This is a genomic window from Clostridium sp. JN-9 (genome assembly GCF_004103695.1).
Taxonomy (GTDB): domain Bacteria; phylum Bacillota; class Clostridia; order Clostridiales; family Clostridiaceae; genus JN-9.
Map to the genome: position 1 here is coordinate 1,614,795 of NZ_CP035280.1, position 57,671 is coordinate 1,672,465.

The window sequence follows — 57,671 nt, forward strand, 5'->3', positions numbered from 1 at the left end:
TGCAAACCTTTAAATTTACTTCAATTTGCCGTTATGGGAAAGGTGTTTTTCCAGAACTTCATGTCAGTTAACAACCCGACTATTGGACTTATTAATATTGGGGTAGAAGAAGAAAAGGGCAATGAATTAACTAAATCAGCTTATCAGCTGCTAAAGAATTCATCATTAAATTTTGCTGGTAATATTGAACCAAGAGATATTTCAAGTGGTGACGTGAATATTTTAGTTTGTGATGGGTTTGTAGGAAATACAGTACTGAAGATGTATGAAGGGGTTGCTTTCAATATATTCAGCATGTTAAAAAAAGAAATAATGTCATCTACTATGAGTAAAATAGGAGGAATGCTGTTAACACCAGTATTTAAGGGATTTAAAAAGAAATTCGATTATAAGGAATACGGCGGAGCTGCTTTTTTAGGAGTAAAAGGTATTTGTATTAAGGCACATGGAAGCTCTGATGGTAAAGCAATTAAAAATGCCATATGGCAGGCAAAAAAGGCCTGCGATAATAAGCTAATTGATAAGATAAAAAATGAATTAGAAATGAATCCCATAAACCAGCAGTAAATTGCTAATTACAAAATTTTTGAATAAATATCTTTTTAAAGTAAATATTATTTTATGTTGACGGTTTTAAGCTTATGTAATATTATTTACTTATGAAGTTCATAGGAGGTGAAAGTATGATATTTGAAAAAATAAAAAATATTATATCTGAACAATTAGGAATTGATGCAGATGAAATTTCTATAGATTCATCATTTGTAGATGACCTAGGAGCAGATTCTCTTGATATAGTAGAGTTGATTATGGCATTAGAAACAGAGTTTGATCTTGAAATACCAGACGAAGATGCTGAAAAGATTTCAACAGTTAACGATGTTGTTGAATACATAAAAGCTCATACAGAGGAATAATCTAAGACCCCGTTTGCATCACGGGGCTTTATATTTATACAAAATTATATATAAATAAACAGTTTATTCTTGAATGTGCTATTTATATAGCATATTGAAGAATGAACTCTAAAGGCTAAGGGGTAGATTAATGATAGAAAGAAGTAATTTATTAAATGAGCTGGAGTTTAAACTTCAAATTTCTTTTAAAAATCTGGAACTTTTAAATATAGCTTTAACTCATAGTTCATATGCAAAACAGAAGCAGAACATGAAATATTATGAAAGACTGGAGTTTTTAGGTGACTCAGTTTTGCAGATATGTATTTCCGATATTTTATTTAATAGATTTAAAAATAAAAGTGAAGGCGAGCTTACAAAGCTGAGAGCATTAATAGTATGTGAAAATTCACTTTATGAAATTGCTAAAGAGTGGAATCTTGGAGAATACATACTTATGAGTAAGGGAGAGGAACTAACCGGCGGCAGGGAGAGAGTATCAATATTAGCAGATTGCGTAGAGGCAATAATTGCTGCAATTTATTTAGATAGTGGTTTTGAAAAGGCTATGAAATTTATTCAGCATTATTTTGAAGATGTAATATTAAAGGCAATGAATGATAAAATAATAATTGATTATAAAACCAAGCTTCAGGAGGTACTTCAGAAAAATGGAGATGTATCAATAGTTTATAACCTTGATAAGTTTGAAGGACCACCTCATAGAAGAAAATTTTTTACACAGGTTATAGTTAATGACAAAATCTGCGGCTATGGAATGGGATATAGCAAAAAAGAGTCTCAGCAAGCTGCAGCTAAGGAAGCCCTTAAAAATCTGGAGGATAATAAAAATGAGTAAATCACATTATATTATTCCAATTTTTGTTCCACATGAGGGATGTCCTCACAATTGCGTGTTTTGCAATCAAAATAGCATTACAGGAGCAAGTAATAAAGTAGATGCAAAATTTGTTAAGGAGACAATTGACAAATATCTTGTAAATATAAACATTGAAAAGTCTATTGTAGAGGTTTCATTTTATGGAGGAACATTTACAGCAATACCAATGGAGAAACAAAGAGAATTATTATCTGTTGCAAAAACATACAAGGAAAATGGAAAAATAAATTATATCAGGCTGTCTACCAGACCAGATTATATTGATAGGACTATTTTAGATAATTTAAAAAAGTATTCAGTGGACATTATTGAATTAGGGGTTCAATCTTTAGATGAAGAAGTATTGCTGAAATCAGGAAGAGGCCACAGCGAAAATGATGTAATAAATGCATCAGCTTTGATTAAGGAATATGGATTTACACTAGGCCATCAAATAATGATTGGACTTCCAGGAGATACTTTTAAGAAAGATATAGAAACCACTCTAAAAGTTATAAATATTGGCCCAAGTATTGCAAGGATATATCCAGCTTTAGTAATTAGAAATACACCTATGGAAATTATGTATAACTCATCTTCTTATAAACCCTATTCATTGATGGATGCGGTTAAAATCAGCAAGGTATTATATGGATTATTTACAAACAGCCATATTAATGTTATAAGAATGGGCCTTCAGCCAACAGAAGAGATAAATGAAGGAAGAGAAATCATATCAGGGCCATTCCACCCGGCTTTTAGGGAATTGGTAGAAAGTTCAATTATTAATGATATGCTTTTGGAGGAAATAGGCCATTTAAAAAGTAAATCCATAACTATATGCATTAACCCAAGGGAGATATCTAAATTATATGCTTATAAAAAGAAATTTTTTAATGACATGAAAGAGCATATTAATACCAAAACAATTATAATACAGCAGATGGAATCTTTAAGTGAGGGAACTTATATGGTAAAGCATGACTCCGTCAGTAAGATACTGTCAAAATATGAATATATAAATAAAAAGTATAAAGAAGGAAATCTTAGCATCATATAGAATTCTTTCCTATGTATATATATTTATTTTGTAGTAAAATCAGGAGGGAATGTTTATGGAATTATTAAGAGTATCATCTCAATCACAACCAAAATCAGTTGCAGGTGCCCTGGCTGCAGTACTAAGAGAAAACAGCAAAGCTGAAATACAGGCTGTTGGAGCTGGAGCAGTAAATCAAGCTATAAAAGCAATTGCTATTACAAGAGGTTTCGTAGCTCCTAATGGTATGGATTTAATTGTTATCCCTGGCTTTTCAGAAATATCAATTGATGGGCAGGATAGAACTGCTATAAAATTTGTCATCGAACCAAGATAAAAAATAAATATTGAATTTATTGATCAAATCTATATACTTTGCAAAAAATACTACATAAATTACAAGTATATAATTCATTGATATTTTTTATGTTATAATATAAAATTATAGGAAATATTAATATTTATAAACAGTCTTAAGAAGGCTGTTTATTTATTTAAAGGTAGGTAGTAAAGCTATGAAAAAAAAGAAAAGAGACAAAATTACTAGAATGTTAGTATATTTTATGATTATAATGTTTGTGATAAGCCTTTTGCCAATGCTATTTAGATAGATTCAAAGGAGTGTAACTATGTTTTTAAAATCAATTGAAATAAGAGGATTCAAATCCTTTGCTGATAAAACAGAATTGAACTTTAAAAAAGGTGTAACAACAATTGTTGGTCCAAATGGCAGCGGTAAAAGTAATATTTCAGATGCCGTCAGATGGGTACTTGGTGAGCAGAGTGTAAAAAGCCTTAGAGGCGGTAAAATGGAAGATGTAATCTTTGCAGGCACCCAATTTAGAAAGCCTGTGGGGTTATGTCAGGTATCATTGGTATTAGATAATTCAGACCATGAATTGTCTTTAGATTATTCCGAAGTGACTATAACCAGGAGATTATACAGATCAGGGGAAAGTGAGTACTATATTAACGGCACACAATGCAGACTAAAAGATGTTAATCAGCTATTTATGGACACTGGTATAGGAAAAGAAGGTTATTCTATCATTGGGCAAGGTAAAATAGAAGCTGTATTAAGCGGAAAGCCTGAGGAAAGAAGAAGTATATTAGAAGAAGCAGCTGGTATAGTAAAGTTCAAGTGGAGGAAGGAAGAGGCTGAAAAAAAATTAGAAAATACTGACCAAAATCTAGTGAGGATTTGTGATATTATAAGTACATATGAGGATAGGATAGAGCCCTTAAAAATTGAAAGTGAAAAGGCAAAATTATTTCTGCAGTTATCTGAGAATTTAAAGGGCAGAGAAGTAAACTTAATAGTTCATTCAATTGATAAGGTGCAAAATAAAATAAATTTATTAAATAATGAATTGGAAGATAATAGGCATAAATATAATGAGGCAAAGAAGAACAATGATTCAATAGAACTGGAATTGCAAAAATATAATGATGAACTTGAAAAATTTGATAAAAATGCCGGTAATGAAAAAAGTATATATTTTGAAAGTAAAAGCAAACTTCAGAGCTTGATTTCAGATAATAATCTACTAGATGAAAGAATAGAAAATATAAATAAAAATCAAACCAGAATATCAGAGGAAATTGGTGAAATAGATTTAAAGCTTGGGAATATAAAAAAAGTTAAGGATACTGAAGTCAATAATGTTAAAGTAATCCAGGGAGAACAATCCAAATTAAATAATGATATAGTAAGCATTGAGAACAATGCTATTAGTATCAATGAGGACTTGGTAAGTAAGGAAGAAAAAATTAAAGACTTAAAAAATGATCAGGTAGATATATTAAGTAAAATGGCTCAAAAAAATAATGATATTTTAAACTTGAGCAATGAAAATGATTCTATTAAAAAAAGACTTGAAAATTTAAAGGTATCTGTTGAAAGTTACAGTAATTCCAGAAAAATTAATTTAACAACAGAAGCTATGCTTAATGAACAGATGAAAAATATAAAAAATAACATAGAACAATATGAAAATACTATAAAAGATAAGAGAAAGAAAATAGCTTTATTAAGCGGTACCTTGCTAAAGGCGGAAAATGATTTAAAACTTGAGAATAATTTATTCAGTAAGATGGAGGCAAACCAGCAAATGCTGATAAACCTTGAAAAGCAGTATGAGGGATACACAAGATCAGTAAAAGTACTTATGCGTCATATAAAGGATAATAAAATTCAAATACCTAAGAATAGTATCAATGTTTTGGGTGAAGTAATAGAAGTTAAAAAAGAACTTGAAGCAGCTATTGAAATTGCATTAGGCGGGGCAATTTCAGACATAATAACTAAAGATGATTTAGTAGCTAAGAAACTAATAGGTTATTTAAAGCAAAATAATATTGGAAGAGCAACGTTTTTACCCTTAAATATAGTAAAGGGAAGGAATATTGACAGCATAAAGTTCATTGAAAAAATAAAAGGATATGTGGGCATTGCAAGTAATTTAGTAAATTACAATAATGAGTTTAAAAGTGCTGTAGAGTTTTTACTTGGACGTACAATAATAGCATCTGATATGGACAGCGCTTTAAATATAGCAAGGTCAATAAATTATAGTTTTAAGATTGTAACACTCCAGGGGGAAGTTGTAAACCCAGGAGGATCTTTAACCGGCGGAAGTATATCACACAGGAGTTCCAACATAATAAGCAGAAAAAGAGAAATTGAAGAGATCAATGGAAGGCTGATACAATCCAAAAATAATATAGATAAATATAGCACTGAAATTATAGAAATCAAGTCTGAAATAAAAGAATTAGATAACATCTGTTTAAATTTAAAGGACAAAGTTTATCAGGAGAAGATAGAAACTACAAAAATTGAAGCCAGAATAAATAGTATTAAAGAAGAAAGCAGAAGATTATCGCAAAATTTAATTGTGTCTAATAATGAGATAGAAAATAATAAAAAACAATTAGATATTAACAATGAGAATAGTAAAAAATTGTCTGCCGATTATAATTTACTCAGGAAAACAAAAGAAGAAAATGAAAAAAATATTTCTGATTTTGAGGATGAACTAGAATCTAAGGGAAAGCTTGTCTCAGAAATAAGAGAAAAATTACTGAAATTAAAAATTAAAAAGGCTCAAGTAGATGAAAACTGCATTTCCAAGGTTAAAGATTTGGAAAGAATGGAAAAGGAAATAAATGAATTAAGAAATAGAATAGAAACCTTAAATAATGAAAAACATCAGAATACATGCTCATTAGAAGAAATAAAAAAGCAAATTCAATGCAGCACAATTAAAATCAACGATTTAAGTGGCAAATTAAAATCCATGGAAGAAAATTTTAAGAACTATGAAGTAGAAAGAATTAAAATAAAAGAAAAAATTAATATAGCTGGTGCTTCAAAGGAACAATCTCAATTATTTATAAATAAACTTGAAAATGAACTTCATAAAATAGATGTGGCAATGGCAAAAAATGATGCCGAAAAAGAAAGTATATATAACAAATTAAATGAGGAACTTGAAATTACTTATGCGGAAGCTCTAAAATACAAAAGTGATATAGATAACTTAGATAGCTATAAGAAAGAAGTTCAGGCATTAAAAAATAAAATTAGTTCATTAGGCACTGTAAATGTAGGCTCTATTGAAGAATATAAAGACATAAAAGAAAAGTATACATTTATGTCTGCTCAAAAGGAAGATTTAATACAGGCAAAGGACGAGCTTTTGTCAGTAATCCAGGATATGACAAATAAAATGAAGGTAGTTTTTAAGGAAAATTTTAATAAATTAAGGGTTAACTTTAATGAAACCTTCAGAGAGCTATTTAAGGGAGGCAGTGCTGATTTAATTTTAAGCCAGGGGGATGAATTAACAGGAGTAATTGATATTACAGTACAGCCCCCAGGTAAAAAACTTCAGAACATTAATTTAATGTCTGGAGGAGAAAAAGGATTATCGGCTATTGCATTGCTATTTGCTATCTTAAAAATGAAGCCTACTCCATTCTGTATTTTAGATGAAATAGAAGCTGCCCTTGATGATGCTAATGTTATAAGGTATTCAGAGTTCTTAAGAAAGTTTTCTAGTAATATTCAATTTATAGTAATTACACATAGAAAGGGTACAATGGAAGCAAGTGATGCCCTATATGGAGTAACAATGCAGGAAAAAGGAGTATCTAAGATAGTTTCAGTAGATTTAGTTCAGGCTTTGTAAATTCTATGGAATAATTATTGGAGGTAAGTGAATGTTTGGAAGTTTTTTTAACAGATTAAAGGAAGGTTTATCAAAAACAAAGGATAATTTTACTGGAAAGATAAATGAAATGCTTAAACTGGCAGTTTACATTGATGATGACTTATATGAAGAACTTGAAGAAATATTAATTAGTGCTGATATAGGTGTTGAAACTACACTTTTTATAATTGAAAAATTAAAGGATAAGATTAAAGAAGAAAGAATTTCAGATCCTTCATTGGTTAAAAAGTGTTTGAAGGAAGTAATTATAGACATTTTAGGAGACGAAAAAGGAAGCATTTCTCCAAAAGAAATACCAGAAGTACTTTTAATTATAGGAGTTAATGGAGTTGGAAAAACAACATCCATAGGGAAAATTGCATACAGATTAAAAGAGAATGGTTATAAAGTCCTGATGGCAGCTGCAGATACTTTCAGAGCAGCGGCAATAGATCAGCTGCAGGTCTGGAGCGAAAGAGCAGGAGTAAGTATAATTAAGCACCAGGAAGGGTCAGACCCTGCTGCAGTTGTATTTGATGCTATACAAGCGGCAAAGGCAAGAAATACTGATGTGTTAATTTGTGATACAGCTGGAAGGCTTCATAACAAGAAGAACTTAATGGATGAGCTTGGAAAAATCAATAGGATAATAGACAGAGAGTACAGTGATGCAAAGAAAAAAACATTTCTTGTACTAGATGCAACTACTGGACAAAACGCAGTTCTTCAGGCCAAACAATTCATGGAGGTTTGTCCATTGGATGGCTTGATTTTAACTAAGCTGGATGGAACTGCAAAAGGAGGCATTGTAATTTCTATTAAGCATCAGCTGAATATTCCTGTAACAATGATTGGAGTGGGTGAAGGCATTGAGGATCTGCAGGAATTTAATCCTGAGGAATTTGTAGAAGCATTATTTTAAATGAATTTATTTGAATATGAATTATTTAAGAGGTGTTAAGTAAAAGTACTTGACACCCCTTTATTTCTTTGGTATTATAAATCATGTTAAAAGAATACTAAATAAAAAGGAGAACTCAACTGTAAATAGTTGATTATAATATGGAAGAAAGAATTTTGTTATCCTTATTATTAGATATATATGGAATTTTACTTACAGATAAACAAAATGACATTATGGATCTGTATTATAATGATGATTTATCCCTGCAGGAAATATCAGAGTTAACTAATACTTCCAGGCAGGCTGTGTATGATATAATAAAAAGATGTAATAAATCATTATTAAACTATGAAGATAAATTAAAACTATATGAAAAAAACAAAATCTTTAATGATAAAAAGCAAAAAATATTATGTAAAATTCAAGATATAATCAGAGTAGAAAAAAATGAAAAAAGTGAGGAAACTCTGATTTTATTAAAAAATGAATTAGATAACTTATAGGAGGTTTATCATGGCTTTTGAGGGATTGGCTTCTAAACTTCAGGAAACATTGAAAAAGCTTAGGGGCAAGGGAAAACTAACAGAAAAAGATATAAAAGAAGCTATGAGAGAAGTTAAGCTGGCATTGCTTGAGGCAGACGTTAATTATAAAATAGTTAAGGATTTTATAAAAAATGTGGGTGAGAAATGTACTGGTAGTGATGTCTTAGAAAGTTTAACTCCAGGCCAGCAGGTTATTAAAATAGTAGATGAAGAACTTGTCAAGCTTATGGGAAGCACAGAAAGCCAATTGAATATTGTCCCTGGATTAACAGTTATTATGCTTGTAGGACTTCAGGGAGCAGGAAAAACCACAATGGCTGGCAAACTTGCACTTCATCTAAGAAAGAAAAATAAAAAGGCACTGCTGGTTGCCTGCGATGTATACAGGCCAGCTGCAATTAAACAGCTGCAGGTAGTGGGAAAGCAGATTGATGTGCCGGTTTTCACTATGGGAGACAAGGTAAATCCTGTAGATATATCAAAAGCTGGCATTGAATATGCTAAAAGTAATAATTTAAATACTGTGATAATAGATACTGCTGGAAGGTTACACATTGATGAAGAATTAATGGATGAACTATTAAATATTAAAAATAGTGTAAAACCTAATGAAGTTCTCCTTGTTGTAGATGCCATGACAGGTCAGGATGCAGTTAACGTAGCAGGCAGCTTTAATGATAAGCTTGATATTACAGGAGTTATATTAACTAAACTTGATGGTGATACCAGGGGTGGTGCTGCATTATCAATTAAGGCCATGAGTGGGAAACCCATTAAATTTGTTGGCATGGGAGAAAAAATGAGTGACCTGGAAGTATTTTACCCAGACAGAATGGCTTCAAGAATTTTAGGTATGGGTGATGTACTTACATTAATAGAGAAGGCTCAGCAGGCAATAGATGAGAAACAGGCAAAAGAAATGAGCAGCAGACTGATGAGCCAGGAATTTAATTTAGAGGACTTTATATCATATATAAATCAAATGAAAAAGATGGGACCGCTAAATAAACTAGTTGAAATGATTCCTGGATTCAATAGTAAAGAACTTAAAGGTATGGACTTAAGTAAAAGTGAAAAAGAGTTCTCCAAAATAGAGGCAATTATTAATTCAATGACAGTAAAGGAAAGAAGAAATCCTTCATTAGTAAGCAGTTCCCCTTCAAGAAAAAAAAGAATATCCGCTGGATCCGGAACTACAATACAACAGGTGAATAAAATGCTTAAAGACTTTGAAGCTATGAAGAAAATGATGAAACAAATGAAGGGTATGCAGAAAGGATTTACAAAGAAATCAGCATTATTTGGAAAATTTCCATTTAAATAGAAACAAATATAAATAAATAAGCTTTAGTGCATATATTGTTTATATTCCGTAAAGGAGGTGAAATAACATGGCAGTAAAAATCAGATTAAGAAGAATGGGCGCTAAAAAAGCTCCTTTTTACAGAGTAGTTGTAGCAGATTCCAGATCACCAAGAGATGGAAGATTTATCGAAGAGATAGGCTACTATAACCCAACTACAAAACCAGCTGTTATTAAAATAGATGGTGAAAAAGCTACTGAATGGGTAAAAAATGGTGCACAGCCAACTGATATAGTTAAAAAGCTTTTTGCTAGGGCTGGAGTTAGCGAAAATAGCGGCAAGTAGTAATTACTGGGGGTGTAAATATGAAAGAATTAGTTGAAATTATAGCTAAATCATTAGTTGACAACCCAGATATGGTTCAAGTTAATGAGGTTGCTGGAGAGCAATCCATTATTCTTGAATTAAAAGTCGCACCAGAAGATATGGGAAAAGTTATAGGAAAGCAGGGAAGAATAGCTAAGGCTATACGAACTGTGGTAAGGGCAGCAGCAATTAAAGAAAATAAAAGGGTTGTTGTTGAGATTATTTAAAGAGTTAGGTGCGCCTAACTCTTTTTGCTAATATATTTTTGATGATAAGATTACAAATTGTTCAATATAATAAGGAGATATACTATGGAACAGTTCATAACAATTGGTGAAATAATAAATTCTCATGGTGTACATGGAGAGTTAAAAATATTGCCATTGACAGATGACTTAAAAAGATTTAGAAAATTAAAAAAAGTATATATTGATAATAATGAAAAGATGGTATCATGGTGTAAACTTCAATCAGATAAAGTAATATTAAAAATTGAAGGCATAGATACTATAAATGATGCAATAAAATATAAGACTAAGCTTTTAAAAGTTCAAAGAAAAGATGCAGTTAAACTTTCAGAGGGAAGATATTATGAAGCAGATATAATTGATTGCAATGTAGAAGATGAAAATGGGGTATACCTTGGAAAGATAAATGAGATAATACATACAGGAAGTAATGATGTATATTGGATTAAAGGAGAAAAGGAACTTCTAATTCCAGCTCTTAGAAGCGTAGTGATAAAAATGGATGTAGAAAATAGTAAGATTATAATAAAGCCGGTAGATCAATGGCAGTAAAATTTCACATATTAACATTATTTCCTGGTATGTTTAATATTTTTAATGAAAGTATTATTGGAAGGGCAGTTGCTAATGGTATTCTGGAAATAAATACAGTAAATATTCGAGACTATACAAAAGATAAGCACAAAAAAGTTGATGATTATCCATATGGTGGAGGGGCAGGAATGGTAATGGCTGCACAGCCCATTGTAGATAGTATTAGGGCAGTAAAAAGCAATAGCTGCGGCAAAGTAATATATTTGGGACCTAGGGGAAGAACATTTAATGAGGAAGTTGCAAAGGAACTTGCAAAAGAGAAAGAATTAATATTTCTTTGTGGACATTATGAAGGAATTGACGAAAGGGTTTACAAATATATTGATGATGAAATATCATTAGGTGATTTTGTCTTAACAGGGGGGGAAATGGCATGCATCCCCATTATCGACAGCATAAGCAGGCTGGTACCAGGAGTGCTTTCATCCTCTGAAAGTTATATTGAGGAATCATTTTATAATAATGTTTTGGAATATCCACAATATACAAGACCGCCAGTTTTTGAAGGATATGCAGTCCCAGAGGTACTTCTCAGTGGTCATCATGAGAAAATAAGAAAGTGGAGAAGAGCAATATCACTTAGAATAACAAAATCAAAAAGGCCAGATTTATTTTCAAAATTAGAGCTTTCATCTGAAGATTACAGATTATTAAAGGAATTTTTACAATCCGAAGATAATTCTTCAGAAGTTTAGCACCTAAAAAAGTTTTAGGGCGCAGCCCGCTGATTTATATTGATTTGCTAGTATTTAATAAAAACATTGTAAAATCCGATTTCTACTGGAAATTATAAAAAAAATTTGCATAATAAAAGCATCCTTTTTATAATAGTTTTGCACAACACAATAGAAAGGATGCCTTAAGATGAATAAAAGTTATTTAAAACAAATGCTCACCTATATTAATAAAGTATACGATATAGGTGAAAAAATCAATACCTTAGAGGATAAAAAGATAAAATCTCTAGTAAAAATTTCAACAATCACCTTTGTAGTTTTGTTTGGATTTATGCTTCAAATAAGAAGTTTCAACAGGTTAGAGCATTGGCTTAAAAAAGGTAAATTTAAAAAAGTATTACCTAAAAACACTAAAATGATTCACATTGATGCCGTTAGGCGCTGCTTAAGTGATTTTGATTTGAATGGTTTGAAAAATATTTATGATAGTATAATTAGAACTACGATAAAAAATAAGATATTTAGAAATGGTACCATAGATGGCTTAAAGGTAGTTGCTGTAGATGGTGTAGAATTATTTGAAAGTGCTAAAAAATTTTGTGACAAATGTCTTTCACGAAAGAATAAGGATGGCACTACTCGTCATTTCCACAGATCTGTAGTTTGTACTACCGTAGGTTCGGATCCCCATGTTATTTTAGGACAAGAAATGCTTGAACCTAAGAAAGATAGTTCGAATAAAGATGAAGGTGAAATCACCGGAGGTATAAGATTAATAAAAAAATTATATCGTAAATATCACCATTTTGCCGATATTATAGTAGCTGATGCTTTATATTGTAAATCTACTTGGATAAAAGAAGTCCTTTCAATAGGAATGAATGCAGTAGTAAGAGTTAAAGATGAGCGTCTTCTCATTGTAAAGGATGCATTAGCTCTATTTAAGCGCCGTGAGGCTGATAAGAAATGGATTGTAAAGCAGGGAAGTAAAGACTATACCAAAATTAAAGCTTGGGATGAAGATAATTTTGAAATATCAGATCCGACTATCAAAGTTAGATTTATAAGGTTTATAGAAGAAATTCATACTGGAGATAAGGTAGAAATTAAAGAAGGCTGGATTATAACAACAGACAAATTTGCCTCAGTAGAAACCTTGTGGAAGATAATGCACAAGAGGTGGGATATAGAAAATAATGCCTTTCATCAGCTTAAAACAGAATGGCATTTAGATCATTGCTTTCTTCATAGCCCTACGGGCGTAGAGACAGTACTGATGTTTATAATTATAGCGTTTAATCTGATGCAGTTATATTTTTTTAGATGTATCAGAGGTTTTAGAAAGAAACGGATGCTTCAAATAGATATTATTGAAGATATAAAAGATGAAAGATTTACTATAGATGACAACTGGAATAATCCAATATTTAAAAAGACTTAATATAAAAATAAAATTGGAAATCGATTATTAAAATTTCTTAGGGTAAGGGTAATTATAACTATTTTTTCGACATATCGGTCTGTTGATTTACCAGCCATGTAAGAAAGTACAATAAAATACAATTCCAGTAAAAGTAAATCTTTTACTGGAATTTAGATGCGAAATCTCTGATAATTCTTAATTGTTATTGCAAAATTTAAGGGCTTATGATAAAATAAGCTTTGTGCTAGTACGGGCGGTCCTCTGCTTGCAATCATGCTGAGCAAGAACGTCAATTAACTTAAGGAGGGAATGCACATATGTTAGATGTAATAAAGGCTATTGAAGCCGAGCAGATCAGAAATGATTTACCTGATTTCAACGTAGGAGATACTGTTAAAGTTCACGTAAAAATTAAAGAAGGAAACAGAGAAAGAATTCAGATTTTTGAAGGAACAGTTCTTAAGAGACAAAACGGGGGATTAAGAGAATCCTTTACTGTAAGAAGAGTTGCTTATGGAGTTGGTGTTGAAAGAACATTTCCAGTAAATGCTCCTATTATTGATAAAATTGAGGTAGTAAGAAAAGGTAAAGTAAGAAGAGCTAAACTATTCTACTTAAGAGATAGAGTTGGTAAGGCAGCTAAAGTTAAAGAGAGAAAATAAAAATTGGGGCTAGTATAGTCCCTTTTTTATATATAGGGTGGTGATATAATTGCTAAAAGAATTAATTGAGCTTGCGAAATCTATTGTAATTGCTTTAATTGCAGCATTTTTGATAATAACCTTTGTATTTGAAACTGTTAGTGTGGATGGTCATTCCATGGATCCAACACTTAGTGATAGAGATAGGTTAATTGTTGAAAAGGTGACATATTATTTCAGACAGCCGAAGCCAGGTGATATAGTTGTAATAAAATATCCTGCCAACCCTAGGGAAAAATTTATCAAAAGAGTAGTGGCAGTTGGCGGAGATAAAGTAAGAATTTCAGACAATAAGCTATATATAAATGATAAGCCGCAAAATGAATCATATATTTTAGAAAATAAGATGAGGGACTTTAACGAAGTCACAGTTCCTGATAAAACAATATTCGTATTGGGAGACAATAGAAATAACAGCAGGGACAGTAGATTTGAAGATGTTGGATTTGTGGATTTAAAGCTTGTTGTAGGTAAAGCTGACTTTAGAATCTATCCATTTAAAACAGCAGGAAAACTTAAATAAGAAGGTGTTGATACAATGGCAATAAACTGGTTTCCAGGGCATATGGCTAAAACTAGAAGAGAAATAAAAGAAAATTTAAAATTAGTAGATGCAGTAATTGAAATTAGAGATGCAAGAATACCAAGATCCAGCAGTAATCCTGATGTTGATGATATATGTGGAAATAAGCCAAGATTGATCCTGCTAAATAAAAGTGATTTAAGTGAAGCAAAGATTACAAATCAATGGATAAAATCCTTGTCAAGTGAAAATGTGAAGGCTATTTCAGTAAACAGTATTTCTGGAGATGGACTAAAAAATATAAAACCAGCTTTAAATGAAATGCTTAAGGAAAAACATGATAGAAAAAAGCAAAAGGGTATAGTGAACATAATTGATAGAGTCATGGTAGTTGGTATACCTAATGTAGGAAAATCTTCTTTTATAAATAAAATGGCTAGAAATTCTATAGCAAAGATAGGAGATAAACCTGGAGTTACAAAGTCAAAACAATGGATAAAGACAAAAATAGGTATTGAATTAATGGATACTCCGGGAATTTTATGGCCTAGATTAGATAGTGAAGAAGTACAGTATAATCTTGCATTTACAGGTGCTATAAAAGATGAAATTATGGATATAGAAACACTTGCATTAAAATTAGTGGAAAGGCTTCAGAATGCATACCCGGAAAGACTTATGGAAAGGTATAAAATTCAGGCGTTAAGTGAAGATTCCTTAGAAAATTTAAATAATATTGCAAGAAAGAGGGGCAATGTAATCTCTGGCGGCGAAATAGATTATAATAGAGTTGCTGTTATGTTATTAGATGAGTTTAGGGGCGGTAAGCTTGGGAAGATCACCCTGGAGAGGCCATAAGTAATGCTATGAGAAATGATATTATTATAAAAATTAAAGAAGCTTCCTCATTAAAAGAATATTCCGTAAAGGAAATTAAAGAAAATGTAAATGAGTATTTGTTTTCTTGTGATTTAAATGAAATAGATACTAAAGAATTTGTATTTGCTTTATTAAATGATAATAGAAAAAGCATTAACATGTTAGGCAAAAAAGTAGAAAAGTATATTGAAAACAGAAATGCAGAAGTAAAGAGAGTACGTAAAATGTACAATTTTGACAGACAGTTTGGTGAAGATATTTATATCTCCGGAGCAGATGAAGTAGGAAGAGGCCCCCTTGCAGGACCAATTTGTGCAGCCTCTGTAATATTGAAATTAGATTCTCACCAAGACAAAGATATGATACTTGGAATAAATGATTCCAAGAAACTATCTCCTAAACAAAGAGAAGAACTGTCTATTAAAATTAAAGAAAGGTCAATATGCTATAATATAACTGTTATTCAGCATGATATGATAGATTTAAAAGGAATTTCCTGGTGCAATAATGAAGTGCTAAAGAAAGCAGTTTTAAATGGTGAGCTTTTGCCACAGCTTGCTCTTTCAGATGGTTTTGCAATAAAAAGCTTATCCATTGACAATAAGTTTTTCATTAAAGGTGATTCAAAAAGTGCAAGTATTGCATGTGCATCAATTATAGCAAAAGTTTATAGAGATAAAATAATGGCTGAGTATTCAAAAATATATCCTGAATATGGATTTGACAGAAATTCCGGCTATGGTACAAAGGAACATATTGAAGCAATAAAAAAATACGGACCTTGTAAAATACATAGAAGAAGTTTTATTACTAAAATTTTATAGACTATAAAGGAAAAGCATTTTTTATTAAGTTTACTGAACAATTATTATTGGAATCATTTAGAACTATTTCAATCACATCGAACCTAAAATAACTATTATATAGCTTTTTTATAATCATATAATATTCTGCAGTATGATAAATTTTGTACTGCTTTTTTTGTGTTATTGATTCGCACGGATGTCCATATTTATTTCCATATCTGGTTTTCACTTCGATAAATACTATATAATTATTATCTTTTGCAATTATATCTATTTCTCCAGTTTTGCATCTAAAGTTTTTTTCAATTATTGTATATCCTTTGCTAATTAAATATTCTGTGGCAGTACTTTCACCAAAATCACCTATATCTTTATTGTAATAATGCATAGTAACCTCCTAAAATAATTTATTACAGATTATGTCCAAAATAAATATAAATACACTAATTATAATAAAGAATTAAACAAGAAATAATTGTCAATAATTATAAGGAGGTGAATATATATGGATTTTGTAATAAATACAGCTTCCTACTATGGTATAAAAGGCAATATCATATCTGTAGAGGTTGATATTTCCCGCGGACTGCCATGCTATAGTATTGTTGGTCTAGCTAATACATCTGTTAAGGAATCTAAGGAAAGGGTAAGATCTGCAATTATAAATAGCGGTTATGAATTCCCAGTGGCAAGAATTGTAGTTAATCTATCGCCGGGTGATATAAGAAAGGATGGGGCATTATTTGATTTACCTATAGCACTTGCTATATTATGTGCAACAAAACAAATTGAATTTCAGGATTCTAATGAATTTTTAGTAATGGGTGAATTATCATTAACCGGTGAAATTAAAAGGGTACCTGGTGTCCTTCCTCTTATAATAGAGGGAATAAATAATAACCTTAATAATTATATTATACCTTGTGATAATAAACTGGAAGGAACTATAGTAAATAAGGCAAATATTTATCCATTTGAAACACTAAATGAAGTAGTAAGTTTTATAATGTATAGGGATCTGCTGCCATTTAAGGAAACCAAAACTTCTAAGGAAAATTATTTTAATATTGATTTCTCAGACATATATGGACAGCAAAGCTGTAAGAGATCAATTGAAGTTGCTTGTGCCGGCGGACACAATATTATAATGTATGGGCCTCCTGGCAGCGGAAAATCTATGCTGGCCAGACGTGTTCCGACAATTCTGCCGAATCTGAGCTATGAAGAAGCTTTAGAGGTTACGAAAATATATAGTGTTTCAGGAAAATTATCCAAAGATCAGGGTTTATTATTAAATAGACCATTTAGAAATCCACATCACACTATATCTAAAATAGCTTTAGTTGGAGGAGGAAATAAGATTCTTCCAGGAGAAATAACCTTATCTCATAATGGAATATTGTTTTTAGATGAATTATTAGAATTTGACAGAAAAATACTGGAGTTATTAAGACAGCCATTAGAAGATAAAACAATAAACATAACAAGGAATACCGGCGTTGTAAGCTATCCATGTAATTTTATGTTTATTGGAGCTTTAAATCCATGTCCATGCGGAAACTTCGGCAGCAGTAAAAAGATTTGTACCTGCAGTGATTATGATAGAAAAAGATATATAAATAAATTATCTTCACCTTTTTTAGATAGAATAGATATATTTACCTGGGCAAATTCATTAAATTACAGCGATATTAAAAGTAATCATAAAGGTGAGAAATCAAAGGTAATAAGAAAAAGAGTTGAAATTGCAAGAAAAATTCAACAGGAAAGATTTAAACATGAAGGTATTTATACAAATTCACAAATGGATATAAATTTAATAAATAAATACTGTAAAACTGATTATAAAACTGAACAGCTCTTAGAAAAGGTATTTGAGAAATATGGCTTAAGCACTAGAGCTTACAGCAGGATATTAAAGGTGGCAAGAACAATTTCAGATTTAGAAAACTCTGAGGATATAAAACAGAGTCATGTTATGGAAGCACTTGAATATAGAAGGTTTTTGGATAATCAGATTGTTTAATATAAAGGGGCTGTCGCATTAGCAGTTAAAACTGCTGATGCAAGGCTCATTTTTTATTGAAGGCTGAAACTAAAGATTAAAGATTAAAGAATAAAGAACAAATAATGTTGATTTTCTTACAGAAAATCTTAAAATTCAATTTGCTGAGTGAATCATGCGTTTTAAGAACCAAGGATGGCTCTAATTACAGTTTAACTAATAGAGTTAAAAAAGGATTTGAAAAATCCAGAGCCGATAGGCTGCCCCTTAAAACCCAAAGATTAAAGTCTGTTCTTTAATCTTTCCTGCTTTAGATATATGGCTCTTTTATTAAATAGTGTTGATAAAGTAACAAGTTCATGTTAGGGACAGGCTAATTAAAACATATTTTAGCATTTCTCATATTTGTATATGTATTTTCAATATTAATTTTACTTCTTGCTTCTATAAATTTATTTATTGTAGATGAAATATTATTAGAATTAGAACTCTTTAAGAATTTGAATAAGCTTAAATAATTATTTAAATATTTCGTTGCTACTCCTCTAAAACGGTATATCCATTCCATGCAGTCACATCTATATTTTACTGCTTCAGAGCTATTATCAAGGAATTTATTAATCTCCCTTATTTTCTTTCTTTTAAAGAACATGGCAAAAAAGCTTTTCGGTCTTGAGATTACATGTTTATTTTTATTTAATAATTTTCCAATATGATTTTCCATATCCATTGCATTCATACGTCCCATTCCCACTGCTCTGGAATAAATATTTTTATGTGAATCCAGTGCTGTAATAACGCAGACTTTATTATTGCTGATATTAATGTAACTTACGCTTTGATCATGAACTCTCTTTTCATTATGTTCAATGCCTTTCTGTCCCTTCCGGGAGAATTTTAAGAAGAAATTATAAAGTTCAAACTTTCCCTGCATTTTATTTTGTTTAACCATTTTCAAGGCAGAAAGCAGCTTGTGCCTCCAGTAAAATAGTGTTACATAAGAAACGCCAATTTCTCTAGCTGCCGCCTTAAGGGATAAGCCTTCCAAAGTACACCTAATAAATGATTCCCACTTTTCAGGGAAGTGAGTCCTAGCAATTGGCGTGTTTGTAAAGTCATTAAATGTTCTTCTACAGCTTTTGCATATATATCTTTGTTTACCATTGTATTTTCCGTATAGCACTGTATGGGTGCAGCCACAGTATGGGCATTTTCTTTCAGAATCATGTCTTAATGAAGCAAAATAAGATAATATATTTATATCAGTACATTTTTTATTCTCCATGGTAATCCAATCCTTTCAGTAATATGTAGGTATCTTAATTATTACCATTAAAGGATTGTCCTATTCACATCAACATTATTATTTAAAAGAGCCATAGGTGTCTATAGAAAGTAAATATATAAACACCACAATATATTGCATGTAAATTCATTAGTGCGACAGCCCCTTTATTATTATATTTTATTAATCAAGTTTACATAATAAAAATTATGAGTAATGCAAAAAAAGTAAACTAAATTATTTGTATAAATTTCTTATATATGACAAAAATCTAATTATAATAATTAAAGCAATTTGGTAATATGTCAAGAACAAAATAAAAAGAAAATGAAATGATTCTTCAAAAAAAGGGTAACCCTAATAAACATACAGTCAAATCAGAATGTATGTTCGTGTGTCTTATATAATTAATCTACTCTATTTGAAGAGTAGAGTTGATTTTTAGCCAGCAATCCAAAAATCAAACGGATTAATTTACGAGAAGTTAGCGCGAGTGCTCGTTTATGCTGATGTGTAGTCACTTCAGCAAATTTCTTCTGGTAGAAAGCTTGATATTCAGGAACGTGTCTTATGACACTACCAGCGGCTTCTATCAGATAATAACGTAAATAACGGTTACCTGCTTTGTTCATTGGCGTATTTTCAGCCTTGAAATCACCAGATTGATTTTCTTTCCATACGATGCCAGCATATTTAGCAATAGCATCATTATTAGGGAATGCATGCACACTGCCTAATTCGGCAAGAATACCACTGGAATAAACAGGGCCAAAACCAGGGATTGACATGAGAATTTGATATTCCACAGGATTCATTCCCATAACCGCTTTCTCAATGGCTTTATTAATAGTACTCAGTTCTTTTTCAAAAGCCTGAATACAGTTAAAAGAGCATGCAATTGAAATCGTTAATGGCTCATACAAGCATTTATCAAGGCGATATGAATTACGAGCAGCTTGTTGAAGAATTTTAGCAGTCATCTGTGGATCAGAAATTCTCTTTCGACTCTTTGTATTGATGAATTCAACAAGTTCTTCTATGGAAGCATTTGCAATGTCTTCAGAAGATAAAAAATCCGTCAGGATAGAGGAAGCAGTGGCACCATATTTATTAGAAAAAGGATGTTCTTCACCATCTAACAAAGCAAATTCGCTAAACTTGAGAAATACATTTGATAGCATATATGTCTTCTCCCTGGTTAAGCATTCAACTATATGAAGCCTGTGTCTTGTAAGCCTTTGTAGGGCAAGGTATTGAGAACCACGCCAAGGCTCAGTATGAATCCTGCCGACTCTTGCAAAATCAGCAATAACAAAAGAGTCAATGCCATCATTTTTGTTAAGAGCATTAAAGGAATCTTTGTAGTTAGCAACTTCCTTAGGATTCAAACAGTAGACGTAGGGTTTATATGGCACAAATTTTTCACTTGCAGATAAAAAATTAGCTATATGCACGCCATAAAATGAAGTAGACTCAAGACCAATAATAGTAACCTTAAATATATTATTTTCTAGTATCTTGACGAGCATGGATTCTAGTTGTTCTGCACCAGATTGTGTATTAGGAACAGGTTTCATTTTAATAAAAAATTCCTGTTCAAAGTTAATTGCAGAGACAACATTTTGTCTCGCACCAATATCGATACCAACAAATAGAGTTGATAAGTAATCTACTTTCTTCATGAAATCACCACCTTTCGAAAGTAATGAGGAAATTAGAAAAGGAATTATCCTAATCCAGAGTACTGACTGCAACCTCGCGTAATCAGCATTCAACCAAGCGAAATACCTTGCTGGTGGCTACGAATGGAGATGCAACATTCGTGTAAGCAGAATTTGATACTCTGGTCAGGCTGCAAGCTTTCTAGGCAATAACAATATGTTTTGCAGGAGAATACAGCAGTAACCTTCGCTAAAGTCCGTTAGGACTATTTTAGCATTAGGAAATTCCTTTATAAATAGTTAATGTAAGTTGTATAGATAGGAATGTAAAATAGATAGCAATAATGAATTGGGGGAATCCCCACAGAAAAACATAGATACTTTCTTATCTATACTAAAATATAAAAATAAATAAGTTTATAGCAGTCATTTAACTGACTATAAACTTATTATACGAGGAGAATAAAAATGAATTTTTATAATTACTGGATAGTAAATATGCCTATACCCAAAAGAACTAAAAATAAGCTAATGTCTGAGTTTAAAAATTCAGAAGATATTTATTATGCATTAAAAAATGGATATTGTGACATTATAAATTATGAAGAAATAATTAATTTTTTTAAAAATGATTATAATGATAACATTAAAAGAAAAATTAATTATCTATCTGAGGATGGAGTTGATCTAACATTAATAAACAGCATTAACTATCCTAAAAGTTTACTTAATATTAAAAACCCACCCTTTGGTCTCTTTTATAAAGGCAATATAGAGAAGCTAAATGATAAATACAATGTTTCCATTGTTGGTGCAAGAAAATGCAGTTATTACGGCAGAAACGTTACAGAGTTAATTTGTAAAGAACTTAGTATAAATAAAATCAATATTATAAGTGGATTGGCCAGAGGAATTGATTCAATAGCACATGAATCTGCCTTAAACAATGGAGGGTATACCTGTGGAGTGTTAGGATGCGGTATTGATATGGTTTATCCTAAGGAAAATAAAAAAATATACGATATAATGAAAAGCAGAGGATGCATAATAAGTGAGTTTTTGCCAGGCACTGGGCCGCTTAAAGATAATTTCCCAATTAGAAACAGAATTATTAGCGGACTCAGCCAATTAGTGATTGTTATTGAGGCAGGTGAAAAAAGCGGCTCTTTAATAACAACAAGTTTTGCAAATGATCAGGGTAAATATGTAATGGCTGTTCCAGGATCAGTACTTTCAAATTGCAGTATGGGTACAAATAGGTTAATACAAGATGGAGCAATAGTTTATACTGAAGTTAAAGATATATTTGACTGCATAAAATATACATATACAAATACATCTAATGCATCCTGCAAAAATAATGTTAATGACAAATTTACTTATCTTGAAAACAAAATATATAATGTAATTAATGATAATCCTATACATATTGATGATATTATTAAAATAACTAATATTGACATTAATCGTTTATATGAGGTATTATTTGAATTGCAACTGAAAAAGCATATTACTTGTTTAGCAGGTAATTATTATGTTAAGCTATATAAGTAAAATTTTATATGTAGACAATACTATAAATGGTGTACAATGTATACTTAATGATTATGTGTATAAAGGTCTTAAATAGATACTTCAAATCAAGGGGGTGTAAAACTCTGATTATATTTAATTAGAGGAAATAATGGGACGAAAATTAGTTATAGTTGAATCACCAGCAAAAGCTAAAACAATAGGTAAATACTTAGGCAAAAATTATGTAGTAGAAGCTTCAATGGGACATGTTAGAGATTTGCCTAAAAGTCAAATTGGAGTGGATATAGAAAATAATTTTGAGCCTAAATATATAACAATCAGGGGTAAGGGAGAACTGCTGAACAAATTAAAAAAAGAAGCAAAAAAGTGTGATAAAATTTACCTGGCAACTGACCCTGATAGAGAGGGAGAAGCAATTTCCTGGCATTTAAGTCATGTACTAAAGATAGATGATAATGAAAAATGCAGAATAGAGTTTCATGAAATTACAAAAAATTCTATTAAGGCTGCAATTAAATCTCCACGAAAGATAAATATAAATAAAGTTGATGCTCAGCAGGCCAGACGTGTACTGGATAGATTAGTCGGGTATAAAATCAGTCCTATACTATGGAGAAAGGTAAAGTGGGGATTAAGTGCAGGAAGAGTTCAGTCTGTTACGCTGAGGATAATATGTGACAGGGAAAATGAAATTAATGGTTTTAAGCCAAGGGAATACTGGACAATAGAATGTGAAGTAAATAAAGAAAATAGCAGGAAAAGCTTTATTATTAAGCTTTTATCCTATGAGGGCAAAAAAATTGAGATAAATAGCAAAGAAGAGTCAGATTTGATCATAAAAAACTTAGAACAGGGTTCTTTTATGGTTAAGCAGATTAAAAAAAGCCTAAAAAATAAAAATCCGCTGCCCCCATTCACAACAAGTACACTTCAGCAGGATGCATATAAAAAATTGAACTTTGCTACTAAAAGAACTATGTCAATAGCTCAGCAACTGTATGAGGGAGTTGACGTTAAAGGATTTGGAACTGCTGGATTGATAACCTATATGAGAACTGATTCAGTAAGAATTTCAAGTGAAGCACAGGAAATTGCTAAAGAGTTTATAGGAAATGAATATGGAAAGGAATATGTTCCTGAAAGTCCAAGAATTTATAAAAGCAAAAAAAACATTCAAGATGCTCATGAGGCAATAAGACCAACTAATATAGAAATAACGCCAAAGATAGCAAAACAAAGCCTGAAGGATGAACAATTTAAGCTATATAATTTAATATGGAATAGATTTGTTGCAAGTCAAATGGCCACATGCGTTATGAATGCAATATCAATTGATGTTATTAATAACAAATATTTATTAAGGGCAACTGGTACAGATATTAAGTTTGATGGCTTTATGAAAGTTTATGAATATAGAGCAGATGAAGAACAAAATGATATTAGTTTACCAGCTTTAGAAGAAAATGAAGTGTTAATTAAAAAATCAATTAATGGCAAACAGCATTTTACCCAGCCGCCTGCAAGATATTCGGAAGCTTCCCTTGTAAAGACTCTTGAAGACAACGGAATAGGAAGACCAAGCACATATGCTCCAATTATATCAACTTTATTGGATAGAAAGTATATTGAAAGGGACAAAAGGACATTGCTTCCAACTGAACTGGGTATAATAGTAAATAATATATTAACAGACTATTTTACTCAAATTGTTGATGTTGAATTCACTGCTGAAATGGAGCAGAAACTGGATGATATTGAAGAAGGAAATGAGAATTGGAAATCAGTGGTGAATAAATTTTATAAACCATTAGAAAAGTCAATAGATATTGCTGAAAAAGAGGTTTCTAAAATAACAATTGAGGATAAAGTTACTGATATTAAATGTGAAAAATGCGGTAGATTTATGGTAATTAAGCATGGCAGATTTGGTGATTTCTTAGCTTGTCCTGGATACCCGGAGTGTAAAAATACTAAGCCAATAGTAGAAGAATTAAAAGTTCCTTGCCCAAAATGCGGCGGCAAAATTCTAGTTAAAAGAAGCAAAAAAGGAAGAAAGTTTTATGGATGCAGCAATTATCCTAAATGTGATTTTGTAAGCTGGTTTGAGCCTTCAGATAAGAAATGTCCACAATGTGGAAGTTATATGGTTAAAAAGTTTAATAAAACTAAAGGAGAATTTTATGAATGCTCTAATCAGGAATGTAAACATAGAGAGTACTCAGCTGAAACAAATACAGAAGAGAAAAATAAATAAAATATTAAAATAATATGTCGAAAACAAATAAATTAGTGTTGAATTATATATTTCGTTATGATATTATAATTAAGGTAATAGACATAATTCTAAATATTTAAAAAAATCAAAATAATTAAATTGTTATTTGTTAATATTGGTAATCTTGAATACTTTTTGCAGATTAACTATTTAACGAATTACGAGGAGGAATATTAATGTCATCACTATTAGTAAAAACCAGGATGCTTAATAAGATATTACAAAAGTCAGGCACAGAACCTGTTGTTTTTGATGATATATGCAAACTATTAAGTGAAGTACTTTCATGTAATGTTTATATTGCAAGTAGAAAGGGTAAGATATTAGGCTATGACTTTTCTTCAGGATTTGAATGTGATATTGTTGAGTCTGATGTTATAGGTGAAAAGAGGTTCCCTGAAGCCTATAATACGAAACTTCTCAACATACATGAAACTTTGGCAAATTCATTAAATCAGGGTAAATGTGTTTTTTCAGATGAACTGAACTGCGAAATGAAAAATAAGCTGTCAACAATTGTTCCAATTATAGGAAACAGAGACAGACTTGGCACATTGATTCTTGCAAGATTTGAAAATAAATTTACTGATGATGATTTAGTTATTGCTGAATACAGTGCTACTATTATAGGAATGGAAATATTAAGATCAAAAACAGATGAAATTGAAGAAGATGCCAGAAAGAAAGCTGTGGTTCAGCTGGCTATAGGAACGCTTTCATATTCTGAGCTGGAAGCAGTGGAACACATATTTAGTGAGCTTGATGGCAACGAGGGGCTTCTTGTAGCATCTAAGATTGCTGATAAGGTTGGAATAACAAGATCAGTTATAGTTAATGCACTTAGAAAATTTGAAAGTGCAGGAGTTATAGAATCAAGGTCTTTAGGCATGAAGGGCACTCATATCAAAATATTAAATGAAAAATTACTTGATGAATTAAAAAAAATAAAATAATGCGAGAATAGTACTTCAATCTCAATGAAACAAAGTTGATGTTTAAGTACTATTTTTTTATATATACAAATAATAATTAAAAAGTTGTTGAATAGCGTTAATCCATATGATATACTACTAAGGTAGAAAATACACACATTGTCTAACTTATAATGTGGTGCCATTATTGGAATATTATAAGCATGAAGACAATGGAGGCAAAAACCAGGAGGTAAAAAATTATGTCAGTTATTTCAATGAAACAATTATTAGAAGCAGGTGTACACTTTGGACACCAAACAAGAAGATGGAATCCTAAAATGGCTCCATATATTTTCACAGAAAGAAATGGTATATATATCATAGACTTGCAGAAGACTGTTAAAAAAGTTGAAGAAGCTTATGACTTTATAAAAAGCATTTCTGAGGAAGGAAAAGATGTTTTATTTGTAGGAACTAAAAAACAAGCGCAGGAAGCTATTAAAGAAGAATCATTAAGATGTGGAATGTACTTTGTTAATAACAGATGGTTAGGCGGAATGTTAACTAACTTTAGAACAATTAAAACAAGAATTAGCAGATTAGAAGAATTACAGCAGATGGAAGAGAACGGAACTTTTGAAGTTCTTCCTAAAAAAGAAGTTATGAAGCTGAAGAATGAAGAAGAAAAACTTCAGAAAAATTTAGGTGGAATAAAAGAAATGAATTCAACTAATTTAGGAGCACTTTTCGTAGTTGATCCTAGAAAAGAAAAAAATGCTATTTCAGAAGCAAAAATTCTTGGAATTCCAGTTGTTGCAATTGTTGATACAAACTGTGATCCGGATGAAGTTGATTATGTAATACCTGGTAATGATGATGCAATTAGAGCAGTAAAATTAATTACATCTAAAATGGCTGATGCAATAATTGAAGGAAGACAAGGCGAACAGTTATCAGAATAAAATAATAAGGTAGGTGGATAAAATCCATTTACCTTTAAAATTAGTTGGATTTGGAGGAGTTAAAGAATGATTACCGCGCAAATGGTTAAAGAATTAAGGGAAAGAACTGGAGCAGGAATGATGGATTGCAAAAAAGCATTAGGCGAAAGCAATGGCGATCCAGAAAAAGCTGTTGAATATTTAAGAGAAAAAGGTTTGGCTGCTGCAGCTAAAAAATCAGGAAGGGTTGCTGCAGAAGGTCTTGTAATGGCATATATAAGTGATGATAAAAAGGCTGGATCATTAGTTGAAGTCAATTGTGAAACAGACTTTGTTGCTGCAAATGAAGACTTTGTTAATTTAGTTAATAATGTGGCAAAGCAGGCTTCTGCTTCTGTTTCAAAGACGGTGGAAGAGTTTGTAAATGAACCATATATAGAAGACAAAAATATTAAAGTTCAGGATGCAGTTACTGCTTTGATTGCCAAACTAGGGGAAAATATGAATGTAAGAAGATTCGCTAACTTTTCTGTAGAAAATGGAGTGATAGAAAGCTACATTCATGGCGGTGGAAGAATTGGTGTTATTGTTAAACTTAATTGCGATAAACAAAGTGAAGTTCTTAATACTGTAGCTAAGGATATTGCAATGCAGGTTGCAGCATCAAATCCATTATTTTTAAGCAGGGAATATGTAGATGCTGACACAATAGCAAAGGAAAAAGAAATCTACAGAGTTCAAGCTTTAAACGAAGGAAAACCAGAAAAAATAGTTGAAAAAATGGTTGAAGGAAGAATACAAAAATATTATAAAGAAGTCTGCCTTGTAGATCAGATTTGGGTTAAGGATTCAGAGCTTACAATTGCAAAATACCTTCAGCAAAAATCTAAAGAAATTGGATCAACAATAACAGTTGGTGGATTTGCTAGATTTGAAAGAGGAGAAGGAATAGAAAAGAAAGAAGAAAACTTTGCTGATGAAGTTGCAAAACAAATGCAGGGTAAATAAATTATATTAGAAGAGAACACTGTGTGTTCTCTTTTTTAAAAGTAATTTGATTTTTCTATGTAAATATTGACAAATTGGAGGTATAATTTAAATGGATAAACCTAAATATAAAAGGGTAATATTAAAACTTTCAGGTGAAGCTTTAGCTGGTTCAAAAGGATTTGGAATTGACTTTGATATTGCAAAATCAATTGCAGAAGAAATTAAAATATTAGTTGATATGGGAATTGAAGTAGGAACTGTAGTTGGTGGAGGCAACATCTGGAGAGGCAGAAGCGGAGAAGGCATGGATAGAACAACTGCTGATTACATGGGAATGCTGGCAACCTGCATTAATGCATTGGCACTTCAGGATTCTCTTGAACAAATTAATGTAAACACCAGAGTTCAAACTGCCATTGAAATGAAAGAAATAGCAGAACCTTTTATAAGAAGAAGGGCAATGAGACATCTTGAAAAAGGAAGGGTTGTAATATTTGCTGCCGGCACTGGAAATCCATACTTTTCCACTGATACTACAGCTGCACTTAGGGCTGCTGAAATAGAGGCTGATGTCATACTGTTGGCTAAAAAGGTTGATGGAGTATATAATAAGGACCCTCATAAATTTGATGATGCAGTTAAATATGATAAGTTAACATATATTGAGGTACTTGAACAGGGGCTTGCGGTAATGGATTCTACTGCTACATCATTATGTATGGACAACAATATTCCAATATTAGTATTTGGCCTGGATGATCCAAATAACATAAAAAAAGCAGTAATGGGTGAAAAGATAGGTACATTAGTTTGGAAAGAATAATATAACAGGAGGTAAATTTAAATGAAAGAAATTACTAAAACTGCAGAAGAAAAAATGAGTAAGACTATTAATGTACTAAAGAAGGAATTGGCTTCAATGAAGGCAGGCAGAGCAAATCCATCAATGCTTGACAGAATAGAAGCTGATTATTATGGAACTATGACGCCATTAAATCAGCTGGCTAATATTTCTTCACCTGAATCAAGAGTTTTACTAATAACTCCATGGGATAAGAATTCATTAAAAAGCATTGAAAAGGCCATACAGAAGTCTGATTTAGGTATTAATCCTTCAAATGATGGAATTGTTATTAGATTAGTTATTCCAGAGTTAACAGAGGAGACCAGAAAGAATATAGTGAAGAATGTAAAAAAATCCGGAGAAGAAGCAAAAATTGCAATAAGATCAATAAGAAGAGACTGCAATGATAAGATAAAGGCATTAAAAAAGGATAATGATTTGCCTGAAGATGAAATAAAAAAAGGTGAAGATGAAATTCAAAAGAAGACTGATAATTTTATTAAAGAAGTTGATAAAGTTGTTGAATTAAAGGAAAAAGAGGTTATGTCCGTTTAATGTACAATAATTGAACCTGCTTAATTGCAGGTTTTATTATTAAACATACTACTACTATGAGGATTGGTGTATTTATGTGGAACTTTTTTAAAAAAGTTAGAAATTTAAATATAGATAAAGAACATAAAATAGATATGACAAGAATTCCTAGGCACATTGCCATCATTATGGATGGCAATGGAAGATGGGCTAAAGAAAGAAATTTACCAAGGTCCATTGGTCATAAGGCTGGTATAGAAACTGTAAGAGAAATTGTTAAGGAATGCAGCAAATTAAATGTTAAATATTTAACGTTATATGTTTTTTCAACTGAAAATTGGAAAAGGCCTCGTGAGGAAGTTAGTACGCTAATGAACCTTCTTGCACAATATTTAAGAAGTGAATTTAAAGAGTTAAATTCAAATAATGTTATAATAAATCATATAGGGGATATATCTAAGCTGCCAGGTATTTGTCAGGAAGAATTAATAGATGCTTATGATAGGACTAAATCTAATACAGGCTTAACTTTAAATCTTGCCATAAATTATGGTGGAAGGGATGAACTTATATATGCCTTTAGAAATATAATTAAGGATATAAAAAGTGGTGTAATAGAAGAAAGTGATATAAATCAGGAACTAATAAGTAATTATCTATACACTAGGAATATGCCTGATCCGGACTTAATAATAAGACCAAGTGGAGAGCAGAGATTGAGTAATTTTTTGCTTTGGCAGTGTGCTTATTCAGAATTTTGGTATTCTGATATAAAGTGGCCTGATTTTAGAAAGGAAGATTTGCATATGGCAATATATGACTATCAAAATAGAGATAGGAGATTTGGATCTGTATAGTCTGCTTAATAAGCAAGATAATATGTGTAAATTTGGTTAAGATGTGAATGGAGTTGATTACTTGAATAGTAGATATTTAGGAGCTTTAATGCTTTCTCCCATTGTAATTTTAATTTTTATAGGTGGAGATGTATTAAAATATGGGGTGTTAATTCTTTCTTTAATGGGAATGTATGAGTTTTACAAGGTACTAAAAGGCAAAAATGTTAATGCACTTTCTTTATTTGGATATTTATTATGTATAACTTACTACGTAACTTTAGGTAATACATTAAATACTGATTTTATTTTTTATTTAATAAATGCAGCTTTTCTATTGTTATTATGTGTTCCTATATTTAACACAAAATACAATTTTATAGATATTACTGCAACCCTTTTAGGATTCTTGTATGTTGCGGTTTTTTTCAGTTTTATAATTCTTGTGAACAGAAAGGTAAATGGGCAATATTTTGTATGGATTATTTTTATTTCTTCCTGGCTCTGTGATACAGCAGCATATTATGTGGGGAAAACATTTGGAAAGAATAAGCTTTGTCCAAAGGTAAGTCCTAAAAAAACCATTGAAGGATCTATTGGAGGCCTAATGGGAAGCATTTTATCTTGTACTTTATTTGGAATATATTTATCCTCAATTGGCATAAAAGTATTATTGATACATTATATTATAATGGGAATTTTATGCGGAGTGTTTTCTCAATTTGGGGATTTAGTTGCTTCATCTATTAAAAGGTGGGCAGGAGTAAAAGATTACAGCAGTTTAATACCAGGACATGGAGGAATATTAGATAGATTTGATAGTATTTTATTTTCATCAGTGACTGTATATTATTATTTAACATTTATTATGGGGAAATAAATAAAAAGCTAGGGTAATAATTTTATCTTAGCTTTATTTATATAATAACTAAATAGACTTATGAATATAATGTATATATGTAATTAATTTATTGCCCGTAATATTAATTAACTTTATTTTGAAGGTTAAATATGATATATTAAATTAGAAATTTATCCTTTTAATGTTACATATAATTTTATAATTAAAAAACTAAGGAGAATTAATATGAAAAATATTAGCATTTTAGGGGCCACAGGCTCCATAGGCACACAGACTCTGGATGTAATTAGAAATGATCCGGAGAATTTTAATCTAATTGGTGTCAGTGCAAATAAAAATTCAGCTAAAATTATTGATATAATAAAAGAGTTCAATCCCAAATATGCAGCTTTAGTGGACAATAAAGCTTATAATGAAGTGAAAGAATATTGCATGCTAAATAACATAAAAACTAAGGTCATCTATGGAATTGAAGGATTAAATTATATTGCAGAAGAGGAAACTGCAGATACTCTGGTTACGTCAGTGGTTGGTATTGTTGGTGTTATACCAACACTAAAGGGAATAAAATCCGGGAAGAAAATAGCACTTGCAAATAAAGAAACATTGGTTGTAGCTGGTGAGATAGTTATGAGGGAAGCAGAGAAAAATAATGTAAGTATAGTACCGGTGGATTCGGAGCACTGTGCAATATATCAGTGCCTGCAGGGTAATAGCAGAGATGATATTGATAAAATACTTTTGACTGCTTCCGGTGGGCCGTTCAGGGGCAGAAAGCAGGATACACTTAAGGATGTTACAGTAGAACAGGCACTAAATCATCCAAGATGGCATATGGGGAAAAAAATATCAATTGATTCTGCAACTTTGATGAATAAGGGATTAGAAGTAATAGAAGCACATTGGTTGTTTAATACTGAATTCAAAGATATAAAAGTAATAGTACATCCCCAGAGTATAATACATTCTATGGTTCAATATGTGGATGGAAGTGTAATTGCACAGATGGGAAGTACTGACATGAGACTGCCAATTCAATATGCATTAAATTATCCTATAAGGAAAGAAAGAATTGTGGAAAAATTAGATTTTAACAAATTTTCTACATTAACCTTTGAAGAACCTGATATGATAACTTTTAAATCATTAGCCCTGGCATATGAGGCAGGTAAAGCTGGTGGACTTATGCCTACTATATTAAATGGAGCAAATGAGGAGGCAGTTTCACTTTTTATGGAAAGAAAAATAAATTTTTTAGATATTGCAAATATTGTGGAGAAATGCCTGTGTAAATTCATAAATAATAAAGATATAACAGTTGAAAACATTATTGAAACTGATAGAAATGTAAAGGAATATGTGAGAGGTCTATGTAAATAAAGCACTAGGAGGGATTTTATTGTATATAGTTGCTGCTATTTTGGCGTTTGGAATACTTGTAGTAATTCATGAGTTTGGACATTTCATTATGGCTAAAGCTAACAATGTTAAAGTTGAGGAATTTTCTATAGGAATGGGGCCCAAAATTGTTGGAGTAAAAAAAGGTGATACTGAATATTTAATTAAGGCGCTGCCAATTGGCGGATATGTCAGAATGCTTGGTGATGAAGGAAAAAGCTCTGAACCAAGAGCCTTTAATAATAAAAAGCCACTGCAGAAGTTAAGCATTGTTGCAGCAGGACCAATTATGAATTTTATCCTTGCTATAGTGCTATTTGGTATTGTGGCTTCCATAAAAGGATTTTATATACCAGTGATCAGCAAATTGGAAAAAAACCAGCCTGCTGAAATAGCAGGCTTAAAAGCTGGAGATAAAATCATTAAGGTCAATCAGGATAAAATTGTTTCATGGGATGACTTTGTAACTTCTGTATATAATGCAAATGGTAAACCATTGAACATAGTTTATGATAGAAATGGAAGCCAAAAGGTTGTTAATGTTACTCCTGTTATGGATAAAACTCAGAATAAATATATTGTAGGTGTCTATCCGTCAATTTTAGAAAAGCCAACAATCGGTCAGTCAATTTCCTATGGCTTTATAGAAACTAAAACTCTTATTACTCAGACTTTTGGCTTTTTTAAAACTTTATTTAAAGGGAAAGCATCCTATAATGATTTTGGAGGACCAATTACAATATTTAAAGTTTCAAGTGAGGTTGCAAAGCAGGGTATACTTGCATTAACTTCCTTTGCTGCTTTTATAAGTGTGCAATTGGCTGTGTTTAACATAATTCCTTTTCCAGCGTTAGACGGAGGGTATATTTTATTGTTTTTAATTGAAAGTATAACAGGTAAAAAGTTAGATGAAAATAAATTGGGTGTAATCAACTATATTGGATTTGCAATTTTAATGACTTTAATGGTACTTGTAACTATAAAGGACATTTTGTATCCAATTAATTTTTAACATATAATCTATAGAGGAGAAATATATGAAAAGACGAGAAACAAGAAAAGTAAAGATAGGGAATATATTTATTGGCGGAGATTCAAAAATAACTGTGCAGTCAATGACCAATACTGATACTAGAAATGTGGAAAAAACTGTAGAACAAATAAATACACTGGAGAAATACGGCTGTGATATAGTAAGATGTGCTGTACCTGATATTGAAGCATGTGAGGCTGTTTCAAAAATAGTTAAGCTTGTTAATATACCAGTTGTTGCAGATATTCATTTTGACTATAAGCTTGCATTAAAGTGTATTGAATATAATATATCAGGTTTAAGAATTAATCCTGGCAATATTGGAAGTTTTGAAAGAGTAAAACTTGTGGCTGAAGCTGCAAAAGAAAAACAGATTCCAATAAGGATAGGAGTTAATTCAGGTTCACTGGATAAAAAGCTTTTGGATAAATACGGGAAAGTATGCCCTGATGCCTTAATTGAAAGTGCACTGGAACATATTAATATTTTAGAAAAGGTTAATTTCAATGATATTGTAATTTCAATTAAATCTTCAGATGTAATGCAAATGATTGAAAGCTACAGGCTGATTTCTGAGAAAGTTGATTATCCCCTGCATTTAGGTGTAACTGAAGCAGGTACTTTATGGAGAGGTACAATCAAATCCAGTATTGGAATAGGTACTCTTATAAGTGAAGGCATAGGCGATACAATTAGAGTATCACTGACTGGAGATCCTGTGGATGAGGTTAAAACTGGGAAAGAAATACTGAAAGCATTAGGATGTATAAAAAGCGGTGTAGAGTTTATTTCATGCCCAACCTGTGGAAGAACAGAAATAGATCTTATAAATATTGCTAAGGAAGTTGAAAGACGTTTAGACAGCACAAATAAAGATATTAAAGTTGCTGTTATGGGATGCGTGGTAAATGGTCCAGGAGAAGCAAGGGAGGCTGATATAGGTATAGCTGGCGGAAAAGGAGAGGGCCTTATATTTAAAAAAGGCAAAATAATTAAAAAAGTCAAAGAGGAAAACCTTGTGGATGAATTAATGAAAGAAATTAATAATATATAGAATAAAACAAATTGGATTAACTTAATGCATTTGGGAATAATATGACGAGAAGGATAAAGGATGCTCACAAATTAAAGCTTTATCTAATAATTAATGTATTACCAGAAACTAAACATATTAGCACACTTAGCCTTAGTACGCATTAAGTTTTTCTTGTAATTAACAATTTTGTATGATAAAATAATTCTAGTACATTGCAGAGTTTTGAGATAAGAGTGGGCACAACCCGCTCTTTATTTTGCATAAAACGCAACTAGAGTTGCGTTTTTCAATTATATTTAATCTTTATATATAATTGGATACGCAAAATATAATAAATAGATGTAAAGTAAATCGGCTATGCAGCTTTTCAAAAAGCTGTAGAAACATCAGTATTTTGCTCACTTAAATAGCGATTTACTAAATACATTATATAGTAAGGAGGTAATTAGAATGCTTAGTGATGAATTATTGGATAAATTAGTTCATCTATGTGAACCAATTGTTATTAAAAATCAATGTGAGTTATACCATTTAGAATTTGTTAAGGAAAGTGGAAACAGAATATTAAGATTATATATAGATAAAGATGAAGGAGTATCATTAAATGACTGTGAAAAAGTCAGCAGAGATATTAGTGATATGCTGGATATGGAAGATCCAATAAATGAAAGCTACAATTTGGAGGTGTCTTCTCCAGGAATTGATAGAATACTATATGAAGAAAAACATTTAAAAAAATATATAGGAAAAAATATTTTAATTAAGCTTTCAGAGTCATTAAACGGCAAAAAGAAGGTAAATGGACAGCTTATAAGTTTTAATAATGAAACTATCAATATAATGGATGGTCAGAAAGAAATTCCTGTACCAAGGGATAAAATTTTAATTGTAAGCTTAAAAGGGGAGCTATAAGGAGGTTTAAAAATGAATCAGGAGTTTATTGATGCCTTAAAGGAAATAGTTAAGGAGAAAGGAATAAGTGCAGAATTACTCTTTACTACTATAGAGGATGCTTTAGTAGCTGCTTACAGAAAGAATTATGCAAGTATAAGTGGTAACAGTCAGAATGTAAAGGTAGAAATGAATAGAGAAAATGGTGAAATTCATGTTTTTGCACAGAAAGAAGTAGTAGATGAAGTATTTGATGAAGTTAATGAGATCAGCCTGGAAGATGCAAAAAAAATTGAACCTAATTATGAAATTGGAGATAAATTAAATATAGAAGTCACTCCTAAACAATTTGGAAGGGTGGCAGCACAAGCTGCAAAACAGGTTGTTATTCAAAGAATTAAGGAAGAGGAAAGAAGAATAGTTTATAATGAGTATGTAGAAAAGGAAGGAGACATTATTACAGGGTCTGTAATAAGAAAAGATAAAAATAATGTGCTGATTAATCTTGGAAAAATAGAGGCAGTTCTAGGCCCAAATGAACAAATACCAGGTGAAAAGTATAATTTTAACGAAAGGTTAAAACTATATATTGTTGAAGTTAAGAATACTACTAAAGGTGCACAAATTGTTATTTCAAGAACACATCCTGGTCTGGTTAAAAGGCTATTTGAAATTGAAGTTCCTGAGATTTATAATGGAATTGTTGAAATTAAATCAATTGCCAGAGAGGCAGGTTCAAGAACAAAAATTGCAGTGCATTCAACAGATGAAAATGTTGACCCAATGGGGGCATGTGTTGGACCAAAGGGAAGCAGAGTTCAAAGTATTGTTAATGAGTTAAAAAATGAAAAGATTGATATAATAAAGTGGAATAAGCTGCCTGAGGTTTATATATCAAATGCATTAAGTCCGGCAAAGGTTTTAGATGTTTCAATTGATGAGGCTACTAAGTCAGCAAAAGTTATAGTTGATGATAATCAGCTGTCATTAGCCATAGGAAAAGAAGGTCAAAATGTCAGGCTTGCAGCAAAATTAACTGGATGGAAAATTGATATAAAAAATAAAACTCAATCTGAAGCTGAAGAAAATCAAATATAAAAAGTAGGTGGTTTTTTATGAAAATAAAGAAGATACCGCAGAGAATGTGCAACGGATGTATGGAAATGAAATCAAAAAAAGAATTAATAAGAGTAGTAAAAAATAAAGAAGGAGAAGTTTCCATAGACATAACGGGTAAAAAACCAGGCAGAGGCGCATACATATGCAGAAATACGGAATGCTTTGAAAAAGCCGTTAAAACAAGAAGATTGGAAAAGAATCTGGAAGTAAAAATAGATGAAGAATTATACAATAAGTTAAAAGAAGAAATTAAATAGAATCGGTAGAGCAATGCAGATTAAAATGAGTGAAAGACTAATGAGACTCTAATTAAATGAGTTAGTTAGTTTCGGGGGTGAAGTAATTTGTCAAAAATCAGAGTATATGAATTAGCAAAAGAGCTTGGCATTTCAAGTAAAGAACTTATTAAAATATTACTTGAAGAGTTTAGCATTGAAGTAAAAAATCACATGAGTGTCATTGAAGAAGAAGATGCAGAGCTAATAAAAGAACTGTTTACTGAGCATAATAATGCTTCTCAAAAGGATAATGAGGCCGATGATGAAGTTATTTTAGAAAAATATGAGGATCTTCAGGAAGAAAAAATTAGTAAGGATATTAAAACAACCAAAAATAAGAAAAACAAACATAAGGAAGATGAAAACACACAAGTTAAAGAAAAAAAGCAAAATAATGATGAAGAAATTATTATTGAAATTGGAGATACTATTACAGTAAAGGAATTATCCGAGAAATTAAAAAGACCTTCAGTTGAAGTAATTAAAGAATTAATTTTCATGGGTGTCATGGCTGCAATTAATCAGGAAATAGATTTTGAGACAGCAGAAAAAGTAGCAGCAAAATTTGATGCAGTTGTGGTAAAAAAAGAAGATAGCTACCAGGAAAAAAAGGAAGATGAAATTTTTGCAGATGAAGCTGAAGCTGAGGCAGAAGATACTAATACTGTAAAAAGGCCTCCAATTGTAACTGTAATGGGCCATGTTGACCATGGTAAGACATCCTTACTTGATGCAATAAGAAAATCTAAGGTTACAGAAACAGAAGCAGGGGGAATAACTCAACACATTGGAGCTTATACTGTTCAGGTAAATAATGAAAAAATTACATTCCTGGATACACCTGGCCATGAAGCATTTACAGCTATGAGGGCCAGAGGTGCACAAATAACAGATTTAGTTGTTTTGGTTGTTGCAGCAGATGATGGAATAATGCCTCAAACTGCAGAAGCCATAAATCACTGCAAAGCTGCTAATGTGCCTATAATAGTTGCCATAAACAAAATTGACAGACCTGGCGCTAATCCTGATAAAGTTAAACAGGAGTTAACAGAATATGGCCTTGTGGCAGAGGACTGGGGAGGGGATACAGTATGTGTTCCTGTATCAGCTCACACAAAGGAAGGCATTGATACACTTTTGGATATGATAATTCTTACATCTGAGATGCTAGAACTTAAGGCAAATCCAAAGAGAAATGCTAGAGGAACTGTAATTGAATCCAAACTTGATAAAGGAAGAGGAGCAGTTGCTACTTTACTGGTTCAAAATGGTACTTTAAATGTTGGTGATTCAATTATAGTTGGGTCTACTTATGGAAGAATAAGGGCAATGTTTGATTATAAAGGTAAAAAAATGAAAAGTGCAGGACCAAGTATTCCTGCTGAAATACTTGGACTTTCTGAAGTCCCTGCAGCAGGTGACAAATTCCATGTTGTCAAGGATGAGAAAACTGCAAGAGACATGGCAAATAAGAGAAAAGCTAAACTAAGAGATGAATATTTACAGTCAACTCATAAGATTTCTCTTGAGGATTTATATAGTCAGATAAAAGAAGGAAAAATGAAAGAATTAAATATCATTGTTAAGGCAGACGTTCAAGGCTCCATAGAAGCTTTAACACAATCACTTGAAAAGATATCAAATGATGAAGTTAAAGTCAGAGTAATACATGGTGCTGTTGGAGCTATATCTGAAGCAGATATATCATTAGCTTCTGCATCAAATGCAATAATAATTGGGTTTAATGTGAGACCAGATACAAATGCAGCTGTTTTAGCCGATAAGGAAAATGTTGAAATTAAAACATACAGAATAATATATAATGCTATTGATGATATAAAGGCTGCCATGGAAGGAATGCTGGAACCTGATTACAAAGAAGTTGTACTTGGAAGAGCCGAGATCAGACAGACTTATAAGATTTCAAATGTAGGCACAATTGCCGGCTGTTATGTATTAACTGGTAAGATAACAAGAAATGCATCTATAAGAGTAATAAGAGATGGAATTGTTATTAATGAATCTGAGCTTGCATCATTGAAAAGATTTAAAGACGATGCAAAAGAGGTTCAGGCTGGTTATGAATGCGGCCTTAGCGTTGATAAATTTAATGATATTAAAGAAGGTGACATTATAGAAGCCTTCGAGATGCAAGAGGTTAAAAAACAACTTTAATTAAAGGGGCGAGAGTTTATGACCAAATACAGAAGCGGTAGAATAAATGAAGAAATGAAAAAAGAGATTAGTAATATTATCCATAATGATATAAGAGATCCTAGATTAAAAGCCATGATAAGCGTAACTAAAGTTGATGTAACTAAAGACTTAAGATATGCAAAAGTTTACGTTAGTATTTTTGGTAATGATGAAGAAAAACAAGAGTCAATTATCGCTTTAAAAAACTCCAGCGGTTTTATTAGAAGGGAAATTGGTCACAGAATTGATTTAAGATATACACCAGAGATTATAATTGAACTGGATAATAGTATAGAACATGGCATGCACATTGATGAAATACTGAACTCAATTAAGGAGAAAAAGAATAATGACAATGAATGATATATTATCAAAAATTAGGGAAAGTAATAGAATAGCTATTACTTTCCATGTTTCTCCGGATGGAGACTCCATTGGAAGTTCTTTAGCTCTGCTTCAGGGTTTGCTGTCAATTAAAAAGGATGCTTATATTATATGCAAAGAAACTCTTCCAAGAGACTTTGCTTTTTTGCCATTTAGTAAGGTAATTGATAGTAACACTGTTAGTGTGAAACAAGGAACGGATTGCGTTATAGTATTAGACTGCGGAGATGTTAAAAGAATAAATGGAGATATAAACATTGATACCAGGAAATATACACTAGTAAATATCGACCATCATTTATCAAATGAAATGTATGGCGACATTAACTATATTGATACTAAAGCTGCTGCAATTTCAGAAATAATTTATTCTATGTTAAAAGCATTGAATATTAAAATTACTTCAGATATAGCATCATGTTTATATACATCATTAATTACAGATACAGGGTCATTTAAGTATAATAATACTACCAGCAATACACATTTAGTAGCAGCAGATTTAATAAATACCGGTATGGATTTTAGTGAAATTCACAGGACAATTTTTGAAAACAAGCCATTTATAAAATTAAAATTAATGGGAAAAGTACTTGATACATTAGAATTAGAAAATAATCTAATATGCTCAATGTGTGTTACTAAAAAAATCATTGAGGATTTAAATATTAAAGAGGATGTAGATAGTTCGGAATTGATTGCTGCAGCAATGGAAATTGATTCAATAGATTGTGCTGTACTTTTTAAAGAAACTGATGATGGGTATAAAATCAGTTTAAGATCTAAAAATATTGTTGATGTAAGTAAAGTGGCTGAAAGCCTAGGCGGAGGCGGCCATAAGAGGGCTGCTGGAGCCTTTATAAAGAATAAAGATTTAAATACTGTAAAAGAAAAAGTTTTAAATTTAATAAAAAATGAGTTGGTATAATGAATGGAGTAATTAATGTTTATAAACCAGTTGGATGTACATCTTTTGATGTAGTTGCTGCTTTAAAAAAAATATGTAATACAGGAAAGGTAGGTCACACTGGTACATTGGATCCATTAGCCAGTGGTGTCCTGCCTGTTTGTATTGGAAAAGCAACAAAAATAGTTGATTATATTATGGAAGACATTAAAATTTATAAAACTCAGCTTAAGCTTGGAATAACAACAGATACCTATGATTTAGAGGGGAAGGTTACTTCAAGTAAGGACGTTGATGTAAATGATGAGGAGATCTTAAAAGTTATAAAAAAATATCTGGGACAAACATCCCAGATACCTCCCATGTATTCAGCTATAAAAGTAAATGGAAAAAAGTTATATGATTTAGCCAGGGCTGGAATCGAAATTGAAAGAAAAGGCAGACTTATAACAATTTATGATATCTATGATATTTCAATTAGTTTACCTTATGTAAATTTTGTTGTAAAATGTTCTAAGGGTACCTATATAAGAAGTTTATGTTATGATATTGGCAGGGATTTAAACTGCGGAGCTGTAATGACTAAGCTTGAAAGAATTAGATCTGGTATTTTCAGTATAGAAAACTCCATAAATATTCAATCATTAAATGCTGAAAATGTCGGCGATTATCTAATAAGTATTGAAAATGCTTTGGAAAAATATAAGAAAATAAATTTGGATAAAAGGTTTAAAAAACTTTTAATTAATGGAGTTAAAATGAATGATCCAGCTTTAATAGATAATGTAGATGAAAATGTAATATACAGAGTCTATTCTGATAATGATTTTATAGGCTTAGGACTTAGAACTTCGAAGGAATTTAAAATAATTAAGTTACTAAATACGGGGTAATTAACATGTTAGTTTTAAGAGATAATTTTAACGAATATTTAAATGATGATACATATATTGCTTTAGGAAGCTTTGATGGGCTTCATATGGGACATATGGGATTAATAAAAGAAACCATGGGTATAGCAAGATCAAATAATGCTAAAAGTATGGTCTGCACATTTAGCAATCATCCTTTAACAGTTATTAATAAGGAATTAGCACCAAAATTACTCATGGATAATGAAACAAAAGAAAAGATACTTAATGACTGTGGTATTGATATATTAAACATGTTTCAGTTTAATAAAGATTTTATGAAAATTTCAGCAGATGATTTTGTAATTAATATGATAAGACATTATAATGCCAAAGGATTTATTATTGGTTTTAATTATAGATTTGGATATAAGAATTTAGGAGATATTAATCTATTAAAAAAGCTAAGTTTAAAACACGGGTTTAAGGTTATAACTGTTGATCCTGTTAAATATAATGGAGAATTAGTCAGCTCTTCTAAAATAAGAAATGTTATTAGTGAAGATGGAGATATGATTAAAGCTTCAAAAATGCTTACAAGACATTTCTCATTAAAGGGTATAATTATAAGTGGGAAAAAATTAGGCAGAACAATTGGATTTCCTACAATTAATTTAGACTATGATAAAAGCTATATACTGCCGCGAGGCGGAGTCTATTATACAAATGTCAGATATGATAATAAAGTATATAAGGGAATTACAAATATTGGCTATAATCCTACCACATATGATTATAAGCTCAGCGTTGAAACATATATTCTGGATTTTAATAAATATATATATGGTGAAGAGGTTACTATTTATTTTATAAACAGAATAAGAGATGAGGTAAAGTTTGATACACTTGATGAGCTTGTTATTCAGTTAAATGAAGATAAAAATTATGCAAAAAAGCAAAATATTGATATTATTTAAAAATATAATTTACATTTTGAATTGAATTTGTTATAATTACGTAGTATCCATGTTCTAAGAATATTGCATTGCCGACTATACTCTTGGAATATAGGAGTTTACCTAATTGGAGGTGTCGTAATAATGGAAAAGGCAAAAAAAGAAGAAATAATGGAAACATATGCAAGACATGAAGGAGATACAGGTTCTCCAGAAGTTCAGATCGCTTTATTAACAGAAAGAATTAATCATTTAAATGATCATTTAAAGATTCATAAGAAGGATCATCATTCCAGAAGAGGTCTTTTGATGATGGTTGGTAAAAGAAGAGGACTTCTTAACTACTTGGAGTCAAAGGATATTGAGAGATATCGTGCTATAGTTGGAAAACTTGGATTAAGAAAGTAGTATATTATTTAGAGCGGCTTTGTCCGCTCTATTATTTTAAATTTGTTATAATTACCTAAATATTAATAATGTATAATTATATTGTTAATAATGATAATATTATTGAATACCGAAAGGAGGTATTTTTATGAGTAATATTCTTGAAACCACTGTAGCAGGAAGAAAACTTAAAGTAGAAAGCGGAAAAGTTGGAATGCTTTCTAATAGTGCAATTTTAGTAAGCTATGGTGATACAGTAGTATTAGTAAATGCTAATAGTTCAGCCAAACCAAGGGAAGGGGTGGATTTCTTTCCATTAAGTATTGAGTATGAAGAAAGACTTTATGCCGTTGGTAAAATACCAGGAGGATTTATTAAAAGGGAGGGAAAGCCTTCAGAAAAATCCATATTACATGCCAGGGCTATAGATAGACCTTTAAGGCCTCTTTTCCCAAAAGGGTATAGAAATGACGTTCAGGTTGTATGTACTGTATTGTCAGTTGATCAGGATAATCAGCCTGACATTTTAGCAATCAATGGTGCTTCATTAGCATTATGTCTATCAAGCATACCATTTGATACACCTTTAGGAGCTGTATCAGTTGGATTTGTTGATGGTAAAGCTATAATAAATCCTACTTTACAGCAATCTGAAAAAAGCACTCTCAATCTTACTGTTTGTGCTACAAAAGACAGGGTTATGATGGTTGAAGCAGGCGGAAGCGAAATTGAAGAAGATGTAATGTATGATGCAATAATGTTAGGCTTTGAAGAATGTAAAAAAATAGTTTCCTTCCAGGAAGAAGCAATGGCCAAGTTTGGTAAGAAAAAAGATGAACCAGTTTTATATAAAGTTAATGAAGATTTAGAAAAGGAAGTATATGATTTTGCATTTGAAGATATAAAAAATGCCATGTACATAATGGATAAAGATGAAAGAAGTACTACGGTAAGTACAATTACAGATAAGGTTGTCACAGAGTTCTCTGAAAAGTATGCTGATTATTTAGCTGACATTCCTGAAATACTTCATGATATGCAGAAAAAAATAGTAAGGAACATGATATTAAATGAGCATAGGAGACCAGATGGAAGAAGATTTGATGAAATCAGACCAATCAGCTGTGAAGTTGGGTTACTTCCCAGAACACATGGTACCGGCTTATTTACAAGAGGGTTAACTCAGGTAATGACTGTGGCTACTTTAGGGGCACTGGGTGATGTTCAGATTCTCGATGGACTAGGTGCAGAAGAATATAAAAGATACATACATCATTATAATTTCCCAGCATATAGTACTGGTGAGGTAAAACCATTAAGAGGGCCAGGGAGAAGAGAAATTGGTCATGGAGCTCTTGCTGAGAAGGCTTTGGCACCGCTGATTCCTTCTGAAGAAGAATTTCCTTACACAATCAGACTTGTTTCTGAAGTATTGAGTTCAAATGGTTCTACATCTCAGGCAAGTGTATGTGGTAGTACATTAGCTTTAATGGATGCAGGTGTTCCAATTAAAAGACCAGCTGCAGGAATAGCTATGGGTCTTGTAACAAGTGATGACTTATCAAAAGAGGAAATATTAACAGATATACAGGGCATAGAGGATTTCTTTGGAGATATGGATTTTAAGGTAGCTGGAACAGTGAAAGGAATCACAGCCATTCAATTTGACACTAAAATTCATGGCTTGTCAAATGAGTGTATAAAGAATACTTTAGAAGGAGCAAGAAAGGCTAGATTATTTATAATCGATAAAATTACTTCTTGTATACCTGAACCAAGAAAGGAAGTTTCTAAATATGCACCAAAGACATTTATTATTAATATAGATCCAGATAAGATAAGAGATGTTATTGGAACAGGCGGAAAGGTTATTAATAAAATTATTGCTGAAACCGGAGTAAAAATTGATATTAAAGAAGATGGCAGAGTATTTGTAATGTCAGAGGACAGCGACAGTGCAAAGAGAGCAATAAAAATAATAGAAAATTTGACCAAAGAAGTTAAAGCTGGCGAAATTTATCTTGGAAAAGTTACAAGAACTACATCATTCGGCGCATTTGTTGAAATACTTCCAGGTAAAGAAGGATTAGTTCATATTTCAAAATTGGATTTTGAAAGAGTAAATAAAGTAGAAGATATAGTTTCAGCTGGTGATGAAATATTAGTAAAGGTAACTGATATAGACAACCAGGGAAGAATTAATTTATCAAGGAAAGATGCAATTAAGGATTCCGAAGATGGTAAAGAGATTAATAAATAAGAAAATGAAAGGGCGTAAAGCCTTTTTATTTTTCTTATAATAAAATTTGGAGGCTTTATATGTATAAACTCATAAAATTACAAAATGGTTTAAGAGTAGCATTGGAGAATATAGATTATGTTAATTCAGTAAGTGTGGGCTTATGGGTAGAGAATGGCTCAAGAAATGAAGATAAATCTAATAATGGTATTTCACATTTTATTGAACATATGCTGTTTAAGGGAACAGAAAACAGAAGCAGTTTAAAAATTGTTGAATGCATTGAAGAAGTTGGAGGGCAGATAAATGCCTTTACGGGAAAAGAAGCTACCTGCTTTTATGGTAAGGTGTTAGATTCGCATCTGGAATTGTTAATTGATGTATTATCAGATATGCTTTTTAATAGTAAATTTGATAGTGAGGATATTGAAAAAGAAAAAGGGGTTATTATTGAAGAAATTAATATGAATGAAGACTCTCCAGAGGATGTATTAATGGATCTGCAGTGTGAGGCTATTTGGGGAGGAGATTCTATTTCACTGCCCATTCTAGGTACAATAGATACTGTAAAATCATTCACCAGAGAGCAGATAATACAATATGTAAAATCATTTTACATACCAGAAAATAGTGTAATTTCAATAGCAGGAAAGTTTAATCCGGATGAAGTAGTAAAATTAATTCAGCGCTATTTTGGAAATTGGAGCAGCAGGATTAAAAAGATAACTCACTATTCATCACCAGAAATCCTGTCAAATCATCTTTTTAAGAAAAAAAATATTGAACAGCTTCATATATCTCTGGGGATACCAGGTATTGAATCCGGTAAAGATGAAATTTATCCTCTGCTGCTTTTGAATAACATTTTCGGGGGAGGAGCATCATCAATATTGTTTCAAAAAATAAGAGAAGAAAAAGGTATGTGCTATTCCATATATTCTTACTTGTCAACATTTAAAAATACCGGGGCATTATCAATTTATACAGGCTTAAATCCATCTTATTGTAAAGATGTAATTTCGCTTATAAAAGAAGAGGTGGATAAGTTTATAAATAGCACTATTTCTGCTGAAAAACTAAGTAAAGCAAAGGAACAATTAAAAGGAAACTATATCTTAGGATTAGAAAGCACTAGCAGCAGAATGTTTAGTAATGGTAAATCAGCGTTGTTTTTAAATTTAATTCATACACCAAAAGATATAATTGATAAAATTGATAAAATTGATATGAAATCTATATCAGATATAAAGGAAATTACCTTTGCAAAGGGTATTAAAAGCTCAGCATTTGTTGGTGAAAATGCTGATATTGAAAGTGTTAAAAATATACTGGATGGAAGCAGCCAAGGCTTTACTCAATCCAAAGCTCATAGTGTATAGTAAATAAGTAATAATTCTTCTTTATTTGTCATAATATTATTCATGGGAAATATTAATACTAAAATAAAATTATGCAGTAAAATGGTTAAATTTTATTTTTTATGATAGTATAAGGGAGGACTATAATATGAGTGATAATTTTAAGTTTTATAGTGAAATGGAAAAGTATGAAGTAATTAATATTAATGATGGTGACAAATATGGTTATCTGGCAAACAATGATGTTGTTATTGATGAAACAGGAAAATTAAAATTACTAATAATTAATAATAACAAGTCTAAATTTTCAATTTTAAGTAAAAGCGAATTTATTGAGATTCCATGGGAATGCGTAAAAAAAATAGGATCAAGAACTATAATAATTGATGTGGATGAAAATTCAATGAAGAACTCCCATTAAATTTATGGAGGTAAAATATGAAAATAATCGTACAAAAGTTTGGTGGTACATCTGTATCAAATCACGAAAACAGAAAATTAGTTGTAAATAAAGTATTATCTTCAATAAAAAATGGCTACAGTCCCATAGTTGTTGTTTCGGCCATGGGAAGAAAAGGACAGCCATATGCTACAGATACTTTATTATCATTAATTAGTGATGATTTAAAAGAAAAAAATCCTCTGGTAACAGACTCACTAATGAGCTGCGGTGAAATTATAAGTACTGCAGTTATATGTGATGAATTGGCTGAATTGCAGATTAATTCTGTACCTCTGACAGGCGGTCAAACAGGTATCATAACTGATGAAAATTATACTAACGCATCAGTTTTAAAAGTTGAAACAGATAATATTTTTAATATATTAAAACAGGGCAAGGTTCCTGTTGTCGCCGGTTTTCAGGGAATAAGCAGCAGTGGATTCGTAACTACCCTGGGAAGAGGCGGAAGCGATGTTACTGCTGCACTTTTGGGAGCTGCAGTAAATGCTGAAAAAATAGAAATTTTTACTGATGTGGATGGAATTATGACTGCAGATCCACGAATTGTAAGAGATGCTTCATTAATTGAGGAAATAAGCTACAATGAAGTTTTTCAATTTGCGGATCAGGGAGCTAAAGTTATTCACCCTAGGGCAGTAGAAATTGCAATGAGGGCAAATATACCATTGGTAATTAAAAATACAATGAGTGAATGCAATGGTACAATTATCTGCAGTAATAGTACTGAAGATTCCAGCAGTGTAATTACTGGAATAACCCACATGAAGAATAGAGATCAAATTAAGATAAGTTATGAAGATAATAAAGATAATAGTTATTATTTTGAAATTTTAGATTCATTAGCAAATAACATGATAAGCATTGACTTAATAAATGTTTTTCCAAAAGAAAAAATTTTCACAATTGATCATAAAGATTTTAAGAAATTTCAATCTTTGATGATAAAAATGAAAATAAAATATACATTCCTTTTAAATTGCAGCAAGATAGCCGTTATTGGAAGCAGAATGAGAGGAATTCCCGGAGTTATGGCAAAAATTTTAAGGACTCTGGTAAGAGCTAATATTGAAGTTCTTCAGACTGCTGATTCACATACAACTATATGGTGCTTAGTGGAAGATAAAGATGCAGAAAAAGCAATTAATGCACTTCATAAGGAATTTAAATTAGGACAGTAATGAATAAACCTTCCCAGTATTGTACAAAATATAATGAGTATTGGGAGGGAAAAATATGAGTGAAGAAAATAATAACAAAGTTAAGGAAGCTGATTTAGAGAATTTAAAGGAATTAGGAAATATTGATTTACCAAAACCAACAGATAGGATACAGACTATTCCAATTATTGGTCAGATAGAAGGTCATAATATATTATCACCACAGACTAAAAGTACAAAATATGAGCATATTATTCCTCAGCTGGTTTCCATTGAAAGAGATAAAGATGTTGAAGGTGTGCTTATAATATTAAATACTATTGGCGGAGATGTAGAAGCTGGCCTTGCAATAGCTGAAATGATAAATAGTTTGAGCAAGCCCACTGTTTCACTTGTAATAGGAGGGGGGCATTCAATTGGGGTACCACTTGCCACTGCTGCGGATTATTCTTTTATTTCCCCCACCGCAACTATGATTGTCCATCCAATCAGAATGAATGGACTGATTGTAGGAGTACCTCAGACATTTAACTACTTTGAAAAAATGCAGGATAGAATTATTGACTTTATAGTAAGAAGCTCTAATATTAGCAGAGATGTTTTGAAAAATATGATGCTTCAGACCACTGACTTATTAAATGACATGGGAACAATATTAATAGGGAAACAGGCAATTGAAGTTGGATTAATAGATGCTGTTGGCGGCATAAGCGATGCAGTAAATAAATTAAATGAACTTATAGAATCAAAAAAACCATAGGCTTTACCTATGGTTGCTTACTTTTAGGCAAATAAATAAGAGGAAATTTTTAAGGAATGTAGAAATAATATCTGGAGGTGAATTTTATGGCTGGGAAAAGAGAGAAAACTGTAAAAGAAAATAACGATATCACCGGCATTATTTTAATAACCATAGGAATACTTATGCTTATCAGCATTTTCAGTCCAGTTTCAGCAGGCGCATTTGGAAGGTTTTCCAAAAGAGCTTTAATAGCCCTAATTGGATTAGGCTCCTTTGTAGCTCCCTTTATAATTATTTTTATTGGAATATGCTACATTATAAATAAAAATAAGATAACTTTTAATAAGAAATTTTATGGTATCAATTTACTTATTTTCACAACACTGTTAACATTAATGATGATAAATATAAATAATTATTACATAAATAATGATATTTTTAATGGCATAAAAAAGTTTTTTAATGAAGATAATTTTTTTCATGGTGGAATTATAAGTTTTTTATTTGATATACCTTTATACAAATTGTTTGGAAAAGCAGGAAGCTATGTGTTATTTTCTGCATTGTATGTGATTTCATTTGTACTTATTTCTAAATGGAGCATTTATGATGTTTTTAAATATATTAAATCACTATTCAGCATACCTAAAAATACTAAGGGTATAAGTGATGTGGCAGCTGACACAAGTACTGATTTGGAAAATAAATCACTGCCATCAATTAATGCTGAAAAGGAGAACTTTGTAAAGTCTATAAACAGCAGAATAAAGATCATAGATTTTATGAAATCTGGTGATAAAATCGATGGACAAGGTACTTTAAATAACAATGAAAATGGAAGCAGTAATCTTAAAGATGAAAACATTAGTGAAGAGCTTGATAAGGAAATGTATGAGAATTCCATTAAAAACAATGTAGAATATAAGTTCCCGCCAGTAAATTTATTAAATCAGAATGTACAAGCTAAACTTAATAAGGAAGATAAAAAAGAATTATTAAATAATGCAAATAAGTTAGAGGAAACATTAAACAGCTTTGGTGTGGAAGCTAAAGTTTTACAGGTTACCAAGGGACCTTCTGTAACAAGATTTGAGCTGCAGCCTAACGCAGGTGTCAAGGTAAGTAAAATAGTGAACTTAGCTGATGATATAGCATTAAATTTAGCTGCATCAGGAGTAAGAATAGAGGCTCCAATTCCAGGTAAATCTGCAGTGGGAATTGAAGTACCTAATTCAGAATTAATGCCTGTATTATTGAGAGAAGTTATTGAATCAAAGGAATTTACTAACACCAATAAAAACATAGCATTTTGTTTGGGAAAAGATATTGGGGGCAACTGTGTGGTTTCAGATCTTACTAAAATGCCTCACTTGTTAATAGCAGGAGCAACAGGATCTGGTAAGAGTGTCTGCATTAATACACTAATCATCAGTATATTATACAAATATTCACCTGATGATGTTAAGCTGCTTATGATAGATCCTAAAGTAGTAGAATTAAATGTATATAATGGCATCCCGCATTTACTTATACCAGTAGTTACAGACCCTAAAAAGGCTGCTGGAGCTTTAAACTGGGCTGTAAATGAAATGACAAAAAGATATAAGCTTTTTGCTGAAAACAATGTGAGAAATATTGAAAGTTATAATGATCTATATGATAAAGGCAAAATTGAGAACAAACTTCCTTTAACTGTAATTATAATTGACGAATTGGCAGATTTAATGATGGTTTGTCCAAATGATATTGAAGATTACATAGGAAGGCTGGCACAAATGGCAAGAGCTGCCGGAATGCACCTTGTTATAGCTACCCAAAGACCTTCTGTGGATGTAATAACAGGTGTAATTAAAGCTAATATACCATCCAGAATATCATTTGCAGTATCAAGCCAGATTGATTCAAGAACCATACTTGATGCGTCTGGAGCTGAAAAGCTGCTGGGCAAGGGTGATATGCTTTTTTACCCTGTAGGAGAATCAAAACCAATTAGGATTCAGGGAGCATTTATTTCTGAGGAAGAAGTGGAAAGGGTAGTTGGATTCATAAAGAATCAGCAGGGAGAAATTGAGTATGAGACTGAAATAATGAATGAAATTGATACAGAAGTTTCTGCATCATCAGATGAAAATAATGATGCATTACTGGATGAAGCTATTAGAATTGTCTTAGACAATAATCAGGCATCCACATCCTTATTGCAGAGGAGACTTAGAATTGGATACAATAGGGCTGCAAGGATTATTGAGCAGCTTGAGGAGAAAGGTGTGATATCTGGGAAGGATGGAAGTAAACCAAGACAAATTCTTATATCGAAAGAAGATCCTATTTATAGTAAATATAGCAGTAATCAACTTTAATATTTTTGCTTGTTATTTTTTATGAATAGAATTAAAATTACAATGTATATATTTATCTTACAGGAGGAGTTGCAGTGGAAAAATTCAAAATTGGACTTGTTAGCTTAGGCTGTGATAAGAATAGGGTGGATTCGGAGATTATTTTAGCAAATTTGAATAATAGCTGTGAAATAGTAAATGATCCAAAAACAGCAGATGTAATTATAGTAAATACCTGTGGATTTATTGAGGCTTCAAAGCAGGAATCCATTGATACTATTTTGGAAATGGCAAATTATAAAAAAGAGTATAATTGTAAAATACTAGTGGTTACAGGATGTTTAAGCCAGAGATATGGGAAAGAGCTTTTAGAATTAATGCCTGAAATAGACATTTTACTTGGAACCAATGATTATTCAAGACTCAATGAATACATTAATCAGTACATGAAAGATCATAACAAAATTTATATGTGTAATTATAGTGACAATATAATAAATGAAGGAGATAGAATTTTAACTACTCCAAAATACAGCGCATATATTAGAATAGCAGAAGGCTGTGATAATTTCTGTACATATTGCATAATACCTAAAATAAGGGGAAAATTCAGAAGCAGACCAATAGAAAACATTGTGAGGGAAGCAAATTCCTTAGCAAATCAGGGAGTTAAGGAAATTATTCTTATTGCTCAGGATACTACTATGTATGGCAAAGATATTTATGGAAGCAGTAAAACTCATGTTTTAGTTAAAAAGATATCTGAAATTGAGGGAATTCAATGGATAAGACTATTATATTGCTATCCAGAAGAAATTTCTGAAGAACTTATAAATGAAATAGCCGTAAATGATAAGGTATGTAAATACTTAGATATACCAATTCAGCATGTTAGTGATAATGTTTTAAAAAGGATGGGAAGAAGGAGCAGTAAAGCTGAAATAACAACCATAATAAATAAGCTGAGAAAGAGAATACCTGATATTACTTTAAGAACATCAATTATAGTTGGATTTCCAGGAGAAACAGAGGAAGATATAAATATCTTAAAGAACTTTCTAAGTGAATATAAATTAGACAATGTCGGAGTATTTAAGTATTCTCAGGAAGAAGGTACTCCTGCAGCTTTAATGGAAGATCAGATAGATGAAGATATTAAAGAAAAAAGAAGATCTGAAGTAATGCTTCTCCAGAAAAGTATAATGAAAAAAATAAACAAAGACAAATTAAATAAAGTTTACAGCGTATTAGTTGAAAATTTTGATGGACAGTATTATATTGGAAGAAGTTGTGAAATGTCACCAGAAATTGATGGTGCAATTTATTTTAAATGTGATAAAATGTTAAGTGTGGGTGATATTATTCCTGTTAGAATAATTGATATTCATGATTATGATTTAATAGGAGTTGTTTAATATGAATCTTGCCAATAAATTGACAGTTATTAGAATTTTCTTAGTACCTATTTTTCTAATCTTTATAGCTGTACAGGATATACCATATGGCACAACTATAGCAACAATAATTTTTATTATAGCTGCGTTAACCGATAAACTTGATGGCTATATTGCCAGAAGCAGAAATCAAGTCACTAGATTCGGAAAATTTATGGATCCACTGGCAGATAAGCTGTTAGTTACATCGGCTTTGGTTTCTCTTGTTGAACTACATATAATTCCAGGATGGGCAGCTATGATTATAATTGCAAGAGAATTTGCCGTAACGGGATTAAGAACTATTGCTGCTGCTGATGGTATTGTAATTGCTGCCAGCTGGTGGGGTAAAATAAAAACTGTAACACAGATTATAGCAATTACCATAGCATTAGTTAATTTGAATTATGAAAATATTATTCTAAGCAAGCTTACCACCCTGACAATGACAATTGCAATAATTATTACTATAATTTCTGGAGTAGATTATTTTGTAAAAAATAAGCAGGTAATGGCAACTGACAAATAATTTAAACTATTGTTTATATATGTTAAAATTGGATATAATTATAATGCTAAATAAAGTTCCTATATTTAGGAACTTTATTTATATGGTTGACCAAAAATATAATATATTATATAATTATATTAGAACAGATGTTCGAAATAGAAAGGAAGTGAACCCTTAAGGGGATGAAATGGATAATGAAAAAGCTAAAGCTTTAGACGCTGCTTTAGGAAAGATAGAAAAACAATTTGGTAAAGGCTCTATAATGAAATTAGGTGAGCACAGTGTATTAAATGTAGATGCAATTTCCACGGGATGCCTGGATTTAGATATAGCATTAGGCATAGGCGGAGTTCCAAGGGGAAGAGTTATTGAAGTTTATGGCCCTGAATCTTCAGGTAAAACAACTGTAACTTTACATATGATTGCAGAAGCACAAAAAAATGGCGGTAACGCTGCATTTATTGATGCTGAGCATGCATTGGATCCTCAATATGCGAAGAATTTAGGCGTAGATATTGAAAACTTAATTGTATCTCAGCCTGATACTGGTGAACAGGCTCTTGAGATAGCAGAGGCTCTTGTAAGATCAGGTGCAATAGATATTATTGTAGTTGACTCTGTAGCTGCTCTTGTACCAAAAGCAGAAATTGAGGGTGAGATGGGAGACTCGCATGTTGGCTTGCAGGCAAGACTCATGTCACAAGCTTTAAGAAAGCTTGCTGGATCTATTAATAAATCTAAATGTGTAGTTGTATTTATAAATCAATTAAGAGAAAAAGTTGGAGTAATGTTTGGCAATCCTGAAACAACTCCAGGTGGAAGAGCATTAAAATTTTATGCTTCTGTGAGACTGGATGTTAGAAGAATTGATTCAATTAAACAGGGCGATGAAATAGTTGGTAACAGAACAAGAGTAAAGGTAACAAAGAACAAGGTTGCGCCTCCATTTAAACAGGCAGAATTTGATATTATGTACAATGAAGGAATTTCAAAAGCTGGTAATGTTTTAGATGTTGGTGTTAAAGAGGAATTAGTTCAAAAGAGCGGAGCATGGTTCTCTTATAATGATATCAGGTTAGGACAGGGAAGGGAAAATGCAAAACAATATTTAAAAGAAAACCCTTCATTAATGTTAGAAATTGAAAATTTAATCAGAAAGAAACATGAACTTCCAATTCAGAAACCCTTAGCTGAAGCAAATGAAAATACAAAAGATAAAGATAAAGATAAAGATAAAGAAGTAAAAAGTAAATAATAATTTTGCCGCAGGAATAATCCTGCGGTATTCTGAAATTCTTTAAATTCTTTCAATTGCCATAGGAAATATAGGTACAGAAGAAGTATTTATGCATAAAAAGGGATTAATAAACTTGACAATATATCAATTCTAATATAAAATTAATACAAATTCTGGTTTATCATAAATTGAATTACCAATTGAATAATTATGACACCTTTTCTATGCTTTTACATAATAATTTATATATACTTTATAATTAAGCAAAGGAGGTGTTAATATGAATAACGCATACTTAATTTATTTTATAATCATTGGTGTTATTATAGTAGCTATTGGTATAGTTATTGATATATATTTAAAGAAAAAAGTATCATTGACAAAGATAGCTAATGCTGAAGAGGAGTCTAAAAAGCTGCTTGAAGATGCTTCTAGAGAGGCTGAGGCAAAAAAGAAAGAAGCCATTTTAGAGGCTAAAGAAGAAATTCATAAACAAAGAACTGATTTTGAGAAAGAATCCAGGGATAGAAGAAATGAAATTCAAAGACTGGAAAGAAGACTCATACAAAGAGAAGAATCATTAGATAAAAAAAGCGATATGCTTGAAAAAAGGGAAGAAAATATTAATAAAAAACAGCAGGAAATTGAAGAAGTAGAAGCAAATGTCCAAAAGTTATATGCATCTCAAAGAGAAGAACTTGAAAAATTATCAGGTTTAAGTACTGAGGAAGCAAAGGACTTGCTATTAAGTAAAGTTGAAAAGGAAATTAAACATGAATCTGCTGTAATGATTAAGGATATTGAAACTAAAGCTAAAGAAGAAGCCGATAAGAAAGCGAGAGAAATAATAACTTGCGCAATACAACGTTGTGCTGCAGATCACGTTGCGGAAACTACAGTTTATGTTGTTGCTCTGCCAAATGATGAAATGAAGGGCAGAATAATTGGCAGGGAAGGAAGAAATATTAGGACTCTGGAAACCTTAACAGGTGTTGACTTGATTATTGATGACACACCAGAAGCTGTAATTCTTTCGGGATTTGATCCTATAAGGAGAGAAGTAGCTAGAATAGCACTTGAAAAATTAATAGTTGATGGTAGAATTCATCCGGCAAGAATTGAAGAAATGGTGGAGAAGGCTAAAAAAGAAGTTGAAAATAACATTCGTGAAGAAGGAGAACAGGCTACTTTTGAAACAGGGGTACATGGTCTGCATATAGAGCTTATAAAATTACTAGGCAGATTAAAGTATAGAACTAGTTACGGTCAAAACGTACTAAAACATTCTATAGAAGTATCTTCCCTGGCTGGACTTATGGCTTCAGAGCTTGGTATGGATCCAACCATGGCTAAAAGAGCTGGACTGCTTCATGACATAGGCAAAGCAGTTGATCACGAAGTTGAAGGACCTCATGCTTTAATTGGTGCGGAAGCAGCAAAAAAATATCACGAATCTTCAATTATTGTAAACGCAATAGGTGCTCATCATGGAGATGTTGAATATCAATCATTGGAGGCTGTTCTTGTGCAGGCTGCAGATGCTATATCAGCTGCAAGACCGGGGGCTAGAAGAGAAACTTTAGAAGCCTATATTAAAAGATTAGAAAAACTTGAAGAAATAGCAAATACTTGCGAAGGTGTAGAAAAGTCATATGCCATTCAAGCTGGAAGAGAAATCAGAATTATGGTTAAACCAGAAGAAATTGATGATGCTGGGTCTATAGAATTGGCAAGGAGTATTGTTAAGAAAATTGAAAGTGAATTAGAATACCCTGGTCAGATTAAAGTTAATGTAATAAGAGAAACCCGTGCCATTGAATATGCTAAATAAATAGATTTATAAAAATACACAATAATTCCTCTTGGATTTTGTAAATTTTAGAAAATTTACTGAATATAAGAGGAATTTTTAGTTATATGTAGAATATTTAAAATAGTAGTAATAATTACAATTAAGATAATATAGGAGGTTCATTATGGAAGTATTAAAAGTTTCAGCAAAATCAAGTCCAAATTCTGTGGCAGGCGCATTAGCAGGTGTTTTAAGAGAAAGAGGAGCAGCCGAAATTCAGGCGATTGGTGCAGGTGCATTGAATCAGGCCATTAAAGCTGTGGCAATTGCAAGGGGCTTTGTAGCGCCAAGTGGAATGGATTTAATATGTATACCTGCATTTACAGATATAGAAATAGATGGAGAGGAAAGAACTGCTATAAAATTAATAGTTCAACCTAGATAAAATAATTTTTAGTACCTTGAAGGACTTGAATTCAATTCAAGCCCTTTAATTTATTGTGGAAATGTGATAAATTATAAACTGTTGAATTATATACTTTGCAATATAAAATATTTTGGAGGATATTATGAATATAAAGGGACTTATACAACTAATTAGACCTAAACAATGGATTAAAAATTGTTTTGTATTTGCTGCAATAATTTTTTCAGGTAATTTTCTAAATATAACAATGTTATATTCTAATATAGTAACATTTTTATTATTTTGCCTGACTTCTTCTTCCGTATACATTTTGAATGATATTGTTGATATAGATAAGGACAGATGTCATCCACAAAAGAAATATAGACCGCTTCCAAGCGGGAAGGTATCTATAAAGTCTGCTGTTATACTGGATATATTAATAGTTATATCTGTTGCGCTTCTATCATTTTTGTATTTGGATATAAGAATATTATTTATTTTTGCAGTATATTTTGTAATTAATATACTGTACTCATTTAAATTAAAGAATGTAGTAATAATTGATGTAATGATAATAACCTTTGGTTTTGTGTTAAGAGTTGAAAGTGGAAGTATAGCAACCGGGGTACAGGTTTCACCATGGCTTTTCCTATGCACTATCCTTTTATCATTATTCTTAGCATTAAATAAAAGGAAAAGTGAGATTATTACTTTGAAGGATAAAAGCGCTAATCACAGAAAAATATTAGAAGAATACAGTGTTGCAATGATAGATAATATGTTAACAATAGTAACACCCTCAATATTAATGGCATACAGCTTATATACATTCAGTACAGTACAAAGTAAAACTATGATGTATACTATTCCATTTGTTTTATACGGGATATTCAGATATGAATATCTCATGGACAAGAAAAATATTGGAGGAAAACCAGAAGATGTTTTTGGCAGTGATCTTCCATTCCTAGTTAATATAATATTATGGGTAATTTCATCACTTATTATTATATACTTTAAATTATAAGGAGAAACAAAATGTATTTTGAAAAAATAACAACTAGAGAACATAATAGATATTATTTCTATATGTGTATTTTAAGCTTATTATTAAGCATACTATGGGTTTTATTTATTAACTCAGTTCCATTTTCCGATTTTGACTACTACTACAATTTAGCTAAACATATAGCTAATGGGGGTAAGTGGGGAGATACATATACATCTGTCGGCTATGCCATAGTGCTTGGCGGTGTTTTTAAAATATTTGGGGCAAGCGTTATGGTAGGAAAGATATTTAATATTGTTCTTACATTAATAAATAATATACTATTTTATAATATCTTAAATTGTGTTAATTTAAATAAAAGAGATAAAAAGATAATTTTTACATTGTTTGTATTGTTTCCAAATAATATTTTTTATAATAGTATTTTATGCACTGAAATACTATTTACATGTATACTGCTGTTAACAACTTTGGTTTATTTTAAGGATATAAAATACAAATATATAATTATGGGTATTTTAACTGGTATAAACAGCCTGGTAAAGCCTTTCTTCATAGTTATTTTCTTCGGTGTATTTATAGTAGAAATTTTAAAAGATAAAAAGTTTACTAAGGCCTTTACAAAAAGTATGACTGTACTTATTGTTTCTTTGATAACAATTTCTCCCTGGATTTACAGAAATACAAAATATATTGGTGAATTTACATCTATTTCAAATAATGGGGGTATTGTATTATATATAAACAATAATTCCACAAATAATATGGGAAGATGGATGCCCTCAGATAATGTTGAAAACTCAATTACAGTTACAGATAAATATAGATCTTCTAACAGAACACAGCAAAATAAAATGCTGTCAC

56 protein-coding genes (2 of these 56 cut by a window edge) are annotated in these 57,671 nt (G+C 31.3%); 53 read left to right on the forward strand and 3 right to left on the reverse strand.

Annotated features, from left to right (window positions below):
* From plsX to EQM05_RS07905, 18 genes are all read left to right on the forward strand, one after another.
* Nucleotides 1-567, forward strand: the 3' portion of a protein-coding gene (plsX, locus tag EQM05_RS07815) for a phosphate acyltransferase PlsX (protein ID WP_128749513.1). It extends 438 nt beyond the left edge of the window; the window shows 567 of its 1,005 coding nt (coding positions 439-1,005); its start codon lies beyond the left edge, outside the window; it ends in the stop codon at nucleotides 565-567.
* A 116-nt stretch (nucleotides 568-683) separates the two neighbouring features.
* Nucleotides 684-917: an acyl carrier protein gene (acpP, locus tag EQM05_RS07820; RefSeq protein WP_128751067.1), complete on the forward strand. Its 234-nt coding sequence runs from the start codon at nucleotides 684-686 to the stop codon at nucleotides 915-917.
* Nucleotides 918-1,047: 130 nt separating this feature from the next.
* The gene (rnc, locus tag EQM05_RS07825) at nucleotides 1,048-1,755 is read left to right on the forward strand and encodes a ribonuclease III (protein WP_128749514.1); all 708 of its coding nucleotides are present in this window, start codon (nucleotides 1,048-1,050) and stop codon (nucleotides 1,753-1,755) included.
* Entirely contained in the window at nucleotides 1,748-2,836 is a 1,089-nt protein-coding gene (locus EQM05_RS07830; protein ID WP_128749515.1) for a radical SAM protein, read from the forward strand. Before rnc ends, EQM05_RS07830 begins: the two co-directional genes overlap by 8 nt.
* A gap of 55 nt (nucleotides 2,837-2,891) precedes the next feature.
* Nucleotides 2,892-3,152 carry a stage V sporulation protein S gene (locus tag EQM05_RS07835; RefSeq protein WP_128749516.1) on the forward strand — a complete coding sequence of 87 codons (261 nt, stop codon included), beginning with the start codon at nucleotides 2,892-2,894 and terminating at the stop codon, nucleotides 3,150-3,152.
* 292 nt (nucleotides 3,153-3,444) lie between these two features.
* Entirely contained in the window at nucleotides 3,445-7,008 is a 3,564-nt protein-coding gene (gene smc / locus EQM05_RS07845; protein WP_128749518.1) for a chromosome segregation protein SMC, read from the forward strand.
* 31 nt (nucleotides 7,009-7,039) lie between these two features.
* On the forward strand, nucleotides 7,040-7,951 hold the full coding sequence (ftsY, locus tag EQM05_RS07850; RefSeq protein WP_128749519.1) for a signal recognition particle-docking protein FtsY: 912 nt from the start codon (nucleotides 7,040-7,042) through the stop codon (nucleotides 7,949-7,951).
* A 140-nt stretch (nucleotides 7,952-8,091) separates the two neighbouring features.
* Nucleotides 8,092-8,436, forward strand: coding sequence for a putative DNA-binding protein (locus EQM05_RS07855; RefSeq protein ID WP_128749520.1), 345 nt, complete (start codon nucleotides 8,092-8,094; stop codon nucleotides 8,434-8,436).
* Nucleotides 8,437-8,446: 10 nt separating this feature from the next.
* Nucleotides 8,447-9,802, forward strand: a complete 1,356-nt coding sequence (gene ffh, locus EQM05_RS07860) for a signal recognition particle protein (protein ID WP_128749521.1) — start codon at nucleotides 8,447-8,449, stop codon at nucleotides 9,800-9,802.
* A gap of 67 nt (nucleotides 9,803-9,869) precedes the next feature.
* Entirely contained in the window at nucleotides 9,870-10,127 is a 258-nt protein-coding gene (gene rpsP, locus EQM05_RS07865) for a 30S ribosomal protein S16 (RefSeq protein WP_128749522.1), read from the forward strand.
* A gap of 20 nt (nucleotides 10,128-10,147) precedes the next feature.
* Entirely contained in the window at nucleotides 10,148-10,375 is a 228-nt protein-coding gene (locus tag EQM05_RS07870) for a KH domain-containing protein (RefSeq protein WP_128749523.1), read from the forward strand.
* 84 nt (nucleotides 10,376-10,459) lie between these two features.
* Complete coding sequence (gene rimM, locus EQM05_RS07875) at nucleotides 10,460-10,948, forward strand: ribosome maturation factor RimM (protein ID WP_128749524.1); 489 nt, start codon at nucleotides 10,460-10,462, stop codon at nucleotides 10,946-10,948.
* Nucleotides 10,939-11,685: a tRNA (guanosine(37)-N1)-methyltransferase TrmD gene (gene trmD, locus EQM05_RS07880; RefSeq protein WP_128749525.1), complete on the forward strand. Its 747-nt coding sequence runs from the start codon at nucleotides 10,939-10,941 to the stop codon at nucleotides 11,683-11,685. The genes rimM and trmD overlap by 10 nt, the downstream gene beginning before the upstream one ends.
* Nucleotides 11,686-11,854: 169 nt before the next feature.
* On the forward strand, nucleotides 11,855-13,108 hold the full coding sequence (locus tag EQM05_RS16165) for a transposase (RefSeq protein WP_128749526.1): 1,254 nt from the start codon (nucleotides 11,855-11,857) through the stop codon (nucleotides 13,106-13,108).
* A 299-nt stretch (nucleotides 13,109-13,407) separates the two neighbouring features.
* Entirely contained in the window at nucleotides 13,408-13,752 is a 345-nt protein-coding gene (gene rplS / locus EQM05_RS07890; protein WP_128749527.1) for a 50S ribosomal protein L19, read from the forward strand.
* Between the two features lie 49 nt (nucleotides 13,753-13,801).
* Nucleotides 13,802-14,314 carry a signal peptidase I gene (gene lepB, locus EQM05_RS07895; RefSeq protein WP_128749528.1) on the forward strand — a complete coding sequence of 171 codons (513 nt, stop codon included), beginning with the start codon at nucleotides 13,802-13,804 and terminating at the stop codon, nucleotides 14,312-14,314.
* A 15-nt stretch (nucleotides 14,315-14,329) separates the two neighbouring features.
* Nucleotides 14,330-15,172, forward strand: a complete 843-nt coding sequence (gene ylqF / locus EQM05_RS07900; RefSeq protein ID WP_128749529.1) for a ribosome biogenesis GTPase YlqF — start codon at nucleotides 14,330-14,332, stop codon at nucleotides 15,170-15,172.
* Between the two features lie 8 nt (nucleotides 15,173-15,180).
* Nucleotides 15,181-16,017: a ribonuclease HII gene (locus EQM05_RS07905; protein ID WP_128749530.1), complete on the forward strand. Its 837-nt coding sequence runs from the start codon at nucleotides 15,181-15,183 to the stop codon at nucleotides 16,015-16,017.
* Nucleotide 16,018: 1 nt separating this feature from the next.
* Here the strand turns inward: EQM05_RS07905 and EQM05_RS07910 are convergent, their stop codons facing one another.
* Nucleotides 16,019-16,387, reverse strand: a complete 369-nt coding sequence (locus tag EQM05_RS07910; RefSeq protein ID WP_128749531.1) for a YraN family protein — start codon at nucleotides 16,385-16,387, stop codon at nucleotides 16,019-16,021.
* Nucleotides 16,388-16,504: 117 nt separating this feature from the next.
* Between EQM05_RS07910 and EQM05_RS07915 the strand changes: the two genes are divergently transcribed.
* Nucleotides 16,505-18,025 (forward strand): YifB family Mg chelatase-like AAA ATPase, encoded by a 1,521-nt coding sequence (locus EQM05_RS07915; RefSeq protein WP_128749532.1) that lies wholly within the window; start codon nucleotides 16,505-16,507, stop codon nucleotides 18,023-18,025.
* Nucleotides 18,026-18,377: 352 nt separating this feature from the next.
* Here the strand turns inward: EQM05_RS07915 and EQM05_RS07920 are convergent, their stop codons facing one another.
* Both EQM05_RS07920 and EQM05_RS07925 read right to left on the reverse strand, forming a co-directional pair.
* Nucleotides 18,378-19,289, reverse strand: coding sequence for a transposase (locus EQM05_RS07920; protein WP_128749533.1), 912 nt, complete (start codon nucleotides 19,287-19,289; stop codon nucleotides 18,378-18,380).
* 407 nt (nucleotides 19,290-19,696) lie between these two features.
* Entirely contained in the window at nucleotides 19,697-20,971 is a 1,275-nt protein-coding gene (locus tag EQM05_RS07925; RefSeq protein ID WP_128749534.1) for an IS110 family transposase, read from the reverse strand.
* A 447-nt stretch (nucleotides 20,972-21,418) separates the two neighbouring features.
* On the opposite strand from EQM05_RS07925, the gene dprA reads away from it, so the two are divergent.
* The 34 genes from dprA to EQM05_RS08095 form a co-directional block, all read left to right on the forward strand.
* Complete coding sequence (dprA, locus tag EQM05_RS07930; RefSeq protein WP_128749535.1) at nucleotides 21,419-22,504, forward strand: DNA-processing protein DprA; 1,086 nt, start codon at nucleotides 21,419-21,421, stop codon at nucleotides 22,502-22,504.
* Between the two features lie 130 nt (nucleotides 22,505-22,634).
* Complete coding sequence (gene topA, locus EQM05_RS07935; protein ID WP_128749536.1) at nucleotides 22,635-24,740, forward strand: type I DNA topoisomerase; 2,106 nt, start codon at nucleotides 22,635-22,637, stop codon at nucleotides 24,738-24,740.
* Nucleotides 24,741-24,937: 197 nt separating this feature from the next.
* On the forward strand, nucleotides 24,938-25,714 hold the full coding sequence (codY, locus tag EQM05_RS07940) for a GTP-sensing pleiotropic transcriptional regulator CodY (RefSeq protein ID WP_128749537.1): 777 nt from the start codon (nucleotides 24,938-24,940) through the stop codon (nucleotides 25,712-25,714).
* A 221-nt stretch (nucleotides 25,715-25,935) separates the two neighbouring features.
* A complete protein-coding gene (gene rpsB, locus EQM05_RS07945) occupies nucleotides 25,936-26,637 on the forward strand; it encodes a 30S ribosomal protein S2 (RefSeq protein ID WP_128749538.1) in 702 nt (233 codons plus the stop codon).
* Between the two features lie 66 nt (nucleotides 26,638-26,703).
* On the forward strand, nucleotides 26,704-27,624 hold the full coding sequence (gene tsf, locus EQM05_RS07950; RefSeq protein ID WP_128749539.1) for a translation elongation factor Ts: 921 nt from the start codon (nucleotides 26,704-26,706) through the stop codon (nucleotides 27,622-27,624).
* Between the two features lie 91 nt (nucleotides 27,625-27,715).
* A complete protein-coding gene (pyrH, locus tag EQM05_RS07955) occupies nucleotides 27,716-28,429 on the forward strand; it encodes a UMP kinase (RefSeq protein ID WP_128749540.1) in 714 nt (237 codons plus the stop codon).
* Between the two features lie 21 nt (nucleotides 28,430-28,450).
* Nucleotides 28,451-29,005, forward strand: coding sequence for a ribosome recycling factor (frr, locus tag EQM05_RS07960; protein WP_128749541.1), 555 nt, complete (start codon nucleotides 28,451-28,453; stop codon nucleotides 29,003-29,005).
* A gap of 74 nt (nucleotides 29,006-29,079) precedes the next feature.
* A complete protein-coding gene (locus EQM05_RS07965) occupies nucleotides 29,080-29,841 on the forward strand; it encodes an isoprenyl transferase (protein ID WP_128751068.1) in 762 nt (253 codons plus the stop codon).
* Between the two features lie 61 nt (nucleotides 29,842-29,902).
* A complete protein-coding gene (locus tag EQM05_RS07970) occupies nucleotides 29,903-30,700 on the forward strand; it encodes a phosphatidate cytidylyltransferase (protein ID WP_128749542.1) in 798 nt (265 codons plus the stop codon).
* 207 nt (nucleotides 30,701-30,907) lie between these two features.
* Nucleotides 30,908-32,062 carry a 1-deoxy-D-xylulose-5-phosphate reductoisomerase gene (locus EQM05_RS07975; protein ID WP_128749543.1) on the forward strand — a complete coding sequence of 385 codons (1,155 nt, stop codon included), beginning with the start codon at nucleotides 30,908-30,910 and terminating at the stop codon, nucleotides 32,060-32,062.
* 19 nt (nucleotides 32,063-32,081) lie between these two features.
* Entirely contained in the window at nucleotides 32,082-33,092 is a 1,011-nt protein-coding gene (gene rseP, locus EQM05_RS07980) for an RIP metalloprotease RseP (protein WP_128749544.1), read from the forward strand.
* Nucleotides 33,093-33,117: 25 nt separating this feature from the next.
* A complete protein-coding gene (gene ispG / locus EQM05_RS07985) occupies nucleotides 33,118-34,167 on the forward strand; it encodes a flavodoxin-dependent (E)-4-hydroxy-3-methylbut-2-enyl-diphosphate synthase (RefSeq protein ID WP_128749545.1) in 1,050 nt (349 codons plus the stop codon).
* 432 nt (nucleotides 34,168-34,599) lie between these two features.
* The gene (gene rimP, locus EQM05_RS07990) at nucleotides 34,600-35,061 is read left to right on the forward strand and encodes a ribosome maturation factor RimP (RefSeq protein WP_128749546.1); all 462 of its coding nucleotides are present in this window, start codon (nucleotides 34,600-34,602) and stop codon (nucleotides 35,059-35,061) included.
* Between the two features lie 12 nt (nucleotides 35,062-35,073).
* Nucleotides 35,074-36,138: a transcription termination factor NusA gene (gene nusA, locus EQM05_RS07995; RefSeq protein ID WP_128749547.1), complete on the forward strand. Its 1,065-nt coding sequence runs from the start codon at nucleotides 35,074-35,076 to the stop codon at nucleotides 36,136-36,138.
* 17 nt (nucleotides 36,139-36,155) lie between these two features.
* Nucleotides 36,156-36,416 (forward strand): YlxR family protein, encoded by a 261-nt coding sequence (locus EQM05_RS08000; protein WP_128749548.1) that lies wholly within the window; start codon nucleotides 36,156-36,158, stop codon nucleotides 36,414-36,416.
* 87 nt (nucleotides 36,417-36,503) lie between these two features.
* Nucleotides 36,504-38,612 carry a translation initiation factor IF-2 gene (gene infB / locus EQM05_RS08005; RefSeq protein WP_128749549.1) on the forward strand — a complete coding sequence of 703 codons (2,109 nt, stop codon included), beginning with the start codon at nucleotides 36,504-36,506 and terminating at the stop codon, nucleotides 38,610-38,612.
* Between the two features lie 18 nt (nucleotides 38,613-38,630).
* Complete coding sequence (rbfA, locus tag EQM05_RS08010; RefSeq protein ID WP_128749550.1) at nucleotides 38,631-38,996, forward strand: 30S ribosome-binding factor RbfA; 366 nt, start codon at nucleotides 38,631-38,633, stop codon at nucleotides 38,994-38,996.
* A complete protein-coding gene (locus EQM05_RS08015) occupies nucleotides 38,983-39,945 on the forward strand; it encodes a bifunctional oligoribonuclease/PAP phosphatase NrnA (RefSeq protein ID WP_128749551.1) in 963 nt (320 codons plus the stop codon). The genes rbfA and EQM05_RS08015 overlap by 14 nt, the downstream gene beginning before the upstream one ends.
* Nucleotides 39,945-40,817: a tRNA pseudouridine(55) synthase TruB gene (gene truB, locus EQM05_RS08020; protein ID WP_128749552.1), complete on the forward strand. Its 873-nt coding sequence runs from the start codon at nucleotides 39,945-39,947 to the stop codon at nucleotides 40,815-40,817. Before EQM05_RS08015 ends, truB begins: the two co-directional genes overlap by 1 nt.
* A gap of 5 nt (nucleotides 40,818-40,822) precedes the next feature.
* Nucleotides 40,823-41,752 carry a bifunctional riboflavin kinase/FAD synthetase gene (locus EQM05_RS08025; RefSeq protein WP_128749553.1) on the forward strand — a complete coding sequence of 310 codons (930 nt, stop codon included), beginning with the start codon at nucleotides 40,823-40,825 and terminating at the stop codon, nucleotides 41,750-41,752.
* Nucleotides 41,753-41,875: 123 nt separating this feature from the next.
* The gene (rpsO, locus tag EQM05_RS08030) at nucleotides 41,876-42,139 is read left to right on the forward strand and encodes a 30S ribosomal protein S15 (RefSeq protein ID WP_128749554.1); all 264 of its coding nucleotides are present in this window, start codon (nucleotides 41,876-41,878) and stop codon (nucleotides 42,137-42,139) included.
* A gap of 127 nt (nucleotides 42,140-42,266) precedes the next feature.
* Nucleotides 42,267-44,378, forward strand: coding sequence for a polyribonucleotide nucleotidyltransferase (locus EQM05_RS08035; protein ID WP_128749555.1), 2,112 nt, complete (start codon nucleotides 42,267-42,269; stop codon nucleotides 44,376-44,378).
* A gap of 59 nt (nucleotides 44,379-44,437) precedes the next feature.
* Nucleotides 44,438-45,736, forward strand: a complete 1,299-nt coding sequence (locus EQM05_RS08040) for a pitrilysin family protein (protein WP_128749556.1) — start codon at nucleotides 44,438-44,440, stop codon at nucleotides 45,734-45,736.
* A 127-nt stretch (nucleotides 45,737-45,863) separates the two neighbouring features.
* Entirely contained in the window at nucleotides 45,864-46,136 is a 273-nt protein-coding gene (locus EQM05_RS08045; RefSeq protein ID WP_128749557.1) for a YlmC/YmxH family sporulation protein, read from the forward strand.
* 17 nt (nucleotides 46,137-46,153) lie between these two features.
* Complete coding sequence (gene dapG / locus EQM05_RS08050; protein ID WP_128749558.1) at nucleotides 46,154-47,356, forward strand: aspartate kinase; 1,203 nt, start codon at nucleotides 46,154-46,156, stop codon at nucleotides 47,354-47,356.
* Nucleotides 47,357-47,411: 55 nt separating this feature from the next.
* Nucleotides 47,412-48,095: an ATP-dependent Clp protease proteolytic subunit gene (locus EQM05_RS08055; protein ID WP_128749559.1), complete on the forward strand. Its 684-nt coding sequence runs from the start codon at nucleotides 47,412-47,414 to the stop codon at nucleotides 48,093-48,095.
* Nucleotides 48,096-48,181: 86 nt separating this feature from the next.
* On the forward strand, nucleotides 48,182-50,437 hold the full coding sequence (locus EQM05_RS08060; RefSeq protein ID WP_128749560.1) for a DNA translocase FtsK: 2,256 nt from the start codon (nucleotides 48,182-48,184) through the stop codon (nucleotides 50,435-50,437).
* Nucleotides 50,438-50,511: 74 nt separating this feature from the next.
* Nucleotides 50,512-51,831 carry a 30S ribosomal protein S12 methylthiotransferase RimO gene (rimO, locus tag EQM05_RS08065; protein ID WP_128749561.1) on the forward strand — a complete coding sequence of 440 codons (1,320 nt, stop codon included), beginning with the start codon at nucleotides 50,512-50,514 and terminating at the stop codon, nucleotides 51,829-51,831.
* Between the two features lies 1 nt (nucleotide 51,832).
* A complete protein-coding gene (gene pgsA / locus EQM05_RS08070) occupies nucleotides 51,833-52,378 on the forward strand; it encodes a CDP-diacylglycerol--glycerol-3-phosphate 3-phosphatidyltransferase (RefSeq protein ID WP_128749562.1) in 546 nt (181 codons plus the stop codon).
* A 169-nt stretch (nucleotides 52,379-52,547) separates the two neighbouring features.
* Nucleotides 52,548-53,615, forward strand: a complete 1,068-nt coding sequence (gene recA, locus EQM05_RS08075; RefSeq protein WP_128749563.1) for a recombinase RecA — start codon at nucleotides 52,548-52,550, stop codon at nucleotides 53,613-53,615.
* A gap of 262 nt (nucleotides 53,616-53,877) precedes the next feature.
* On the forward strand, nucleotides 53,878-55,428 hold the full coding sequence (gene rny / locus EQM05_RS08080) for a ribonuclease Y (protein ID WP_128749564.1): 1,551 nt from the start codon (nucleotides 53,878-53,880) through the stop codon (nucleotides 55,426-55,428).
* A 145-nt stretch (nucleotides 55,429-55,573) separates the two neighbouring features.
* Nucleotides 55,574-55,834, forward strand: a complete 261-nt coding sequence (gene spoVS, locus EQM05_RS08085; protein ID WP_128749565.1) for a stage V sporulation protein SpoVS — start codon at nucleotides 55,574-55,576, stop codon at nucleotides 55,832-55,834.
* 124 nt (nucleotides 55,835-55,958) lie between these two features.
* Nucleotides 55,959-56,825: a decaprenyl-phosphate phosphoribosyltransferase gene (locus tag EQM05_RS08090; protein ID WP_128749566.1), complete on the forward strand. Its 867-nt coding sequence runs from the start codon at nucleotides 55,959-55,961 to the stop codon at nucleotides 56,823-56,825.
* An 11-nt stretch (nucleotides 56,826-56,836) separates the two neighbouring features.
* Nucleotides 56,837-57,671, forward strand: the 5' portion of a protein-coding gene (locus EQM05_RS08095) for a glycosyltransferase family 39 protein (RefSeq protein ID WP_128749567.1). The gene runs 434 nt beyond the window's last position; the window shows 835 of its 1,269 coding nt (coding positions 1-835); the start codon lies at nucleotides 56,837-56,839; the stop codon falls past the right edge of the window.

What these genes read in the sequence shown, in the direction of transcription:
- acpP (WP_128751067.1), top strand. Translation starts at nt 684, where the DNA reads ATGATATTTGAAAAAATAAAAAATATTATATCTGAACAATTAGGAATT.
- rnc (WP_128749514.1), top strand. Translation starts at nt 1,048, where the DNA reads ATGATAGAAAGAAGTAATTTATTAAATGAGCTGGAGTTTAAACTTCAA.
- EQM05_RS07830 (WP_128749515.1), top strand. Translation starts at nt 1,748, where the DNA reads ATGAGTAAATCACATTATATTATTCCAATTTTTGTTCCACATGAGGGA.
- EQM05_RS07835 (WP_128749516.1), top strand. Translation starts at nt 2,892, where the DNA reads ATGGAATTATTAAGAGTATCATCTCAATCACAACCAAAATCAGTTGCA.
- smc (WP_128749518.1), top strand. Translation starts at nt 3,445, where the DNA reads ATGTTTTTAAAATCAATTGAAATAAGAGGATTCAAATCCTTTGCTGAT.
- ftsY (WP_128749519.1), top strand. Translation starts at nt 7,040, where the DNA reads ATGTTTGGAAGTTTTTTTAACAGATTAAAGGAAGGTTTATCAAAAACA.
- EQM05_RS07855 (WP_128749520.1), top strand. Translation starts at nt 8,092, where the DNA reads ATGGAAGAAAGAATTTTGTTATCCTTATTATTAGATATATATGGAATT.
- ffh (WP_128749521.1), top strand. Translation starts at nt 8,447, where the DNA reads ATGGCTTTTGAGGGATTGGCTTCTAAACTTCAGGAAACATTGAAAAAG.
- rpsP (WP_128749522.1), top strand. Translation starts at nt 9,870, where the DNA reads ATGGCAGTAAAAATCAGATTAAGAAGAATGGGCGCTAAAAAAGCTCCT.
- EQM05_RS07870 (WP_128749523.1), top strand. Translation starts at nt 10,148, where the DNA reads ATGAAAGAATTAGTTGAAATTATAGCTAAATCATTAGTTGACAACCCA.
- rimM (WP_128749524.1), top strand. Translation starts at nt 10,460, where the DNA reads ATGGAACAGTTCATAACAATTGGTGAAATAATAAATTCTCATGGTGTA.
- trmD (WP_128749525.1), top strand. Translation starts at nt 10,939, where the DNA reads ATGGCAGTAAAATTTCACATATTAACATTATTTCCTGGTATGTTTAAT.
- EQM05_RS16165 (WP_128749526.1), top strand. Translation starts at nt 11,855, where the DNA reads ATGAATAAAAGTTATTTAAAACAAATGCTCACCTATATTAATAAAGTA.
- rplS (WP_128749527.1), top strand. Translation starts at nt 13,408, where the DNA reads ATGTTAGATGTAATAAAGGCTATTGAAGCCGAGCAGATCAGAAATGAT.
- ylqF (WP_128749529.1), top strand. Translation starts at nt 14,330, where the DNA reads ATGGCAATAAACTGGTTTCCAGGGCATATGGCTAAAACTAGAAGAGAA.
- EQM05_RS07905 (WP_128749530.1), top strand. Translation starts at nt 15,181, where the DNA reads ATGAGAAATGATATTATTATAAAAATTAAAGAAGCTTCCTCATTAAAA.
- EQM05_RS07910 (WP_128749531.1), bottom strand. Translation starts at nt 16,387, where the DNA reads ATGCATTATTACAATAAAGATATAGGTGATTTTGGTGAAAGTACTGCC.
- EQM05_RS07915 (WP_128749532.1), top strand. Translation starts at nt 16,505, where the DNA reads ATGGATTTTGTAATAAATACAGCTTCCTACTATGGTATAAAAGGCAAT.
- EQM05_RS07920 (WP_128749533.1), bottom strand. Translation starts at nt 19,289, where the DNA reads ATGGAGAATAAAAAATGTACTGATATAAATATATTATCTTATTTTGCT.
- EQM05_RS07925 (WP_128749534.1), bottom strand. Translation starts at nt 20,971, where the DNA reads ATGAAGAAAGTAGATTACTTATCAACTCTATTTGTTGGTATCGATATT.
- dprA (WP_128749535.1), top strand. Translation starts at nt 21,419, where the DNA reads ATGAATTTTTATAATTACTGGATAGTAAATATGCCTATACCCAAAAGA.
- topA (WP_128749536.1), top strand. Translation starts at nt 22,635, where the DNA reads ATGGGACGAAAATTAGTTATAGTTGAATCACCAGCAAAAGCTAAAACA.
- codY (WP_128749537.1), top strand. Translation starts at nt 24,938, where the DNA reads ATGTCATCACTATTAGTAAAAACCAGGATGCTTAATAAGATATTACAA.
- rpsB (WP_128749538.1), top strand. Translation starts at nt 25,936, where the DNA reads ATGTCAGTTATTTCAATGAAACAATTATTAGAAGCAGGTGTACACTTT.
- tsf (WP_128749539.1), top strand. Translation starts at nt 26,704, where the DNA reads ATGATTACCGCGCAAATGGTTAAAGAATTAAGGGAAAGAACTGGAGCA.
- pyrH (WP_128749540.1), top strand. Translation starts at nt 27,716, where the DNA reads ATGGATAAACCTAAATATAAAAGGGTAATATTAAAACTTTCAGGTGAA.
- frr (WP_128749541.1), top strand. Translation starts at nt 28,451, where the DNA reads ATGAAAGAAATTACTAAAACTGCAGAAGAAAAAATGAGTAAGACTATT.
- EQM05_RS07965 (WP_128751068.1), top strand. Translation starts at nt 29,080, where the DNA reads ATGTGGAACTTTTTTAAAAAAGTTAGAAATTTAAATATAGATAAAGAA.
- EQM05_RS07975 (WP_128749543.1), top strand. Translation starts at nt 30,908, where the DNA reads ATGAAAAATATTAGCATTTTAGGGGCCACAGGCTCCATAGGCACACAG.
- ispG (WP_128749545.1), top strand. Translation starts at nt 33,118, where the DNA reads ATGAAAAGACGAGAAACAAGAAAAGTAAAGATAGGGAATATATTTATT.
- rimP (WP_128749546.1), top strand. Translation starts at nt 34,600, where the DNA reads ATGCTTAGTGATGAATTATTGGATAAATTAGTTCATCTATGTGAACCA.
- nusA (WP_128749547.1), top strand. Translation starts at nt 35,074, where the DNA reads ATGAATCAGGAGTTTATTGATGCCTTAAAGGAAATAGTTAAGGAGAAA.
- EQM05_RS08000 (WP_128749548.1), top strand. Translation starts at nt 36,156, where the DNA reads ATGAAAATAAAGAAGATACCGCAGAGAATGTGCAACGGATGTATGGAA.
- rbfA (WP_128749550.1), top strand. Translation starts at nt 38,631, where the DNA reads ATGACCAAATACAGAAGCGGTAGAATAAATGAAGAAATGAAAAAAGAG.
- EQM05_RS08015 (WP_128749551.1), top strand. Translation starts at nt 38,983, where the DNA reads ATGACAATGAATGATATATTATCAAAAATTAGGGAAAGTAATAGAATA.
- truB (WP_128749552.1), top strand. Translation starts at nt 39,945, where the DNA reads ATGAATGGAGTAATTAATGTTTATAAACCAGTTGGATGTACATCTTTT.
- EQM05_RS08025 (WP_128749553.1), top strand. Translation starts at nt 40,823, where the DNA reads ATGTTAGTTTTAAGAGATAATTTTAACGAATATTTAAATGATGATACA.
- rpsO (WP_128749554.1), top strand. Translation starts at nt 41,876, where the DNA reads ATGGAAAAGGCAAAAAAAGAAGAAATAATGGAAACATATGCAAGACAT.
- EQM05_RS08035 (WP_128749555.1), top strand. Translation starts at nt 42,267, where the DNA reads ATGAGTAATATTCTTGAAACCACTGTAGCAGGAAGAAAACTTAAAGTA.
- EQM05_RS08040 (WP_128749556.1), top strand. Translation starts at nt 44,438, where the DNA reads ATGTATAAACTCATAAAATTACAAAATGGTTTAAGAGTAGCATTGGAG.
- EQM05_RS08045 (WP_128749557.1), top strand. Translation starts at nt 45,864, where the DNA reads ATGAGTGATAATTTTAAGTTTTATAGTGAAATGGAAAAGTATGAAGTA.
- dapG (WP_128749558.1), top strand. Translation starts at nt 46,154, where the DNA reads ATGAAAATAATCGTACAAAAGTTTGGTGGTACATCTGTATCAAATCAC.
- EQM05_RS08055 (WP_128749559.1), top strand. Translation starts at nt 47,412, where the DNA reads ATGAGTGAAGAAAATAATAACAAAGTTAAGGAAGCTGATTTAGAGAAT.
- EQM05_RS08060 (WP_128749560.1), top strand. Translation starts at nt 48,182, where the DNA reads ATGGCTGGGAAAAGAGAGAAAACTGTAAAAGAAAATAACGATATCACC.
- pgsA (WP_128749562.1), top strand. Translation starts at nt 51,833, where the DNA reads ATGAATCTTGCCAATAAATTGACAGTTATTAGAATTTTCTTAGTACCT.
- recA (WP_128749563.1), top strand. Translation starts at nt 52,548, where the DNA reads ATGGATAATGAAAAAGCTAAAGCTTTAGACGCTGCTTTAGGAAAGATA.
- rny (WP_128749564.1), top strand. Translation starts at nt 53,878, where the DNA reads ATGAATAACGCATACTTAATTTATTTTATAATCATTGGTGTTATTATA.
- spoVS (WP_128749565.1), top strand. Translation starts at nt 55,574, where the DNA reads ATGGAAGTATTAAAAGTTTCAGCAAAATCAAGTCCAAATTCTGTGGCA.
- EQM05_RS08090 (WP_128749566.1), top strand. Translation starts at nt 55,959, where the DNA reads ATGAATATAAAGGGACTTATACAACTAATTAGACCTAAACAATGGATT.